54 protein-coding genes and 1 tRNA gene (2 of these 55 only partly in view) are annotated in these 56,426 nt (G+C 64.4%); 26 read left to right on the forward strand and 29 right to left on the reverse strand.

Going from position 1 to position 56,426, the window contains the following annotated elements; all coding sequences use genetic code 11:
* Positions 1-1,499, forward strand: the 3' portion of a protein-coding gene (locus A6B35_RS00240; RefSeq protein ID WP_006205695.1) for a M23 family metallopeptidase. Its footprint begins 466 nt before the window's first position; only the last 1,499 of its 1,965 coding nucleotides appear in the window; the start codon falls outside the window, past its left edge; the stop codon is at positions 1,497-1,499.
* A 30-nt stretch (positions 1,500-1,529) separates the two neighbouring features.
* Here the strand turns inward: A6B35_RS00240 and A6B35_RS00245 are convergent, their stop codons facing one another.
* The 10 genes from A6B35_RS00245 to A6B35_RS00290 all read right to left on the reverse strand — a co-directional run bounded on the left by A6B35_RS00245 (position 1,530) and on the right by A6B35_RS00290 (position 15,577).
* Positions 1,530-3,092: an MFS transporter gene (locus A6B35_RS00245; RefSeq protein ID WP_006205696.1), complete on the reverse strand. Its 1,563-nt coding sequence runs from the start codon at positions 3,090-3,092 to the stop codon at positions 1,530-1,532.
* Positions 3,093-3,191: 99 nt separating this feature from the next.
* Positions 3,192-3,509, reverse strand: a complete 318-nt coding sequence (locus A6B35_RS00250; protein ID WP_244426078.1) for a lysozyme inhibitor LprI family protein — start codon at positions 3,507-3,509, stop codon at positions 3,192-3,194.
* Between the two features lie 209 nt (positions 3,510-3,718).
* A complete protein-coding gene (locus A6B35_RS00255) occupies positions 3,719-5,221 on the reverse strand; it encodes a L,D-transpeptidase family protein (protein ID WP_006205698.1) in 1,503 nt (500 codons plus the stop codon).
* A 200-nt stretch (positions 5,222-5,421) separates the two neighbouring features.
* Positions 5,422-5,796, reverse strand: coding sequence for an MmcQ/YjbR family DNA-binding protein (locus A6B35_RS00260; protein ID WP_006205699.1), 375 nt, complete (start codon positions 5,794-5,796; stop codon positions 5,422-5,424).
* Positions 5,797-5,867: 71 nt separating this feature from the next.
* Positions 5,868-8,474 (reverse strand): ATP-dependent chaperone ClpB, encoded by a 2,607-nt coding sequence (gene clpB, locus A6B35_RS00265; protein WP_006205700.1) that lies wholly within the window; start codon positions 8,472-8,474, stop codon positions 5,868-5,870.
* Positions 8,475-8,706: 232 nt separating this feature from the next.
* Positions 8,707-9,684, reverse strand: a complete 978-nt coding sequence (locus A6B35_RS00270) for a DUF4167 domain-containing protein (RefSeq protein ID WP_006205701.1) — start codon at positions 9,682-9,684, stop codon at positions 8,707-8,709.
* Positions 9,685-10,012: 328 nt separating this feature from the next.
* Entirely contained in the window at positions 10,013-10,891 is an 879-nt protein-coding gene (gene prmC / locus A6B35_RS00275) for a peptide chain release factor N(5)-glutamine methyltransferase (protein WP_006205702.1), read from the reverse strand.
* Positions 10,884-11,963, reverse strand: coding sequence for a peptide chain release factor 1 (gene prfA / locus A6B35_RS00280; protein ID WP_006205703.1), 1,080 nt, complete (start codon positions 11,961-11,963; stop codon positions 10,884-10,886). Before prfA ends, prmC begins: the two co-directional genes overlap by 8 nt.
* A gap of 8 nt (positions 11,964-11,971) precedes the next feature.
* The gene (gene ptsP / locus A6B35_RS00285; protein ID WP_006205704.1) at positions 11,972-14,242 is read right to left on the reverse strand and encodes a phosphoenolpyruvate--protein phosphotransferase; all 2,271 of its coding nucleotides are present in this window, start codon (positions 14,240-14,242) and stop codon (positions 11,972-11,974) included.
* A gap of 81 nt (positions 14,243-14,323) precedes the next feature.
* On the reverse strand, positions 14,324-15,577 hold the full coding sequence (locus A6B35_RS00290; RefSeq protein ID WP_065518125.1) for an aspartate kinase: 1,254 nt from the start codon (positions 15,575-15,577) through the stop codon (positions 14,324-14,326).
* 279 nt (positions 15,578-15,856) lie between these two features.
* Here A6B35_RS00290 and ubiG point away from each other — a divergent pair, with 279 nt between their 5' ends.
* Positions 15,857-16,606, forward strand: coding sequence for a bifunctional 2-polyprenyl-6-hydroxyphenol methylase/3-demethylubiquinol 3-O-methyltransferase UbiG (ubiG, locus tag A6B35_RS00295; protein ID WP_006199929.1), 750 nt, complete (start codon positions 15,857-15,859; stop codon positions 16,604-16,606).
* 6 nt (positions 16,607-16,612) lie between these two features.
* Here the strand turns inward: ubiG and A6B35_RS00300 are convergent, their stop codons facing one another.
* Positions 16,613-17,527, reverse strand: a complete 915-nt coding sequence (locus A6B35_RS00300; RefSeq protein WP_006199928.1) for a DMT family transporter — start codon at positions 17,525-17,527, stop codon at positions 16,613-16,615.
* Positions 17,528-17,627: 100 nt separating this feature from the next.
* Here A6B35_RS00300 and A6B35_RS00305 point away from each other — a divergent pair, with 100 nt between their 5' ends.
* The gene (locus tag A6B35_RS00305) at positions 17,628-18,113 is read left to right on the forward strand and encodes a MarR family winged helix-turn-helix transcriptional regulator (RefSeq protein WP_006199926.1); all 486 of its coding nucleotides are present in this window, start codon (positions 17,628-17,630) and stop codon (positions 18,111-18,113) included.
* Positions 18,114-18,117: 4 nt separating this feature from the next.
* On the opposite strand, the gene A6B35_RS00310 is transcribed toward A6B35_RS00305, so the two are convergent.
* The 4 genes from A6B35_RS00310 to A6B35_RS00325 form a co-directional block, all read right to left on the reverse strand.
* Positions 18,118-18,543 (reverse strand): DUF1178 family protein, encoded by a 426-nt coding sequence (locus A6B35_RS00310; protein ID WP_006199925.1) that lies wholly within the window; start codon positions 18,541-18,543, stop codon positions 18,118-18,120.
* Positions 18,540-19,406 (reverse strand): carbon-nitrogen hydrolase family protein, encoded by an 867-nt coding sequence (locus A6B35_RS00315; RefSeq protein ID WP_081482045.1) that lies wholly within the window; start codon positions 19,404-19,406, stop codon positions 18,540-18,542. Before A6B35_RS00315 ends, A6B35_RS00310 begins: the two co-directional genes overlap by 4 nt.
* Positions 19,407-19,416: 10 nt before the next feature.
* Positions 19,417-19,686: a glutaredoxin 3 gene (gene grxC, locus A6B35_RS00320; RefSeq protein WP_006199923.1), complete on the reverse strand. Its 270-nt coding sequence runs from the start codon at positions 19,684-19,686 to the stop codon at positions 19,417-19,419.
* A gap of 85 nt (positions 19,687-19,771) precedes the next feature.
* Positions 19,772-20,572, reverse strand: a complete 801-nt coding sequence (locus A6B35_RS00325) for a ComF family protein (RefSeq protein ID WP_006199922.1) — start codon at positions 20,570-20,572, stop codon at positions 19,772-19,774.
* Between the two features lie 63 nt (positions 20,573-20,635).
* Here A6B35_RS00325 and A6B35_RS00330 point away from each other — a divergent pair, with 63 nt between their 5' ends.
* A complete protein-coding gene (locus A6B35_RS00330) occupies positions 20,636-21,529 on the forward strand; it encodes a methyltransferase domain-containing protein (protein ID WP_006199921.1) in 894 nt (297 codons plus the stop codon).
* Positions 21,530-21,545: 16 nt separating this feature from the next.
* On the opposite strand, the gene A6B35_RS00335 is transcribed toward A6B35_RS00330, so the two are convergent.
* The 5 genes from A6B35_RS00335 to argJ all read right to left on the reverse strand — a co-directional run bounded on the left by A6B35_RS00335 (position 21,546) and on the right by argJ (position 24,684).
* Positions 21,546-21,734 (reverse strand): Flp family type IVb pilin, encoded by a 189-nt coding sequence (locus A6B35_RS00335; RefSeq protein WP_006199920.1) that lies wholly within the window; start codon positions 21,732-21,734, stop codon positions 21,546-21,548.
* A 105-nt stretch (positions 21,735-21,839) separates the two neighbouring features.
* Positions 21,840-22,148, reverse strand: a complete 309-nt coding sequence (locus A6B35_RS00340) for a hypothetical protein (RefSeq protein WP_006199919.1) — start codon at positions 22,146-22,148, stop codon at positions 21,840-21,842.
* A 96-nt stretch (positions 22,149-22,244) separates the two neighbouring features.
* Positions 22,245-22,667, reverse strand: coding sequence for an 8-oxo-dGTP diphosphatase MutT (gene mutT / locus A6B35_RS00345; RefSeq protein WP_006199918.1), 423 nt, complete (start codon positions 22,665-22,667; stop codon positions 22,245-22,247).
* Positions 22,664-23,437: a GNAT family N-acetyltransferase gene (locus tag A6B35_RS00350; RefSeq protein ID WP_006199916.1), complete on the reverse strand. Its 774-nt coding sequence runs from the start codon at positions 23,435-23,437 to the stop codon at positions 22,664-22,666. The genes mutT and A6B35_RS00350 overlap by 4 nt, the downstream gene beginning before the upstream one ends.
* A 5-nt stretch (positions 23,438-23,442) precedes the next feature.
* Entirely contained in the window at positions 23,443-24,684 is a 1,242-nt protein-coding gene (gene argJ, locus A6B35_RS00355) for a bifunctional glutamate N-acetyltransferase/amino-acid acetyltransferase ArgJ (protein ID WP_006199915.1), read from the reverse strand.
* Between the two features lie 354 nt (positions 24,685-25,038).
* Here argJ and A6B35_RS00360 point away from each other — a divergent pair, with 354 nt between their 5' ends.
* Positions 25,039-25,635: a TetR/AcrR family transcriptional regulator gene (locus A6B35_RS00360; RefSeq protein ID WP_006199913.1), complete on the forward strand. Its 597-nt coding sequence runs from the start codon at positions 25,039-25,041 to the stop codon at positions 25,633-25,635.
* A gap of 81 nt (positions 25,636-25,716) precedes the next feature.
* Here A6B35_RS00360 and A6B35_RS00365 read toward each other — a convergent pair whose 3' ends face one another.
* Entirely contained in the window at positions 25,717-26,634 is a 918-nt protein-coding gene (locus A6B35_RS00365; protein ID WP_006199912.1) for a peptidylprolyl isomerase, read from the reverse strand.
* Between the two features lie 263 nt (positions 26,635-26,897).
* On the opposite strand from A6B35_RS00365, the gene secA reads away from it, so the two are divergent.
* The 4 genes from secA (at position 26,898) to A6B35_RS00390 (ending at position 33,827) form a co-directional block, all read left to right on the forward strand.
* On the forward strand, positions 26,898-29,630 hold the full coding sequence (secA, locus tag A6B35_RS00375; protein WP_006199910.1) for a preprotein translocase subunit SecA: 2,733 nt from the start codon (positions 26,898-26,900) through the stop codon (positions 29,628-29,630).
* Positions 29,631-30,313: 683 nt separating this feature from the next.
* Entirely contained in the window at positions 30,314-31,714 is a 1,401-nt protein-coding gene (locus A6B35_RS00380; RefSeq protein ID WP_040581929.1) for a lipopolysaccharide biosynthesis protein, read from the forward strand.
* Complete coding sequence (locus A6B35_RS00385) at positions 31,714-32,994, forward strand: GNAT family N-acetyltransferase (protein WP_006199908.1); 1,281 nt, start codon at positions 31,714-31,716, stop codon at positions 32,992-32,994. Before A6B35_RS00380 ends, A6B35_RS00385 begins: the two co-directional genes overlap by 1 nt.
* Positions 32,995-33,218: 224 nt before the next feature.
* Entirely contained in the window at positions 33,219-33,827 is a 609-nt protein-coding gene (locus A6B35_RS00390) for a hypothetical protein (RefSeq protein WP_006199907.1), read from the forward strand.
* A 130-nt stretch (positions 33,828-33,957) separates the two neighbouring features.
* Here A6B35_RS00390 and A6B35_RS00395 read toward each other — a convergent pair.
* A tRNA-Leu gene (locus tag A6B35_RS00395) sits at positions 33,958-34,042 on the reverse strand.
* Between the two features lie 18 nt (positions 34,043-34,060).
* Between A6B35_RS00395 and A6B35_RS34120 the strand changes: the two genes are divergently transcribed.
* From A6B35_RS34120 to A6B35_RS00415, 5 genes are all read left to right on the forward strand, one after another.
* Positions 34,061-34,342 (forward strand): hypothetical protein, encoded by a 282-nt coding sequence (locus A6B35_RS34120; RefSeq protein ID WP_006199906.1) that lies wholly within the window; start codon positions 34,061-34,063, stop codon positions 34,340-34,342.
* 329 nt (positions 34,343-34,671) lie between these two features.
* The gene (gene pstS, locus A6B35_RS00400; RefSeq protein ID WP_244425853.1) at positions 34,672-35,688 is read left to right on the forward strand and encodes a phosphate ABC transporter substrate-binding protein PstS; all 1,017 of its coding nucleotides are present in this window, start codon (positions 34,672-34,674) and stop codon (positions 35,686-35,688) included.
* 98 nt (positions 35,689-35,786) lie between these two features.
* Positions 35,787-37,517 carry a Na/Pi cotransporter family protein gene (locus A6B35_RS00405; RefSeq protein ID WP_006199904.1) on the forward strand — a complete coding sequence of 577 codons (1,731 nt, stop codon included), beginning with the start codon at positions 35,787-35,789 and terminating at the stop codon, positions 37,515-37,517.
* 281 nt (positions 37,518-37,798) lie between these two features.
* Positions 37,799-38,386, forward strand: a complete 588-nt coding sequence (locus tag A6B35_RS00410; protein WP_006199903.1) for a YqaA family protein — start codon at positions 37,799-37,801, stop codon at positions 38,384-38,386.
* 127 nt (positions 38,387-38,513) lie between these two features.
* Positions 38,514-39,032 carry a disulfide bond formation protein B gene (locus A6B35_RS00415; protein ID WP_006199901.1) on the forward strand — a complete coding sequence of 173 codons (519 nt, stop codon included), beginning with the start codon at positions 38,514-38,516 and terminating at the stop codon, positions 39,030-39,032.
* Between the two features lie 286 nt (positions 39,033-39,318).
* Here the strand turns inward: A6B35_RS00415 and A6B35_RS00420 are convergent, their stop codons facing one another.
* Complete coding sequence (locus A6B35_RS00420; protein WP_006199900.1) at positions 39,319-39,876, reverse strand: HNH endonuclease; 558 nt, start codon at positions 39,874-39,876, stop codon at positions 39,319-39,321.
* A gap of 128 nt (positions 39,877-40,004) precedes the next feature.
* On the reverse strand, positions 40,005-40,646 hold the full coding sequence (locus A6B35_RS00425) for a DNA-3-methyladenine glycosylase family protein (RefSeq protein ID WP_006199899.1): 642 nt from the start codon (positions 40,644-40,646) through the stop codon (positions 40,005-40,007).
* Between the two features lie 74 nt (positions 40,647-40,720).
* On the opposite strand from A6B35_RS00425, the gene gluQRS reads away from it, so the two are divergent.
* Positions 40,721-41,599, forward strand: coding sequence for a tRNA glutamyl-Q(34) synthetase GluQRS (gluQRS, locus tag A6B35_RS00430; RefSeq protein ID WP_006199897.1), 879 nt, complete (start codon positions 40,721-40,723; stop codon positions 41,597-41,599).
* 12 nt (positions 41,600-41,611) lie between these two features.
* Here the strand turns inward: gluQRS and A6B35_RS36525 are convergent, their stop codons facing one another.
* On the reverse strand, positions 41,612-42,124 hold the full coding sequence (locus A6B35_RS36525) for a hypothetical protein (protein ID WP_244425851.1): 513 nt from the start codon (positions 42,122-42,124) through the stop codon (positions 41,612-41,614).
* On the opposite strand from A6B35_RS36525, the gene A6B35_RS00440 reads away from it, so the two are divergent.
* Positions 42,102-43,004 (forward strand): DMT family transporter, encoded by a 903-nt coding sequence (locus A6B35_RS00440; protein ID WP_006199895.1) that lies wholly within the window; start codon positions 42,102-42,104, stop codon positions 43,002-43,004. The two genes, A6B35_RS36525 and A6B35_RS00440, sit on opposite strands and share 23 nt — an antisense overlap.
* Here the strand turns inward: A6B35_RS00440 and A6B35_RS00445 are convergent.
* Positions 42,974-43,825 (reverse strand): YihY/virulence factor BrkB family protein, encoded by an 852-nt coding sequence (locus A6B35_RS00445; RefSeq protein ID WP_006199894.1) that lies wholly within the window; start codon positions 43,823-43,825, stop codon positions 42,974-42,976. The genes A6B35_RS00440 and A6B35_RS00445 overlap by 31 nt on opposite strands.
* Before the next feature lie 57 nt (positions 43,826-43,882).
* Here A6B35_RS00445 and A6B35_RS00450 point away from each other — a divergent pair, with 57 nt between their 5' ends.
* The 7 genes from A6B35_RS00450 (at position 43,883) to A6B35_RS00480 (ending at position 49,275) form a co-directional block, all read left to right on the forward strand.
* Positions 43,883-44,749 carry an SDR family oxidoreductase gene (locus A6B35_RS00450; protein WP_081482044.1) on the forward strand — a complete coding sequence of 289 codons (867 nt, stop codon included), beginning with the start codon at positions 43,883-43,885 and terminating at the stop codon, positions 44,747-44,749.
* 22 nt (positions 44,750-44,771) lie between these two features.
* The gene (locus tag A6B35_RS00455) at positions 44,772-44,963 is read left to right on the forward strand and encodes a twin transmembrane helix small protein (RefSeq protein ID WP_006199891.1); all 192 of its coding nucleotides are present in this window, start codon (positions 44,772-44,774) and stop codon (positions 44,961-44,963) included.
* A 19-nt stretch (positions 44,964-44,982) separates the two neighbouring features.
* The gene (locus tag A6B35_RS00460; RefSeq protein ID WP_006199890.1) at positions 44,983-45,564 is read left to right on the forward strand and encodes a cob(I)yrinic acid a,c-diamide adenosyltransferase; all 582 of its coding nucleotides are present in this window, start codon (positions 44,983-44,985) and stop codon (positions 45,562-45,564) included.
* 34 nt (positions 45,565-45,598) lie between these two features.
* Positions 45,599-46,402 (forward strand): rhomboid family intramembrane serine protease, encoded by an 804-nt coding sequence (locus tag A6B35_RS00465; RefSeq protein ID WP_006199889.1) that lies wholly within the window; start codon positions 45,599-45,601, stop codon positions 46,400-46,402.
* Positions 46,403-46,573: 171 nt separating this feature from the next.
* Positions 46,574-47,323, forward strand: coding sequence for an electron transfer flavoprotein subunit beta/FixA family protein (locus tag A6B35_RS00470; protein WP_006199887.1), 750 nt, complete (start codon positions 46,574-46,576; stop codon positions 47,321-47,323).
* Between the two features lie 23 nt (positions 47,324-47,346).
* Positions 47,347-48,276 carry an electron transfer flavoprotein subunit alpha/FixB family protein gene (locus A6B35_RS00475; protein WP_006199886.1) on the forward strand — a complete coding sequence of 310 codons (930 nt, stop codon included), beginning with the start codon at positions 47,347-47,349 and terminating at the stop codon, positions 48,274-48,276.
* 120 nt (positions 48,277-48,396) lie between these two features.
* Positions 48,397-49,275: a 3-hydroxybutyryl-CoA dehydrogenase gene (locus A6B35_RS00480; protein ID WP_006199884.1), complete on the forward strand. Its 879-nt coding sequence runs from the start codon at positions 48,397-48,399 to the stop codon at positions 49,273-49,275.
* A gap of 46 nt (positions 49,276-49,321) precedes the next feature.
* Here the strand turns inward: A6B35_RS00480 and A6B35_RS00485 are convergent, their stop codons facing one another.
* From A6B35_RS00485 to A6B35_RS00495, 3 genes are all read right to left on the reverse strand, one after another.
* Complete coding sequence (locus A6B35_RS00485) at positions 49,322-51,331, reverse strand: PAS domain S-box protein (RefSeq protein ID WP_040581926.1); 2,010 nt, start codon at positions 51,329-51,331, stop codon at positions 49,322-49,324.
* 142 nt (positions 51,332-51,473) lie between these two features.
* Positions 51,474-52,112 (reverse strand): NrsF family protein, encoded by a 639-nt coding sequence (locus tag A6B35_RS00490; protein WP_006199881.1) that lies wholly within the window; start codon positions 52,110-52,112, stop codon positions 51,474-51,476.
* Between the two features lies 1 nt (position 52,113).
* A complete protein-coding gene (locus A6B35_RS00495) occupies positions 52,114-52,650 on the reverse strand; it encodes a sigma-70 family RNA polymerase sigma factor (RefSeq protein ID WP_006199880.1) in 537 nt (178 codons plus the stop codon).
* A 206-nt stretch (positions 52,651-52,856) separates the two neighbouring features.
* Between A6B35_RS00495 and A6B35_RS00500 the strand changes: the two genes are divergently transcribed.
* The 3 genes from A6B35_RS00500 to A6B35_RS00510 form a co-directional block, all read left to right on the forward strand.
* Positions 52,857-53,864 (forward strand): iron ABC transporter substrate-binding protein, encoded by a 1,008-nt coding sequence (locus A6B35_RS00500; protein ID WP_006199879.1) that lies wholly within the window; start codon positions 52,857-52,859, stop codon positions 53,862-53,864.
* Positions 53,865-54,039: 175 nt separating this feature from the next.
* Complete coding sequence (locus tag A6B35_RS00505) at positions 54,040-55,626, forward strand: ABC transporter permease (RefSeq protein ID WP_006199878.1); 1,587 nt, start codon at positions 54,040-54,042, stop codon at positions 55,624-55,626.
* A protein-coding gene (locus A6B35_RS00510) for an ABC transporter ATP-binding protein (protein ID WP_006199877.1) crosses the window boundary here: on the forward strand, positions 55,623-56,426 show its 5' portion. 279 nt of this gene lie beyond the right edge of the window; the window shows 804 of its 1,083 coding nt (coding positions 1-804); the start codon lies at positions 55,623-55,625; its stop codon lies off the right edge, out of view. The genes A6B35_RS00505 and A6B35_RS00510 overlap by 4 nt, the downstream gene beginning before the upstream one ends.

The following is a 56,426-nucleotide window of genomic DNA, read 5'->3' on the forward strand; positions in this document are numbered from 1 at the left end:
ACGACAATGCCGGCCAGCCGGCGACCGCCGCCGCCGCCGGTCAGATCTATGGCGCCAAGGTCGAAAGCGAGATGAGCCTGAAGACGATCGATTTCCCGATCGAGACGGCATCCTTCGACGAAAAGAGCGACCTCTCCGCCGACGAGGTGGAAAAGGTCGTGCGCGAGGCCGGCACGGACCTCAGCGACGGCGCCATTCAGGTGGCCTCGCTGCATTATGTCGACCCGCAGCGGTTCGGCGACGCCTTCGCCGAATCGATGGCCGGGTCCTATGACGTCAAGATCGTGCCGGAGAATGTCTCGGTGTCGCCGCGGGTCGTCGCTGACGATCAGACGCCGGCATTCGCCGAGGAAATCATCCCCTTCACCAAGGATCTCGACATCACAGAGGCCTTCGCTGATTCGGGCTATACCGGCCCGGACGCCACCGGCATGGCCGAGGCGGTCGGCAAGCTCTTGAACGCGCCGGCGCTGAAGGCCGGAACCGTGCTGCGCGTCGGGCTCGAGATCCATGGCGATGCGGCCAAGGTGGTTCGCACCAGCGTTTACGACCGGACCCAGCACATCGTCACCATCGCGCTCGACGATCGCGGCCAGTATGTGCCGGCGCAGGAGCCAGAGCCCAATCCCGAATTGCTGACGGCATTCGACGATTCGCCGCCGGTGGTGGTGCGCGGCAACCTGCCGAACGTCTATGACGGCATCTACCGTGCGGCCTATTCCTACGGCATGTCGAAAAAGCTGACCCAGCAACTGGTGCGGCTGCTGGCTTCCGGCGTCGACTTCCAGTCACGGCTGAGCCCCGCGGACCGTATCGACGTCCTGTTTTCGCAACCGGACGGCGACGACCAGGCTTCCGACGAATCCCAACTGCTCTACGTCTCGGCGACCTTCGGTGGGCAGACGCGCAATTTCTATCGCTTCCAGATGCAGGATGGCAGCAGCGACTATTTCGACGAGGACGGCTCGAGCGCCCAGCAGTTCCTGTTGCGAAATCCGCTGCCGGCCGGGAAATTCCGCTCCGGCTTCGGCGCGCGCCGCCACCCGATCCTCGGCTATGTCCGTATGCATACCGGCGTCGACTGGGCAGCCCCGATCGGCACGCCGATCATCGCCGCCGGCAACGGCGTCATCGAGAAGGCCGGCTGGGCCGGTGGCTACGGCAAGCAGATCATCATCCGCCATGCCAATGGCTACGAGACGTCCTACAATCACCAGAGCGCCTTTGCCAAAGGCATGGAGCCGGGCGCCCATGTCCGCCAGGGCCAGACCATCGGCTTTCTCGGTCAGACCGGCCTCGCCACCGGCCCGCATCTTCATTACGAGCTGATCGTCAACGGCACCAAGGTCGACCCGATGCGTGTCCGCCTGCCGGTCGGCAAGGTGCTGAAAGGCGATGACTTGGTTGCGTTCAAGCGTGAACGCGAGCGCATCGACGACCTGCTCAAGCAGGAAGACAACAATCCGCTGAAGGTCGCCAGCGCCAAGGTCGAAGGGTAGACCTGCGTTCCGAATCAGTTGCGCGCCGAATCAGTCCGGCGAATCATCCGTGCCGCGCGACCATGGCAGTGCCCGTCCCGAAACAGTCATCCAGGCAATGACCGCCGATAGCAGGCAAAGCAGCGCGGTGACCCAGGCGACGGCCGCGAAGGCCGCGTCGCTGGCGGCGAGCCTGGTTGCATCGAGTTCGGGCGGCAGCCCTGCCAATGCCGGTTCGCCGAAACCCGGAATGCCCGGCCTGACGCCGGTGTCCAACATCGTCGAGTAGACCCAGGCCGCGAGCGACCCCATCGCCGCCACCGCGATCAGGCCACCGATGCGCGAGACGGCGTTGTTGATTCCCGAGGCGGCACCGGTGTCCTTGTCCTCGACCGCCGTCATGATCGCGGTCGATAGCGGCGACACGACCAGCGCCATGCCGAGCCCCATCAGCGCCATCAGCGGAAACACGCCGGTCCAGAAATTGTGGATCCCGGCATGGGCGAGCAGCGCAAGCCCGGCAAAGGCGAAGGCAACGACCACACTGCCGCCGGCGATCGGAAAGCGCGGCCCGATTCGGTCGGACCACTGGCCGACCGGCCCCGACAGCAGCGCGATCGACGCCGACAGCGGCAGGAAGATGAAGCCGACCTCGGCCGTGCTCAGCCCCCAGCCGGCGATCAGCAGCATCGGCAGGTAGAACAGATTGGCCGACAGCGCGAAATAGAGGAAGAAGGTCGCGACATTGGCGCCGGCGAAGGCGCCGATGCGAAACAGTTTGAGATCGATCATTGGCTCGCGCTGCCGCAGTTCGAAGGCGATGAAGACGACAAGCAGAACGGCGCCGGCGGCAATGCTTGGACCAGACATGTGGCCGCTGCCTTCGGCGCTCATCGAGGTCAGCCCGTAGGCCAGCGATCCGAAGGCCAGCGTTGCCAGTGCTGCACCGCCGAGATCGAGGCTTCGCTTTTCCGTCGGCTCATCGGCCGGAACCTTGGTCAGGAGAAGATAGATCGAGAGCAGTCCGAGCGGCAGGTTGATGGCAAAGATCGCCCGCCAGATCCAGTCGCCGAAGGTCGACAGCACCAGCCCGCCCAGCACCGGGCCAAGCGCCGTCGTCAGTGCCGAGGCCGCCGCCCAGATGCCGATCGCCTGGCCGCGCTCCTTTTTCGGATAGGCCTTGGCGATGATGGCGAGACTGCCCGGCACCATGATCGCGGCGCCGATGCCTTGCAGGGCGCGAAACGCAATCAGCACGCCGGCATTGGGCGCCACCGCGCAGGCGAGAGACGCGGCAATGAACAGGGCAATGCCGACGACGAAGGCGAGCCGGAGGCCGAATCGGTCGCCCGCAGCACCTCCGGCAAGAATCAGCGCCGAAAGCGTCAGCGCATAGGCGTTGGAAATCCATTGCGCCTCGGCGAGACTGGCACCAAGATCGACGCGTATCGCCGGGGTGGCGATGGCCAGGATCGAGCCGTCGATGAAGCCGAGCGCCGACGCCAGGATCGCCGCGATCAGCACGAACCTGCGCCGCGTCTGCGGACAGAACGTGGCGTTCGCGCGCGGCGCGGTCGATACAGAATCAGCGGTCGCTTCATTCGTGCTTGGCATGGATGCCTGCTTAGCCGTCCGACGCACTGGCAACAACGAGCCACAGGATCGCTGTTCTTGAAACCAGATTGCACTGGCCGTATGGCGAGGCGGGCTTCGTCATCCATGGCCGTCGCGAACGCGTCGCTCCAGGGCGAGCGTGCGCTTGGTGATGTCGTCCAACTCGAAACCTTGCGAGACCATGAAGGCTCCGGATCCGGTGTCCGGATCGACGGTAAGGCGGTGGGTTTCCTTCAGGTGATGGCGAAGCCAGGCTTTCTGTTCCGCTTGCAGCCTTGCGCGTCTTGCACCGCTTTCGCGATGCAGCAGCGTCTGATAGGCGGCATTCAACCTGGCATCCCACTTGTCGATTTCAACCTTCCCGCAGTCCAGCATTTCTTCCGAAACACCGTTTGTGCGATCGACGCATGCCGCCATCTCGTCGTCCGACTGCGCATTTGCGGATTGGCCAAGCATCAAAAGCAGGCCGGCAAGAGCATATTTCGCGGTCATTGTGCCACCTGCTTTGCAATGTGACGCTTGATAGCGGATCGTGACAGTAAGCCCTGAACGTCGAAGTGGCGATCAGCAGCGGCACGGCGCATTCTGCTGGCGATTCGCCGTCCTACACCACCGCGCCACGCAGCTCACTGCTGCGCAACATCATCGGCTGAGGACCCGCCGACGAACTCGACGGTAACCCCCGGCGACACCAGCTTGGCCAGTTCACGCGCGTCCCAGTTGGTCAGGCGCACACAGCCATGGCTCTCGGTCTTGCCTATCTTCGACGGATCGGGCGTGCCGTGGATGCCGTAGGTCGGCTTGTCCAGCGCGATCCACACCGAGCCGACCGGGCCGTTCGGGCCTGGCGGGATGGTCAGGATCTTGTCGTTCTGCCCCTGCTTGAAATTGATGCTCGGATTGTAGGTGTAGTTGGGGTCGAGCGCGACCCGCGATACCGTGTGGATGCCGGAGGGTGACGGCGTGTCCGAAGAACCGATCGTGGCCGGATAGGCCGCCACCAGCTTGCCTCCAGCGTCATAGGCAAACACTTCTTTCTTGCCCTTGTCGGCAACGATGCGGGCAACCGGGGTCGACACCAGCCTGCCGAAATTGGCAACCTTGATAATGGTGCCGGGGCGGTTGAAGTTGGCCTCCGGATTGAGCGCCTTGAAATAATTCTCGTCCATGTGGAAGCGCTCCGCCAGCGCTTCGGTCACCGAAGTGTAGCCCATGCGGTCGAGCTGCGCCTTCTGGCTGTAGTCTTCCGGTATCGAGGCGACATAGGGACCGGCCGCGTCCTCGGCCGTGATCGTGTAGTTTGCGAAGGCATCGCCGCCGGATTGCGCGAGCGCTGCCTGGATGCCGACCGCATCGGTCGACTTGAGATTGCTGCCGGTGATCTCGTTGTAGGCGGCTACAGCCTTATCGACATTGGAGCCGAATCGCCCGTCGATGACGCCGGGCGAGGCGCCGGCACGATCGAGCAGGACCTGCAAGGCCGCCACATCCTGACGTGTGCCGAGCGAAAGCGACGGATCGACGACTGTCTTGCCGTCAACCTTCGGCGGCAGCGCTGCCTCGTCGCCCGGTGCCGCCGGCTGGAGCGGATCTATCGAAGCCTCGTCGAGCGGCTGGCGCTTGATGCCGTCCGGTTGATCAGGCTGGGGCTCGTCCGGATAAGTGTTGCCGTAGGTCCCCTCGTCCCGGGGCGCGTCCGGAAAGACCTGATCCGAATTGTCGCCATAGGGATCGTTTTCGTCGACCGGCGGCGGGATGACCGTGCCTTCCTCTTCCAGCTGCTTGCGGCGAAAGCGGGCCATGTCCTCGGGATCGTCGAGATAGTAGCGGTCCTCGTCCTCGACCGGCGCGCGCCCGAGCTGCTGCATCCGCAACTGGCGGCGCAGCGCACGGCGGTCGAGCCTGGTCTGCGGCGGCTGGATGGCGATGACCTTGCCGGTATCGGCATCGACGATGACGCGGTTGCCCCTGGCGTCGTAATAGACGTCGAGATTGCCGTCCTGGGCGAGAAGGATCCCGCCGGAATTGGCGGCGCGGGTTCGTGCTCCTTCCTCACCCGGCGCGGCGAACACGCCGGAAGACACCAGTCCGGCGGCGAGTGCCGAAAGGCAGAAGATGGTGCGCAGCATTGTAGCCAAACTCTCCGGTCCGTAATTGCCGCCGCCCGGCACAGTCCCTTTACGGCGAACCCCTTCGCCAGCAAACCATTTACCAAGCTTAAGGTTCCAATATGAACCGGGCATGAAGATGGCGGATTTCCGGCGGCTAAACCATGATCCCGAGCCGAAGGTCAGCGCAGCAAAAAGTGGAATCCGGTTTTCGGAAAAGATCATGGTCGAGGGGAAAGAGGCAGGCCAAGTTCCTTGCGTGCCTGTTTCGTCAGCTTGAGGACGACGAGGCGATGGCTCTCGCCGACATAGTCCTTCAGCGCGGCATCATCCATGCTCTGGCTTGTCTGACGCTGGATCCATTTCATGCCGCGCGAGGCGAGGTAGGGCGCCGGCCGAAGGCCCGGCTGCTCCTTCAGCACGTCATAGGCGATTTCAGAGCATTTGAAGGTGACGAAAAGCTGCCCGCCATCGTTCCAGCCGCCGATCGCAAAGACCTTGCCGCCGACCTTCCAGACATGGGCGCCGCCCCACTGGACGACATGGGTCGTCTGCGGCAGCGAGGCGCAGAAGCCGTTGTAGTCGTCCAGCGTCATCCGTGCCTCATTGTTTCAAACAGGAAAGAGCGGCCAAGCACGCTTCGCCGCTCCGGGTAAGGCAAAACGGCTCAGGCCGCCGCCTCGGTCGCGACGACCGTAGGCTTCGATCGAAAATTCAACCGATCGGAACCGGCGGTGACCTTGACCGTCGAGCCGTCGAGGATCTCGCCGAGCAAGATCCTTTCCGCCAGCGGGTCCTGCAGTTCCTTCTGCATCACCCGCTTCAGCGGCCGCGCGCCATAGGCCGGGTCGTAACCCTTGGCCGCCAGCCAGTCGATCGCCTCCTGGTCCAGCGCCAGCGTGATCTTGCGATCGACGAGCAGGTTCTCCAGCCGCTTGAGCTGGATCTCGACGATGCGGCCCATATCCTGCCGACGCAGCCGGTGGAACAGGATCACTTCGTCGACGCGGTTGAGGAATTCCGGCCGGAACGACGCCCTGACGACGCCCATCACCTCGTCGCGCACGGCATCGACATCCTGATCCTCGCCGAGGCTGACCAGATATTCGGCGCCGAGGTTCGACGTCATGATGATCAGCGTGTTGCGGAAATCGACCGTGCGGCCCTGCCCGTCGGTGAGCCGCCCGTCGTCGAGCACCTGCAACAGCACGTTGAACACGTCCGGATGCGCCTTCTCGATCTCATCGAACAGCACGACCTGATAGGGCCGGCGCCGCACCGCTTCTGTCAGCGCGCCGCCTTCCTCATAGCCGACATAGCCGGGAGGTGCGCCGATCAGCCGGGCGACCGAATGCTTTTCCATGAACTCCGACATGTCGATGCGCACCATGGCGCTCTCGTCGTCGAACAGGAAGTTCGCCAGCGCCTTGGTCAGCTCGGTCTTGCCGACGCCGGTCGGACCGAGGAACATGAACGAGCCGATCGGCCGGTTCGGGTCCTGCAGGCCCGCGCGAGCCCGGCGCACGGCTTTCGACACGGCCTGCACCGCCTCGCCCTGGCCGACGACACGCTTGCCGATCTCGTCTTCCATGCGCAGCAGCTTGTCGCGCTCGCCTTCCAGCATCTTGTCGACCGGAATGCCGGTCCAGCGCGACACGATATGGGCGACGTGATCAGGGGTGACCACCTCTTCGACCATGCCGACCTTGCCGTCCTGCGCCTCAGCCTCCTTCAGCTTCTTTTCCAGCTCGGGGATGCGGCCATAGGCAAGCTCGCCGGCGCGCTGGAACTCGCCCTTGCGCTGGGCGATGGCCAGTTCGTTGCGCGCCTCGTCGAGCTGCTTCTTGAGATCGGCGGCCAGCCCGAGTTTCTGTTTCTCGGCCTGCCACTTCGAGGTCAGCCCGGTCGATTCCTCTTCCAGCTCGGCGAGCTCTTTTTCGAGACGGGCGAGCCGGTCCTTGGACGCATCGTCCTTCTCGACCTTGAGCGCTTCGCGCTCGATCTTGAGCTGCATGATGCGGCGGTCGACCTCGTCCAGCGCCTCGGGCTTGGAATCGACCTGCATCCTCAATCGCGACGCGGCCTCGTCGACAAGATCGATCGCCTTGTCCGGCAGGAAGCGGTCGGCGATGTAGCGGTTCGACAGCGTCGCCGCGGCAACCAGCGCCGAATCGGAGATGCGCACCTTGTGGTGCTGCTCGTATTTCTCCTTCAGGCCGCGCAGGATCGAGACGGTGTCCTCGACCGTCGGCTCGTTGACGAACACCGGTTGGAAACGGCGGGCAAGGGCGGCGTCCTTCTCGACATGCTTGCGGTACTCGTCGAGCGTGGTCGCGCCGACGCAGTGCAGTTCGCCACGCGCCAGCGCCGGCTTCAGCAGGTTCGACGCATCCATCGCCCCGTCGGCCTTGCCGGCACCGACCAGCGTGTGCATCTCGTCGATGAACAGGATGATGCCGCCGGCGGCAGCGGTCACCTCGTTGAGCACAGCCTTCAGCCGCTCCTCGAACTCGCCGCGATACTTGGCGCCGGCAATCAGCGCGCCCATGTCGAGCGCCATCAATTGCTTGTCCTTCAGCGATTCCGGCACGTCGCCATTGACGATGCGCAGCGCCAGCCCTTCGGCGATCGCCGTCTTGCCGACGCCGGGCTCGCCGATCAGCACCGGATTGTTCTTGGTTCGGCGCGACAGCACCTGGATGGTGCGCCTGATCTCGTCGTCGCGGCCGATGACCGGATCGAGCTTGCCGGCGCGGGCATCGGCCGTCAGGTCGCGCGCGTACTTCTTCAGCGCATCGTAGCCCTGCTCGGCGCTCGCCGAATCGGCTGTGCGGCCTTTGCGGACCTCGTTGATGACCTGGTTCAGCGCCTGCGCGGTGACGCCCGCCTTGCTCAGAATCTCGGCGCTCTTGGCCGACTTCTCCATGGCCAGCGCCTGCAGCAGCCGCTCGACCGTGACGAAGCTGTCGCCGGCCTTCTTGGCCAGATCTTCGGCGGTCGAGAACACCTTGGCCAAAGGCTGCGCCAGATAGAGCTGGCCATTGCCGCCTTCCACCTTGGGCATTGCATCGAGCGCCGATTCGACGCCGAGCTTGACATCGCGGACATTGCCGCCGGCGCGCTCGATCAGCGACGCGGCCAAGCCCTCATCGTCATCGACGAGCACTTTCAGCATATGTTCGGGGGTGAATTGCTGGTGATTGCGCGAGAGCGCCATAGTCTGCGCGGACTGGATGAAACCACGCACGCGCTCTGAGTATTTCTCAAGGTTCATATCTGTCTCCTTCCATCACCGGCCCGCTTTGCGGCACCGGATCAGATTGCGGTGACGGAGCCGCTCCTTCGAGCCGGATCCTGTTCAGGCGAGATATGGTGCAGGGGCAATGGGCACTCAAGACGTCCAGATGACTGGGAACGCATATTATTCCACGGGCGTGTAAACAAAAACGGCGGAGATTTCTCTCCGCCGTTCAATGGCCTGAAAGCCCTGTTCGAGCTGGATTCGATCAGTTGTCGACGTCGACGATGACCGGGTCGTTGGTGTTACCTTCGGCCGGCGCGGCATTCACCTCATCGCCACCGGCATTGTCGCTGCCGCCATCGGTCTGATTGTCCGCCTGGTCGGCAGTTGTGCGCGGACGGCGCGGGCGCCGCGGACGGCGTGCGCCACTGTCGGCGGCGGCTTCGTTGCGCTCCGCCTGAGCGGCAAGACCGGCCGGCGAAAAATTGTCGAACAACGGCGCGGTCTCGGCCGAAAAAGTCGGCTCTGCCGACGCGGTGAAAGTAGGTTCAGCCTGGGGCACGAAACCAGTTTCGGCCTGGGGCACGAAGCTCGTTTCGGCCTGGGACACGCCTTCCGCCTGCACCGGCGTCTCGCTGGACCGGTTCTGGTCGAAGCGCTGGCCGCCCTGTTCGCCGCGCGAATTATGGTCGCCGCGCTGGCCATTCTGGCCATAGCCGCCATTGGGGCGGCGGTCGCGGTGGCGCCCGCCATTGTCGCGACCGTTGTTGTCGCGGTTGTTGCGATTGTCGCGGCCGCTTTCCTGGTTGAAAGCCACTTCGGCCGGCGTGCCCTCGATCACTGGCTGTGGGCCGGCGCCGTGGCTTGCCGCCTGATTGTCGCTGACATTGCTGCCGCTGTTGCCGGCATTGTCGAACTCGTCGCGATCTTCGTCGCCGTCGTCGTCGAAGTCGTCGCGGTTCTGCTGGACGTTCTGGATCGGCATCTGTGCCTGGGCGGCGGCAATGATGCGATTGTAGTGTTCGGCGTGCTGGAGATAGTTCTCCGCCATCACCCGGTCGCCGGAGCTTTGCGCGTCACGGGCGAGTGTGGCGTATTTCTCGGCGATCTGCTGAGCCGATCCGCGGATCTTCACATCCGGGCCGTTGCTCTCGTAGTTGCGCGTCAGGGGATTGGGACCCTTGCGGTTGTTGTTGTTATTATTATTGCCACCGCCGCCGCCATTGTTGTTGCGACCGCGCATGCGCCTGTTCTGCTGTTGTGGCCTCATTCGACTCTCTTCAGTGTGAAATTTTCGAAAACTCTTCACGAACGGAGGCGCTCATGCAGCCAGCCGTTTCGTTTCTTCACCGGCGTTCGCCCGCATCAATTGCGTTGGCGCCACGTGCCATCCTGTTCCGGTTACATCACTTGCCGGACGATTCCCGCACGAAGCTTGGGCGTCGTTTGCGCAAGAAGGCAGCTATTTCCAAGGAAAACCGAATCGCTAAGAGCACTGCCTGCTTCGTCTCATCCGGTTAAGGCGACCCTAGCCGCATTCCCCGGCATTGCCAAGCCCTTTTTGCACTGCATCAGGGCTTTGTCCGTTCAAACACCAGAACCCTGTCGTTTCCACCAAGGTCACGAAACGCCCCGGCCAGACTGTAGCCGGCTGTCGCGAACATCGCCGTAACCGCATTGCGTTGCGTGTGACCGATCTCGACCGCAACCCTGCCTTGAACTTCCAGAAACCTTGCCGCCTCCGCGGCGATGATCCTGTAGGGGCCAAGACCGTCCGCGCCACCATCCAGGGCCAGATGCGGATCGAAATCGCGGACCTCGTCCTGCAGATTTCCAATGTCTTGGCTTGGTATATAGGGCGGGTTTGCGGCAATTACATGGTACCGGCCCGAAACTTTTGCGAACCAGTCGGACTGCAGCGTCTCGAACCGGCCGGCAAATCCCAACTTCTGGGCATTGCGCCTGGCGGTTGCCAGGGCCTCTTCCGAGAGGTCGACGCCGGTGGCGACCGCACCGGGAACGGCGCTGAGCAATGCCAGCGCGATGGCGCCGGTACCGGTGCCGAGATCGAGAATGCGGCATTCGCCCTGCCGAACCACCGTCGCCCTGACAAAGGGCAGAACCGCCTCGACCAGCGTTTCCGTGTCCGGCCGCGGCTCCAGCGTGTCCGGCGAAAGCTCGAAGCGCAGGCCGTAGAACTCGCGGTAACCGAGGATGCGATGCACCGGTTCGCCCGCGGCACGCCGGTTCAGAGCAGTATCGATTGCGGCCATTGTATTCGCCTCGACGACTAGCTGGGATTCGGCGATGGCCTGGGTGCGGGTCGTGCCCGAAAAATGCTCGACGATCAGCCTGGCGTCCAGCGCCGGGTCGGCCATGCCGGCGGCGGCAAGACGGTCGCGCGCCGCCCGCAGCAGCGGCCCGAGCGTCCCGGGCAAACTGTCAGCCATCGACGCCCATATCGGCGAGCAGCTTCGACTGGTGATCGGCGATCAGCGCGTCGATGACCTCGTCAAGCTCGCCCATCATCACCCGCTCGAGCTTGTAGAGCGTCAGGTTGATGCGATGGTCGGTGAGACGCCCTTGCGGGAAATTGTAGGTGCGGATGCGTTCCGACCTGTCACCAGAGCCGACTTGCGACTTGCGTGATTCGGAGCGTTCCTCGTCCGCCTTGCCGCGTTCGAGATCGTAAAGCCTGGCCCGCAGGATCTGCATGGCGCGCGCCCGGTTCTGGTGCTGCGACTTTTCCGCCTGCACCACCATGATGCCGGTCGGCAGATGGGTGATGCGCACCGCCGAATCGGTGGTGTTGACGTGCTGGCCGCCGGAGCCCGAGGCGCGCATCGTGTCGATGCGGATGTCTTCGGCGCGAATCTCGATATCGACCTCTTCGGCTTCCGGCAGCACGGCAACGGTTGCCGCCGAAGTGTGGATGCGCCCGCCGGCCTCGGTCGCCGGCACGCGCTGCACGCGGTGTACGCCGGACTCGAATTTCAGATGCGCGAACACGCCCTTGCCCGACACGGTGGCGATGATTTCCTTGTAGCCGCCGACCTCGCCGTCGCTGGCCGAGGCCACTTCGAAACGCCAGCCGCGCGATGCCGCGTAGCGCTCGTACATGCGAAACAGGTCGCCGGCGAACAGCGCTGCCTCGTCGCCGCCGGTGCCGGCGCGGATTTCGAGGATGGCGTTCTTCTCGTCGGCGGCGTCCTTGGGCAAAAGCAGGATCTGGATGTCCTTCTGCAGCGCCTCGATGCGCTCCTTGACCTCGGGCAGGTCGGCCTCTGCCAATGCCCGCATCTCGGCGTCGGTGCCCTTGTCGGCGAGCATCGCCTCCAGGTCGGCCTGTTCGTGCTCGGCCGCGCGTAGCGCCCTGATCCTGGCCACCATCTCCTGGATGTCGGCATATTCGGACGCCATGCGGACATAGGCATCCGCCGCCGGCCCGGCCGACATCTGCGCTTCGAGCATGTCGAAACGCTTGACGACTTGATCCATACGGTCGCGGGGCAGGTTGATCATGGCGGATGCTATAGCGGGATAGAGCGGTCGTCGGCAAAGGCCTGCAGCAACGCCCGCATCGGCAGGCCGTGAGCGGGCGCCATGAGATTGTCGTCGAAGAAGGCCTGCAGCTCGTCCAGCGGCAGTTCGGTCAGCATCGCCTTGACCGGGCCGATCGAGGCCGGCGACATCGAGATCGAGCGGTAGCCGAGGCCGATCAGCGCCATCGCGGATATGGGTTTGCCGGCCAGTTCGCCGCAGAGCGTCACCGGCGTGTGGTTGCGCGCACCGGCGTCGGCGATCTGCTTCAGCACCCGCAGGAACGGCGTCGACAGCGTGTCGAAGCGGTCGGACAATTGCGTGTTGCCGCGATCGACCGCCATGACGAACTGGAACAGATCGTTGGAGCCGACCGAGACGAAGTCGACCGCCTTCATCAGCTCGTCGAGCTGGAACAGCAGCGACGGCACTTCCAGCATGGCGCCGAGCTTGAGGCTGGTCGGCAGGTGATGGGCGAAGCGTGACAGATGCCGCACCTCGCGGTCGATGATCTCGCGCGCCTGCGAGATCTCGCCGAGTTCCGTCACCATCGGCAGCATCAGCTTCAGTTCGCGTCCGCCGGACGCCTTCAGCAGGGCGCGGATCTGCGTCCTGAGCAGGCCGGGACGGTCGAGCGTCAGCCGGATCGCCCGCCAGCCGAGCGCCGGGTTCTCTTCCTGGATCGCGCCCTTGAAGTAGGGCAGCACCTTGTCGCCACCGATATCGATGGTGCGGAAGGTCACCGGCTTGCCGCGCGCCGCGTCGAGCACGTCGCGATAGAGCCGCTCCTGCGCCTCGGCGCGCGGGAAGGTCGAGGCGACCATGAACTGCAGTTCGGTGCGGAACAGGCCAATGCCGGCCGCGCCCGCCTCGGCGAGCTGCGGCAAGTCGACCGCCAAGCCGGCATTCATCAGCAAATCGACCTGGACGCCGTCCTTGGTCATCGACGGCTTCTTGCGCAGTTCCCGGTAGACTTCCTGCCGGCGCGCCCGGAAGCGGACCTTTTCGGCATAGGCGGCTTCGAGGTCTGGCTGTGGCCGCAGGTGGATAATGCCTTCCTCGCCGTCGACGATGATGGCGTCGCCGTTTTCCGCCATGGAAACGGCGCCCTTCATCTGGCCGGCGACCGGGATGCCCATGGCGCGCGCCACGATGACGACATGGCTGGTCGCGGCACCATCTTCCAGCACCACGCCGCGCAGCTTGTCGCGGGGATAATCGAGCAGTTCGGCAGCCCCCATCGAGCGGGCGACGATGATGGCGTCCTTCGGCAGCGAAGCCGCGACATCCTCCGGTCCGCGCCCCATCAGCTGTCGCAGCAGCCGGTTGGCGAGGTCGTCGAAATCGCTCATCCGCTCGCGCAGATAAGGGTCGGTCATGTGCAGCATGCGGGCGCGCATGTCGCTCTGCACCTTTTCGACAGCCGCTTCCGCCGTCAGGCCATTGCGGATCGCCTCTTCCAGCCGGCGCACCCAGCCGCTGTCGTTGGCGAACATGCGATAGGCTTCGAGCACCTCGCGATGCTCGCCCTCGAAGGCGACCTCGCGGCGCTCCAGCATGTCGTCGATGGAGAGCCTGAGCGAGCCGAGCGAGGCCTGCAGCCGGCGCACTTCCTCCTCGCTATCCTCGTTGAACAGATTGGTGACGACGATGCGCGGCTCGTGCAGCACGACGTGGCCGAGCCCGACGCCTTCGTTGAAGGAAAGGCCGGTGAAGCTGACCGGACGGCGCAGGTCGAGTTCGAGTCCCGGCCGGGTGAGCCGGGCGAGGTCGCCCGTGGCGATCATCTCGGCGATCACCATCGCCGTGGTTTCCAGCGCCTCGACCTCGTCGTCGCGGTAGTGACGCATGGTCTTGTTCTGCACCACGAGAACGCCGAGCGTGCGCCCTGCCCGCAGCACCGGCACGCCGAGGAAGGAATTGTAGATCTCCTCCCCGGTCTCCGGCAGGTAGGCGAAGGCCGGATGTTCCTGCGCGTTGGAGAGGTTGAGCGGCCGCGCGCTGGCCGCGATGGTGCCGACCAGGCCTTGCCCGAGCCTGAGCTGCGCCAGATGGACGGCGTTCGGGTTCAGACCCTCGGTGGCGTAGAGCTCGAGCACCGAATCGGCGCGCAGCACATAGAGCGAGCAGACTTCGGCGACCATGTTGGAGGCGATGTCGCGCACGATCCGGTCGAGCCGCTCCTGCGGCTCCAGCGGCTCTTGCATGAGCTCGCGGAGCCGTTTCAGCAGAACGCGCGGGCCACTGGCCGTATCACGCATCGCGGCTTCTTCTCCAATAGAGTCCTTGCCGGCGCAGTTTCAGCTGTGCCCGGCACTCACGCAACAACTGATTCAGTCTTGCTATTGCTTATCCAGACCGTAGACGGAATGCAAAGTGCGAACCGCAAGTTCGGTATACGGACCGTCGATCAGTATCGAAATCTTGATCTCGGAGGTGGTGATGGCCCGAATATTGATCGCCTTGTCGGCCAGCGCCTTGAAGGCAGTGGCGGCGACGCCGGCATGGCTGCGCATGCCGATGCCGATGACCGAGACCTTCGACATGCCGGCTTCCGACTGCACGACGTCGTAGCCGATCGTCGCCTTCAGGCGCTCCAGCACGGCAAGCGCCTTGTCGACGTCGCCGGACGGCACGGTGAAGGTCATATCGGTGAACTTGCCGTCCTCGGAAATGTTCTGGACGATCATGTCGACATTGATGTTGGCCTCGGCCAGCGGCCCGAAAATACCGGCGGCAACGCCGGGGCGGTCGCCGACGCGGCGCAGCGAAATCTGCGCCTCGTCCTTGGCGTAGGCAATTCCGGTGACGACCTGCTGTTCCACGATCTCTTCCTCGTCGCAAATAAGCGTTCCGGGCGGATTGAGCAAATCCCCCATTCCGGGCGCGTCGGGATCGTCGAAGGACGACCGCACGAAGGTACGCACCCTGTGCACCATGGCAAGCTCGACCGAGCGCACCTGCAGCACCTTGGCGCCGAGCGAGGCCATTTCGAGCATTTCCTCAAAGGAAATCTTGGCCAGCCGGCGCGCCTTCGGCTCGATGCGCGGATCGGTCGTGTAGACGCCATCGACATCGGTGTAGATGTCGCAGCGGTCGGCCTTCACCGCCGCCGCGATGGCGACGGCGCTTGTGTCGGAGCCGCCACGGCCGAGCGTGGCGATGCGGTTGTCGGGCCCGATGCCCTGGAAACCGGCGACCACCGCCACCTGGCCCTCGCCGAAGCGCTTGACCAGGAACGCGCCGTCGATGTCCAAAATGCGCGCCGCGCCATGCGCATTGTCGGTCTTGATCGGGATCTGCCAGCCCTGCCAGGAGCGGGCATGCACGCCCATGTTCTGCAGCGTGATCGCCAACAGGCCGGCGGTCACCTGTTCGCCGGAAGCGACGACAGCGTCATATTCGCGCGCGTCATGCATCGGCGAGGCTTCGCGCGTCCAGCCGACAAGCTCATTGGTCTTGCCGGCCATCGCCGAAACCACGACCGCGACCTCATGGCCGGCGTCGACCTCGCGTTTGACGTGACGCGCCACATTGCGGATGCGGGCGATGTCGGCGACGGAGGTTCCGCCGAATTTCATCACGATGCGCGCCATGGAAGCGAAATGCCTTTGACTGAAGCCGGCCTGTGGCCGAATGCGGAAAGAAGCGCCCGGCTTATGCCGGCCGCTGAATGCGCGGCCTCCTTAGCCAAAACAGCAAAGCTTCGCAAGCGACGGGGGAAAGAACGGCCTGGCCGCAATGGCAGTCCTCCTGACAGCTTTTTCATCGGCCTGCCCTGCGGTAAGACAAACAGGAACCTCGAACCGCGAAAATGCCGCCTTGACTTTCTCTGCCCGGCACCCGACTTCCTAGCGTCCGAGGAGACCCGCCCTATGCCAGAGCCCCGACGATCGACGATCGATGCCGGAGAAGTGGAACGCTTCTCGGCACTTGCCGCCGAATGGTGGAACCCGAACGGCAAGTTCCGTCCGCTGCATAAATTCAACCCGGTGCGGCTTTCCTACATCCGCGACCAGGTGGCGGCGCGCTTCGGCCGCGACCCGCGTGCGGCGAGGCCCTTCGAAGGCCTGCGCTTCCTCGACATAGGCTGCGGCGGCGGACTTCTGTGCGAGCCGATGGCGCGGCTCGGCGCCGAAGTGGTCGGCGCCGATGCTTCCGCCACCAACATCGAAGTTGCGAAATTGCACGCGGCCGAGGTCGGCGTCAGCGTCGACTACCGCGCCACGACCGCCGAGGACCTGGCCGACGCCGGCGAGACATTCGACGTCATCCTCAACATGGAAGTGGTGGAGCATGTCGCCGATATCGACCTGTTCGTGGCCAAATGCGGCCAGATGGTCAAGCCGGGCGGCATCATGTTCGTGGCCACCATCAACCGCACGCTGAAGGCGCTCGGCCTTGCCATCATCGGCGCCGAATACGTGCTGCGCTGGCTGCCGCGCGGCACCCACCAGTTCGGCAAGCTGGTTCGCCCGGAAGAGCTGGAAAAGGCACTTGGCACCGCCGGCATGAGCGTCATCGACCGCACCGGCGTCGTCTACCATCCACTCGCCGACCGCTGGCAGCGATCGAAGGACATGGACGTCAACTACATGGTGCTGGCGGAAAAGGGCTCGGTCTGAACCGGCTCACGCCGGCTGACTTTGCGCCTTCGGGCTGGTCTGGCTCTGCGCCTTGGTGGTGATGAAGACGCCGGCGGTGATGATGACCGCACCGGCCCAGGTCAGCAGCTGGTAGTGTTCGCCGAGGAAGATCGTTCCGGCAAACAGGCCGACCGCCGCCGCCACATAGCCGATCTGGCTGAGATAGACCGGGCCGCCGACCGCCTGCAGTCGGAAGAAGAAGACAAACATCGCCGAGGCCGACGCCATTTGGCCGGCGGCCACCAGCGACACGCCGCCAAGCGGGGCGAAGGCCTTGACGCCGAACAGGGCGAGAATCCCGGCAAGCAGCAGCGTGGCCGAGGCCAGATGGCTGCCGACAGCGAGCTCGATCGGACCGGTGCCTTCGGGCCAGTCGACGGTGCGGTAGATGTTGCCGGCGGCAAGGCTGACCGGGATGAGCAGCCCGACCGCCACCCAGAAGAACTCGGCCGGCTGGCCAGCCTCGCCGCGCGTCACGGCGACCATCACCGCGCCGACGAAGCCGACGGCAATGCCGGCGACACCAAGCATGTTGGGTCGCCTGACACCGAGCAGGATCGAGAACACCAGCGTCATAACAGGTGACAGCGTGAACATGATGCCGGTGTAGCCGGCGCCGAGATGCGGAATGGCCGAAAACATCAACAGATTGGGGAAGGCATAGGACACCGCCGCGGTGATGAAGAAATAGCGCAGCCTGTGCGCCGTCAGCTTCACCCCCTGCCCGCGCAGCAGCAAGGCGAGGAGGAGCACGCCGCCGGCGCCGAGCGAAATGACGAAGGCCCAGACCATGGCCGGCACGCCGGCCGCCGTGGCGAGCTTGCCGAACGGCAGCGTCAGACCGAGCAGGCCGCCGGTGACGACCAGCAGGCCGAGCGCCGAATCCCAGAGAAGTTTCATTGGATTGTCCCGTCATTCATCGCGATGCTTGGCCCGCATCATATCTTGAGATAAGATAATACAAAGATTCTTAACGTCAAGATATCTAATGGTGAGATAGATGGACCGCGCCGCAAGGGCGATCGAGCAATGGAAGCGGGAACGGCCGGATCTGGACGTCTCGCCGATGGCCGTGATCGGACGTTTGAACGAAGCCTCTTCGCTGATCGCGCGCGAGCGCCTCGCCCCGCTGTTTGCCCGCTTCGGATTGCAATCCGGCGAATTCGACGTGCTGGCGACGCTGCGCCGGTCCGGCCAGCCTTACGCGCTGACGCCGACCGAGCTCTACGAAGCGACCATGGTCACGTCTGGTGCAATGACCAACCGGCTCGATCGGCTGGAAAAGGCCGGTTTGATCCTGCGCGCGCCGCATCCCAGCGACCGGCGCGGGATTGTGGTGCAACTGACCGGCAAAGGCCTGGCGTTGATCGACGAGGCCCTGACCGCCCACGTCGACAACGAGCACGAAATCCTCGCCGGCCTGTCTGGACCGGAGCGGGAGACGCTCGCCCACCTGCTCGGCAAATTGATCGGCAGCTTGAGCTAGACGCTCAGTTGCGATCGTCGGGAAAACTCGGAATCGGCATGAACTCGACGCCGTCCTCGGCCAGGCTCCTGGCTTCGTCGACCGTCGCCTCGCCATAGATGCCGCGCGGATCGGTTTCGCCGAAATGGATCTTGCGCGCTTCCTCGGCGAACTTGTCGCCGACATAGTCGGCGTTCTCGCGCACCTTCTCGGCCATCGCCTTCAGCTGCGCCAGCGCCTGCTTCTGCGCCTCGCCCATGGCCAGCGCGATCTTTTCCTGCTTGCGCCCTGTCGACACCGCCGGCGCCATCAGCGCCTTCTCGACCTTGTGTGAGCCGCAGCTCGGGCAATCGACGAAGCCACGCTTCTTTTGGCGGTCGAAATCGTCGTTGCTGCGGAACCACGCCTCGAATTCGTGTTCGTGCTCGCAGATCAGGGAGAATCGGATCAAGAAGCCGCACCCCTGAGACGCGGCGCCTCGCCCGAGCCGGCATTGACGGCAAAATCCCGAGCGTTCTTCAGATTGGGGATCTTCCTGCGCGCCGCAAGCGACTGCGCCGGATCGATCTCGGCGACGATCACCGCCGGCTCGTCATGCGCGGCTTCCGCGATGATGCGGCCCCACGGGTCGACGATCAGCGAATGGCCATAGGTCTCGCGACCGTCCTCGTGCAATCCGCCCTGCGCCGCGGCGACGACATAGGCGCCGTTCTCGATGGCGCGGGCCCTGAGCAGCACATGCCAGTGCGCCTCGCCGGTCTGGCGCGTGAAGGCGGCGGGAACGCTCAACAGGTCGGCGCCGGCCAGCGCCTCGGCGCGGAACAGTTGCGGAAAGCGCAAATCATAGCAGACGGCAAAGCCAAGCTTCGCGCCGTCGATCTCGGTGACGACCGCCTCGGTACCGGGCTCGTAGGCGGCGGATTCGCGCCAGCTCTCGCCATTGTCGAGGTCGACGTCGAACATGTGGATCTTGTCGTAGGTGGCAAGCGTGGCGCCATCCGGTCCGAGCAGCAGCGCCCGGTTGGCGAGCTTGCCGTCGGCACGCAGGATGGCGGTCGAACCGATATGCAGGAAGATGCCGAGTTCGCTCGCCAGCCTGCGCGCGGTCGAGACGACGACATCCTTGTCCTCGGAGGTGAAGGAAGCAGCGCGTGCGTCCTTGTCGCGGATCAGCGCACCAGTCATTTCCGGGGTCTGGATGTAGGTCGCACCCTGGCCTGCCGCCTCGCGCACCAGCCGCACCAGATCGATCGCGTTGCGCTCCAGGCTCTCGCCTGAACGCATCTGGATTGCCGCTGCCTTGAAAACACCCATGGTCATGTCCTTATGTGGTCGAGCCGTTGGCAAGCAGCCTGTCCAGACGGCCCTCGGCCTCCAGCTCGTGGAGGTCGTCGGACCCACCGACATGCGTATCGCCGATGAAAATCTGCGGAAAGGTCGATCGGCCACGCGCCCGGGAAATCATTTCCTGGCGCAGTTCCGGCGAGAAGGAGGCGTCGTGCTCCTTGTAGGCGACGCCCTTGCGCTCGAGCAGCCGCTTGGCCGCCGTGCAATAGCCGCACATCATGCGCGTATAGATCGTCACATCGACCATCGGTCAGAAATCCTGCCTATGCATGTCACCCGGAAGCGCGCAGCGCTTCTGGGACAATGGCATTCACAAAAACAACAATTCCAATCTATATAGTCGCGGACTCGTCGGCCCGAAAGTCCCCCGGCAGCACCCGCGCAAAGGTCAGCACGTCGACCGCTCCGGCGCCGCCCCGCTTCAGCGCCTTGGCCACAGCGCGAACCGTGGCGCCGGTGGTGTAGACATCGTCGATCAGCAGCACCCGGCGACCGGCGATCTCGATTTGCACCTCGGTGGGCACGCGGAAGGCCGCTCGAACATTCTCCTCGCGCTCCTGCCGCTCCAGCCCGACCTGCTGGCGGGTCAGCTTCACGCGCCGGATCGCGGAGGGTGAGAACGGCAGGCCGCTGAGATCCGCGACGGCCCTTGCCAGTTCCGCCGACTGGTTGAATTGCCGCCGGAAGAAGCGCCGCCAGTGCAACGGCACCGGCACGACCACGTCGGCCTCGGCGATCAGCTCGGCGCCGGCGCGCAGCATCCAGCGCGCCATCCACGGCGCCAGGTCGGTGCGGTCCTGGTATTTCAGCCCCTGCACCATCTGGCGGGCGACACCCGAATAGACGACCGCCGCCCGAGCACGCTCGAAAGGCGGCGGATCGGCGATCGCCTCGGCGGAAAGGAACCCTTCGCCCATGTCATGGGTGAACGGCGTGCCCATGACGGCGCACCACGGTCGTTCCAGCAGCCTGAGCTTGGGCCAGCAGGCGCCGCACAGCACGCCGGGTTGCGAGACATGGCGGCGGCAGCCGGCGCAGACCGGTGGAAACAGGATGCGCGCCGGCAAGGCCAGGGCCTTTAGCGCAGCGCTCCTGATCGCAACGGTCTTGATCTTCGGCATCGGATCGGCCACGTGGTTGGTTCTCCGCCACCATAGAACCACTCTTTCGGAGAGCGGAAAACAGGAACCCGTCCGTTGCTGCCCCTGATCGATACGCCTTTGTGGCTGGCGCACAAGCGTCGCGCCTTGGCCCGCCCCGTCGGCGGCGCCGATTTTCTGATGCGGCGCGCGGCTGAGGACCTTGCCGACCGGCTCGGCGCCGTCGAGCGCAAATTCGCCAGGGCGGCGACGCTGTTTTGCCAGACGCCGGCGGCAGCGGACGTGCTCGCCGAAAGCGGCAAGGTGACGGAAATCGTGCGGGTAGAAGCCGACCCGGCCTTCCTGGAAGCCGACCCGGCCTTCCTGGCAGGCCGGCAGGGATTGGTGGCGCCGCTGGAAGCCGTGCCGTTCGAACCGGAGAGCCTCGACCTCGTCGTGTCTCTCCTGTCGCTGCAGGCGATGAACGACATTCCCGGCATGCTGGTGCAGATCCGCCGCGCGCTCCGGCCCGACGGTCTCTTTCTCGGCGCCTTTGCCGGTGCCGGCACGCTTTCGGAGTTGCGCGAGAGCCTGCTTGCCGCCGAGACCGAACTATATGGCGGCGCCAGCCCGCGCGTCATTCCGTTCACCGATGTCCGCGATGCCGGCGCGCTCCTGCAACGCGCCGGCCTCGCGCTGCCGGTCGCCGATGTCGAGACGGTGACGGTACGCTACGACACCCTGTTCGACCTCGTCGCCGATCTCAGGGCCATGGGCGAGACCAGCGCGCTCGTCGATCGCAGCAGGCGGCCCGGCACGCGAAAGCTCTTTGCCCGTGCCGCCGAAATCTACGCGGAACGGTTCTCCGACGCCGACGGTCGCGTCAGGGCGAGTTTTTCGATTGTCTGGATGTCGGGCTGGGCGCCCGATGCCTCACAGCAGAAGCCGTTGAAGCGCGGCTCGGCCACGGTCTCACTGAAGACGATACTGGAAAATCCCGACCGGCGTTGATCGCCGGACGACGCAATCAGTGCTGGGCGAAGGCGTTCGCAAGCTGGCTGTTGGTGTCGCTGAACAGCCACTTGAGTGCGTTGGCTGCCTGGCCGACGCCGCCGACGATGGCGAGCGACAGCACAGCGACGATCAGGCCATACTCGATGGCCGTGGCGCCTGTCTCATCTTTCAAAAATCGTTGCAGCAGCGTTGTCATGGTCATCGATCCCTCTTGCCAGGACCTTAGCGCCGACCCGTTAAGAAAGGTTAACGGCAAAGGCTTAACAGGCGGTGAAACAGGCCGGTTCCGTGGAAAGCATTAACCAAGTCAGCAGTCGCCGCTGCGCGTGCCGTCGTTGCGGATGATGCAGACCGAACTCGGCATTGGCTGCAGCACGCTGCGGCGCAGCGTATAGGTGTCGCGATGGCCGATCGAACCCGTGCTCATTGCGTCGAGGCCGCCGAAACTGTCCCGGGCCGATTGCGACCGGCTGTCGAGAAACGGTGTCGCGATCAGGGCCAGCGCCACCGCGGCCGAGCCGAACAAAAGCGTGATGCGCAATATGCCCATGCCGGCATCGGCGGCGCGGAAGCCGCGGTCGGGCCGGATCGAGTCCCAGTCTTTCTCGAGGCTCATGCTGTCGCTCCCAAGCATGTTGGCCGAAGTCCGGCCCTGCCACAATTTTTCACACCGGGATAAATCTTCTATTAACGCTGACTAAAACGATGGCGATCACAACAGGTCGATAAGGAACTGGATCAGCGGCGCATCGGCGGGTGGCATTGGATAGTCGCGCATCTGGCGCGGCCGCACCCATTTCAGCGTCTGGCCCTCCTTCGGCTGCGCGATACCGCGAAAGCGGCGGCAGATGAACAGCGGCATCAAGAGGTGAAAATCATCATAGGAATGGCTGGCGAAGGTGAGCGGCGCCAGGCACGGGATCTCGGTCTCGATGCCGATCTCTTCATGCAGTTCGCGGATCAGGCACTCCTCCGGCGTCTCGCCGGGTTCGACCTTGCCGCCTGGGAATTCCCACAGGCCGGCAAGTTGCTTGCCTTCGGGGCGCTTCGCCAGAAGCACGCGCCCGTCGGTATCGACCAGGGCGCAGGCCGCGACGAGAAGCAGACGCCTGCCAGCTGGTTTGACGTCGTTCATGCGCCGGCCGGCCGGCGATAGTGATAGCGGTAGACTTCCTCGAAGCCCAGCGAACGGTAGAGCGCCAGCGCCGGCGCATTGCCGGCCTCGACCTGCAGCCAGGCCTCCCGCGCGCCGCGCAGCCGCGCCCATTTCAGCGCCGACAGGATAAGGTTGCGGCCGTGGCCCTTGTTGCGCGCCGCCTTGTCCGTGGCGACCTCGAACAGACCGGCGAGATCGCCGTCATGGACGCAGATCAGCGTCGCCAGCGGCTCGTTTCCCTCTTCGAGCGCGAACAGACCGGCCTCGGGCTGGATGGCGCCGATGATCTCCGACAGGCCGGGCCGCAGCGACACGTCTGAACCGCTCACCTTGAGCGACGCGCCGATGAAGCGGCTGATGTCCTTCAACGGGATCTGATCCATGGCGGGCGCGAGTTGCGCGTCCGCCAGCGGCAGGCGCATCACCAGCGATTCGTCGAAACTGCTCCAGCCTTCGCTGTCGAGGTGCCTGGACAGGTCCGGACCCGACAGCGGCGATATGCGGAAGGTCAGCGGCCTGCCATAGGCGTCGAAACGCCGGCTGGCGCGGCCGATGCGATCGGCGATGTGCTGGATATCGCCGGGGTCAAGCGGATTGACCGAGTTCAGCCGCTTGGCCGGATGGCCGGCCGTCAGCCGCACCACCCAGGTGCCGTCATAATGGACGGCCGCCGCCGGCCAGGCGCGAAACCCGGCCGCCTCGTAGCGACGCACGATGGCGAGCACGCTTGCCGGATGTCTGGAAACCAAGGCCGTCAGCTCCGATAGTCGCCATTGATGGCGACATATTCCTTGGTGAGGTCGCAGGTCCACACCGTCGCCTTGCCCCGGCCGATGCCGATATCGGCACGGATGCGGATGTCGTCGCGCTTCATGTAGGCCGACGTCGCCTCCTCGGAATAGGCAGGATCGCGCTCGCCTTCATGCGCCAGCCTGTTGTCGCCGAACCAGATCGACAGACGGTCGCGGTCGGCCGGCTCGCCGGCCTTGCCGACGGCCATGACGACACGGCCCCAATTGGCGTCCTCGCCGGCAACTGCCGTCTTGACCAGCGGCGAATTGGCGATCGAAAGCGCGATGCGCTTGGCCGAGCGCGCCGATTTCGCGCCGGTGACTGTGACTTCGACCTGCTTGCGGGCGCCTTCGCCGTCGCGCACCACCTGCAGCGCCAGCGATTTCAGCACCTTGCCCAGCGCACGGCGGAAAGCGCCGAGGCGGGCATCCTTGGGATCGCTGATCGCGGGCGCGCCACGCCTGGCGGCAGCACCTGTGGCGAAGAAGAGTAGCGTGTCGCTGGTCGAGGTGTCGCTGTCGACGGTGACCGCGTTGAAGGTCTTGGCCGTGCCGCGCGACAACAGATCCTGCAAGACGGGCGCCGCGATCGGCGCGTCGGTGGCGATGAAGGAGAGCATCGTCGCCATGTCGGGCGCGATCATGCCGGCGCCCTTGGAAATGCCGTTGATGGTGACATCGGCGTCGCCGAGCTTCACGGTCGCCGTCGCCACTTTCGGATAGGTATCCGTGGTCATGATGGCCTTGGCCGCCTCGGTCCACAGGTCCGGCTTGCCGTCCTTGACCAGCCCGGCGAGCAGATGGCTGAATTTGGTCGTATCGAGCGGCTCGCCAATGACGCCGGTGGAGGCGAGGAACACTTCGCCTGGCGTGCATCCGGCCGCCTTGGCCGCCGCCTCGCCGGTCAATGCGGTAGAGGCACGGCCCTTCTGGCCGGTGAAGGCATTAGCATTGCCGGAGTTGACGACCAGTACGCGCGCCTTGCCGGCGCCAAGGTTCTGCCGGCAGAAATCGACCGGCGCCGACGGGCATTTCGACTTGGTGAACACGCCGGCGACGGTGGTGCCGGCGTCGAACACCATGGCCAGCAAGTCGGTGCGGTTCTTGTATTTTATCCCGGCCTCGGCAGTGGAGATGCGCACGCCCTCGATCGCAGGCATTTTGGGATATTTCTTCGGCGCGAGCGGCGAAATCGTTGCGGACATGGGAACCTCGGGCGGCAAAAAATCGCAAGGGAAGGCCGGTTTGCCCGATACGCGGCGCCGGTGCAAGGGCGTTTTCGTCGCTGTTGTGGCCCGCGCGGACCTACGTGCCGAAGGACAAATCGGCGCCGCGCCTGACCGGCAAGGCGCACGTTGCGCTCGGGCTTGTCATGCGCGACGGCCAATAGCGCATCGCTTCGGAAACATCGGAAGCCATGAAATAGGGGCGCCCCGAGACTTTCTGCGGTCCCGCGGGGACCGTCGCGTTATCCCTTGTCCAGTCGAGAAACGGCCCGTTTCGTTTCGCCGCCGGTCTTGTATGATCCCCCTTGCGAAATTGCCGGCAAGGAAAAGCAGATGAGTGAGCAAGCGCATCCGGGGCGCAGATCGATTGGCGCCAGGCGCAATCCCGACAGCGCCGATGCCATTCTCGATGCCGCCGAGGCGGTGCTGACGGAGGCCGGCTATTCCGGCTTCTCGATCGAGGCGGTGGCGCGGCGGGCGCGGGCCGGAAAGCCGACGATCTACCGCTGGTGGCCGAGCAAGGCCGCGTTGCTCCTCGAGGTCTACCAGCGGGGCAAGCGCGTCGCCGTTCCCGATACCGGCAATCTCGAGGAGGACCTCGTCGGCTTCCTGAACAACCTGTTCCGGCACTGGCGCGAGACGTCGTCAGGCAATGTGTTCAGATCGCTGGTCGCCGAGGCGCAGTCGGATGAAACCGCGGCCGTAGCCCTTGCCTCGTATGCCGGTGGACGCCGATCCCACACCGGCCAGATCATCGAGCGCGCGAAGGCAAGGGGCGAGGTTGCGGCCGGTATAGATTCGGCGCTGGTCGCCGACCTTGTTGCCTCCTATGCCTGGAAGCATCTGCTGACCAACCGGCTCGACGAAGACGAAGCGACAATACGCAAGGCGGTCCGTTATTTGACGCAAGGCATAGCGGGCGCCCGTTAGCCTAGAACCGCGGCCGAGCCGGCCGATTGAAAAAGGGCGCGGCAACCGGGTTGCCGCGCCCTTTTTGAAGTTCTGTCGGCCTTACTTGGCGCTTTCCATCGTGTCGACGGCCTTCTTCAGGTTCGCGTCGGGAATCTCGACCTTGGCGGCGCCGCGCAGCGACTTGACCAGCGCAAAGTACTTGTCGCGGATGACGGCCTGCTTGGCCTGGTCCTTGACCTCTTCGAAGGCCGGCGGCTGCTTGGTGCGCTTGTCCTCGAGCTTGATGACGTGCCAGCCGAACTGCGACTGCACCGGCTCCTTGGTGTATTTGCCGACTTCGAGCGCGAATGCCGCCTTGTCGAATTCCGGCACCATCTGGCCAGGTCCGAACCAGCCGAGATCGCCGCCATTGGACTTGCCGCTCGGATCGCTGGTGTGCTCGTTGGCGAGCTTCTGGAAGTCGGCGCCGCCATCGAGTTGCTTGATGATCGCCACGGCCTCTTCCTTCGTCTTCACGAGGATGTGACGGGCGTGCACCTCATTGACCGGCGGCGTGTTGGCGATTTCCTGGTCGTAGCGGGCGCGCACCTCGGCGTCCGTGACCTTGTCGACGACGCCCTTCTCGACCATTTCGCCATGCAGGGCGCGCTGCTGCAGGAACGCCATGCGGCGCTGGAAATCGGGATCCTTGTCGAGGCCGGTGGTGACCGCCTGGGCAGCCATGATGCGGATCTCTATGGCTGCCGAAAGGGCAGCCGCACGGCGCTGTTCGGGCGGAAGCTGCGCAAACTGCTGCGACAGCTCGCCTTCGGCAAGCCCAAGGTCTGCCTCGGTCAGCGTCTGGCCGTTGACGGTGGCGACCACCGCGTTGGGGTCGACGGGTGCTGCCGCCGGGGCCGGCGCTGCCGGCTGGGCGGGGGCGGCTTCCTGCGCCATCAGGGGCGGCAGCGACAGAGCCGACAGGCCGAAAGCCAGGCCAAGGCTGGCGAGCGACGCACGGCGGAACGATAGGGACATTAAGTTAACTCCGATGGGGATTGCCGATGGGGTTGCTTGAGCAAAATGGCTTGCAGATCAGCCAGATTGTGGCGGAATTTGGCGCGGCCCCGAGGGCGAGCGCGGCGTTGACATCAGTTGAGCCCCCTCTTATCTGTCCAACGACTTTGCGTCCAGAACCGTTTTCCGGGCGCTTTTTGCGTTTGTCCGCGTTTCACGCGGAATTGATGGGGCCGGCCGGCGCTCGTCGCAACGATTAAGAATGCTATCGAAAGGGCCATTGGATGGTCAGTCTCGGCGGTCTCGCCCGTAAGGTTTTCGGCTCCTCCAACGATCGCCGCGTCAAGGCGACCCGGCCGCGCGTCGAGGCGATCAGCGCCATGGAAAACGAGATGCGGGCGCTCTCCGATGCCGACCTCAGGGGCCGCACGGAAAAATTCCGCCAGGACATCGCCAACGGCGCTTCGCTCGATGATCTTTTGATACCGGCCTTCGCTACGGTACGCGAAGCGGCACGCCGCGTACTCGGCATGCGCCCGTTCGACGTGCAGCTGATCGGCGGCATGGTGCTTCACAATGGCGGCATCGCCGAGATGCGCACCGGCGAAGGCAAGACCCTGGTCGCAACGCTGCCCGTCTATCTCAACGCGCTCGCCGGCAACGGCGTCCACGTCGTCACGGTCAACGACTATCTCGCCACCCGCGACTCCGAGTGGATGGGCCGGGTCTACAAATTCCTCGGCCTGACGGTCGGCGTCATCGTCCATGGCCTCTCCGACGAAGAGCGCCGCGTCGCCTACGCCGCCGACGTCACCTACGCCACCAACAACGAGCTCGGCTTCGACTATCTGCGCGACAACATGAAGTACGAGCGCGCCCAGATGGTGCAGCGCGGCCATAGCTACGCGATCGTCGACGAGGTCGATTCGATCCTGGTCGACGAGGCGCGCACGCCGCTGATCATTTCCGGTCCGCTCGAGGACCGTTCGGAAATGTACAACACCATCGATGCCTACATGCTGCAGCTTGGCCCGGCCGACTACGAGATCGACGAGAAGCAGAAGACCTCGATCTTCACCGAGGACGGCACCGAGAAGCTGGAGAACCTGCTGCGCGCGGCCGGCCTGTTGAAGGGCGAATCGCTCTACGACGTCGAGAACGTCGCCATCGTCCACCACGTCAACAATGCGCTGAAGGCACACCGGCTGTTCCAGAGGGACAAGGACTACATCGTGCGCAACGGCGAGATCGTCATCATCGACGAGTTCACCGGCCGCATGATGCCGGGTCGCCGCTATTCGGAAGGCCTGCACCAGGCGCTCGAAGCTAAGGAACACGTGGCGATCCAGCCGGAGAACCAGACGCTGGCCTCCGTCACCTTCCAGAACTATTTCCGCCTCTACAAGAAGCTCGCCGGCATGACCGGTACGGCGCTGACCGAGGCCGAGGAATTCGGCAACATCTACAATCTCGAAGTGACCGAGATCCCGACCAATTTGCCGGTCATCCGCAGGGACGAGGACGACGAGGTCTATCGGACCGTCGAGGAAAAATACAAGGCAATCGTCAAGGAGATTCGCGAGGCGAGTGCCAAGGGCCAGCCGACGCTGGTCGGCACCACCTCGATCGAAAAATCCGAGCAACTGGCCGAACGCCTGCGCAAGGAAGGCTTCAAGGACTTCGAGGTGCTGAACGCCCGCCACCACGAGCGCGAGGCGGCCATCGTCGCCCAGGCTGGCAAGCCGGGCGTCATCACCATCGCCACCAACATGGCCGGCCGCGGCACCGACATCCAGCTCGGCGGCAATGCCGAGATGCGCATTGCCGAGGAACTCGGCGACATGCCTGAAGGTCCGGAGCGCGAGGCGAAGGAAAAGGAAATCCGCGACGACATCGCCAGGCTGAAGGAAAAGGCGCTTGCCGCCGGCGGCCTCTACGTTCTGGCCACCGAGCGCCATGAATCGCGCCGCATCGACAACCAGCTCAGAGGCCGCTCCGGCCGCCAGGGCGACCCCGGCCGCTCGAAGTTCTTCCTGTCGCTGCAGGACGATCTGATGCGCATCTTCGGTTCCGAGCGCATGGACGGCATGCTGCAGAAGCTCGGCCTCAAGGAAGACGAGGCGATCATCCATCCGTGGATCAACAAGGCGCTGGAAAAGGCGCAGAAGAAGGTCGAGGCTCGCAACTTCGACATCCGCAAGAACCTGCTGAAATATGACGACGTCTCGAACGACCAGCGCAAGGTGGTGTTCGAGCAGCGCATCGAACTGATGGACGGCGAAGGCCTGTCCGAGACCATCGCCGAGATGCGCGAAGGCGTCATCGAAGAGATCGTCGCCAAGAACATTCCCGAGAACGCCTATGCCGAGCAATGGAACGTCGCCGGCCTCAAGGCCGAGGTGGCCGAATTCCTCAACCTCGACCTGCCGGTCGAGGACTGGGTGAAGGAAGAAGGCATCGCCGAGGACGACATCCGCGAGCGCGTCACCCAAGCCGCCGACGCCGCCGCCAAGGAGCGCGCCGAGCGTTTCGGCCCCGACGTGATGGCCTATGTCGAGCGTTCGGTGGTGCTGCAGACGCTCGACCATCTGTGGCGCGAGCACATCGTCAATCTCGACCATCTGCGCTCGGTCGTCGGCTTCCGCGGCTACGCCCAGCGCGACCCGCTGCAGGAGTATAAGGGCGAGGCATTCGAGCTATTCCAGGCGATGCTGGGCAATCTGCGCCAGGCCGTTACCGCGCAGCTGATGCGCGTCGAGCTGGTGCGCCAGGCGGCGGAAGCGCCGCCGCCGGAAGCACCCGACATGTTCGGCAGCCATATCGACGGCACCACCGGCGAGGACGATTTCCAGGGCGGCGAGACCGCACTTCTGGTGCGCCAGGAGAGCCACGCCATCGTCGCTCCCGAGAACCGCGACCCGAACAACCCCGCGAGCTGGGGCAAGGTCGGCCGCAACGAAGCCTGCCCCTGCGGCTCCGGCAAGAAATACAAGCACTGCCACGGCGCGTTCGCCTGAGGGGCTCTTCCTTCTCCCCGTTCACGGGGGTGAGGCGCGGTCCGCGCGGCGGACGAAAAGCCAATTGCTTGGCTTTTCGAACAACGAACGCCCGGAGCGATAGCGAAGGGCTTGCCCGCAGGGCCGGATGAGGGGCAGCGCCGGCCCTGTGGCCTTGTGACGGCAACTATGCTATAGTTTTGAGTATGGTGCTGATTTGCGCCGACGACCCGCCGCCGAGGCGGGTTTTTTGTTTTTCATCCTGGCTGGTTCACTGCTTTTTGCTGAACGAGCCTTGGCCAGGGGTGTCAGCCTATCCGTTTCTACGCCGCCTTCAGCATTAAAAGCTGGCCCATGTCCCCTCCACGCCGCGGCATTAGAGCCGGCCATTCTCAGTTGTCAAAGGTTGATCTTAAGGCGCGGTGACGCCATGCGATACGGACCGCCTCCCGGCCGGGGCCCGTTGCCTTCGGCAACTCCCCGGCGTTCGCTCGCCTTTCGTCATGCCACCGGCATGACGAATGCGCGTACCGCGCACCGGCGGCCGGCCGGCCCTCCGCTATGGCTCCGGGCGTTCGTCGCTCGAAAAGCCAAATCGTTGGCTTTTCGTCCGCTGCGCGGACCGCTCCTCACCCAACCGTTTCTTAAGGTGTTTCGGATAGACGAAACCCAGAAAAAGAGGCGGAAAACGGAGTGTGATCGGGGTGCGCTTTTCCGCGGCCACGACAGCCGAGCGGTTTTTGCCGCAGCGTTTGGCGCTGCGCATGGTGCCGCTGCTTGACCGGATCGACGCCGTGCTGTTCACCGCCGACGAACGCGGCGAGGCCGGGCGCATGTCGGTCATCGCCTTTTCCATCCGGATCATCAGTGCCGTCATCGCCTTCGTCAGCCAGGTGCTGATGGCGCGCTGGATTGGTTCGTTCGAATACGGCATCTTCGTCCTCGTCTGGGTGACGATGGTCATCGTCGGCAACCTCGCCTGCCTCGGCTTCCACACCTCGGTCATCCGCTTCATTCCCGAATACCGGGAGCGCGGCATGCTGCCCGAATTGCGCGGCATCGTCGTGGCGAGCCGCCTGTTCGTGCTGATCGCCTCGACGCTCATCGCGGGGCTGGGCGCCCTCGGCGTCTGGCTGGGCTCGGCCTGGCTGGAGAACTACTATGTCGTGCCCTTCATCCTCGGCCTCTTCTGCCTGCCGATGATCGCGATGGGCGACTTGCTGCAAGGACTGTCGCGCGCCAACTCATGGGCACTGTTTGCGCTCTCGCCGACCTATCTGGTGCGGCCGGTGCTGATCCTGGCGTTCATGGCGCTGATGCTGGCGTTGGGCTACGCACCCGACGCCAGGACCGCCATCTTCGCCTCGATCGCCGCGACTTATGTCACCACGCTCGGCCAGCTGATCGGCGTCACCTCGCGCATGGAACGGATTATCCCGACCGGGCCGATGAAGGTGTATTTTGGGCAGTGGTTCGTCGTCTCGCTGCCGATCTTCCTGGTCGAGAGCTTCTTCTTCCTGCTCACCAATGCCGATGTGCTGATGGTCGGCGCCTATCTCGACCCCAATGACGTCGCCGTCTATTTCGCGACCGTCAAGACACTGGCGCTGGTGCATTTCGTCTATTTCGCCGTCAAGGCCGGCGTTGCCCAGCGCTACGCCCAGTTCACCCATGGCGAGCCGGAAAGGCTTGCCGCCTTCGCCCGCGAGACGGTGTCGTGGACGTTCTGGCCCTCGCTGGTGATGGCGCTCCTGGTGCTGGCGCTGGGACAGCCGATGCTGGTGCTGTTCGGCCCCGAATTCACTGCGGGCTATCCGCTGCTGTTCCTGCTGGTGTTCGGCGTCGTGGCGCGGGCCGCGGTCGGCCCCTGCGAGAGCCTTTTGACCATGAGCGGCAACCAGAACATCTGCGCCGCCGTCTATGCCATGACGTTGGCCTTCAACATCGGCCTCAATGTGCTGCTGATCCCGCATTTCGGCCTGTGGGGCGCGGCGATCGCCACCAGTTTCGCCATGATCTTCGAGGCCGGCGCGCTGTCCTTCACCGTCTGGCGCAAGCTCGGTATCGTCATGGCCATCTTCGTGCCCGCCAGGAGAGACGCCTGATGGCCGCCGTCCCGTTGCTCGAGGAAACCAGCGGTGGCCCCGCCGGCGCCATGGTGTCCGGCCTTGCCGGCCTGGCGCGCGAGGCCGATCCCGCCCATATCGAGATACTCGCCAACAACCGACCCGAGCGCAAGCTCGCCATCTACCCGGCCTCTGCCGGCTTCGACCTGGTCGAGGAACTGGACTATCTGTGCACCCGCACGATCGAACCCAACGTCTTCTTCAACCCGCGCTTCCTCGCCCCGGCGATGCCAAGGCTTGAAGACCGTGAAGTGCGCCTCGCCGTGATCCGCGACGGCGACGAATACCGCAACCGGCTGCGCCTCCTGGTGCCGTTCTCGGTCGAGCGGCCGGCGATCCCGCTTGGCGTCCCCGTGATGCGCACCTGGTCGAGCCCGTTCGGTCCGATCGGCACGCCGCTGGTCGACCGCGACGACCCGGTCGGCGTCATCGAGGATTTCTTCTCGATGCTGTCGCGGCCGCATCTCAAGCTGCCGAAGGTCTTTGTGCTGCCCGACATCCGGCTCGACGGCCCGGTGGCCAGCCTGCTTGCCTCGGTTGCCGAGACGCGCAGCCTGACCATGGTCACCACGGGCAGACTGGAACGCCCGATGCTCGAAAGCGAGGCGGAAGGCGAGGCGTATCTCAAGGCATCGCTGCGCGCGCATCACCATCGCGAATTCCGCCGCCTGAAGCGGCGCCTTGCCGACCTTGGCAAGCTCGAGCACGTCGTGGCGCGCGGACCCGACGAGATCCGCCATGCCATCGAAAGCTTCCTGACGCTGGAGGCGGCCGGCTGGAAGGGCCGCGAGCGCACGGCCATGGCGATCGACCGCTTCCGCGCCGCCTTCGCCCGCGAGGCCGTGCACCGGCTGGCCGAGCAGGATCTCTGCCGTATCCACTCGCTGACGCTCGACGGCCGCACCATCGCCTGCCTGATCGTCTTCGTCGAGGCCGGCGTCGCCTATACCTGGAAGACCGCCTATGACGAGACGCTATCGGCCTATTCGCCGGGCACGCTCTTGATGATCGAGGTCACCAGGCAACATCTCGACGACCCCAACATCGTGATGACCGATTCCTGCGCCGTGCCCGATCATCCGGTGATGAGCCGGCTGTGGAGCGAGCGCAAGCCGATGGGCACGCTGGTGATCGGGCTCTCGCCGGACGCCGACCGTCAGGTGCGCCAGGCGGCGTCGCAGCTGCATCTCTACCGCGAAACCCGCAACATGGCGCGCCTGCTGCGCAACCGCATGAAGAGCTTGTTGGGGCGGCGCTAGAGCGACCCTAGGAAAGGTGCGTAGCGGTTTTCCGACTTTGTCGATTGCCCTTTTCCGACCAACGAGCCTTTTGGCTTAGGTCATAAGGGTTGCTGTTCCCACGCAGTGGGAAGGTTTAGCATCGATACAGTCCAAAGGGGACGAGGCGGTAGAGTTGGCCGCGCGGTTAGCATCATTTGCGCCTCGGTCTTGCACGGCCAGAATCAAAAATCTGGGAGGAGTGCATGACGAAGATAGCTTGTCTTGGGCGTCGCGGGATCCTCATTTCGATAGGTCTCATCGGCGCATTCCTGGGTGCGGCCGCAGCTCAGGCCGCCGAACCCAACAAGGCCGAACTCGATGCCCTGAAGCAATCGCTGGCCAAGTATGAAGACTACAAGGCCGCCATTCGTGACCTCTATTTGTCGACGGTCGGATGCGTCTCCTACAGCGGAGAAAAGATACCCGGAACGATGGACTACCCGAAGGGCGCGATGGGCATTCATTTCGTCAACGTTCCCAGCATCGGCCCGACTGTCGATCCGATGCGTCCCAATGTCTTGATCTACGAACCGGTCGGTAACGAGTTGCGCCTGGTCGGCGTCGAGTGGCTCGTGCCCCTGACGCCCGACACCAAGGCGCCGCCGGAACTCTTCGGACAGAAATTCATGGGCCCGATGGAGGGGCACTATCCGCTCATTCCAAAGGAGTTCCACCACTACGACCTCCACGCCTGGCTGTTCAAGGACAACCCGGACGGAATGTTCAGCCCGACGAACCCGGAGGTGAAATGCGACGGCTACGCATTCCCGATGCCGGAGCAGCCGACCAAGATGGTGCCGGGGCCGATGTGATGTAATGGCTCCTGAACGGAGCTGACGGCAGAGGCGGGGCTAGGCCCCGCTTCTGTGACTTTATAGCGAAGCTGGCTTTCAGAGAATCCAAGGAAGAGCCCGACTCAATCCCAGGTTCTTGCGTGAAAAATGGTGCCCCTAGCCGGGATCGAACCAGCACTCCTTGCGGAACTCGATTTTGAGTCGAGCGCGTCTACCAATTCCGCCATAGGGGCTCAGGCCGGGCGGCCTGGATGGGCGCGGACTATACGGTTGGAGGCCTGTTCGTCAACTGGCCAATTCTCGACTGCCGCACGCTGGCGCAGATCCGGAGCCAGGTCCAGCTTTGCTGCGCCGACCTCCGGTTCGCAAAAATCCGTGAGATCTTCCAAAGGCGTGCCGCTGACGGACACCAGCATGTCGAGGCGATGCAGTCCCAAAAGCGCGTCGCGTTGAAACGGATTCAGTCGACGCGCTTTGGTCCTTTGTTTTTATGCATGTCGTTGCCGCAAAACCGCCGCGCCCTTTTTGGGTGACATGCAATAGCGGCCCGGACAATTCTCCTGGCTGGCGGTCAGTTCGCCCTGTTTGGAAAGGAGCCCGAAATATCAGGCCGCGCGGGCTGCTGTCATCCAATCGTTAAGAAAAGTTAATAAGAAACAGGAGTGATCTCGTCTTCTTTGGCCGGCGCTTTTTTATCGCCCCGGTCGCATGAATTGCTGACTCTTCCCCCGATATTCGCAGTTGTCTCTTTCGGAAATACAAGCGGGATACAAAGATGCTTTCAGGACGTTGCACAAGTATTGCGTCACTTCGCCGTGCATGGTCGATGGTCACCGCGGGCGTCGTCGCTCTTGGTGTTTCCTTGGCCATCACAGCCGGTTCCGCTGCCCAGGCTGAGCCCATTCGCGGCGCGGGATCGACGCTGGCCGCACCGATCATCGCCAAATGGGCGAAGGCCTACAAGAATGCGCGCGCCGATGGCGGCGATTTCTTCACGCTCGACTGGACCGTCGACTATGAGCCGGTCGGCTCACTTGCAGGCCTTATGCGGCTCAATCAACCTGAACTGGATTTCGCCGCCACCGATGTTCCGGTGCCGCCGGCCGATCTCGCCAGGAACGGCCAGAAACAATTCCCGATCGTCATGGGCGGCATCGCGGTGGTCACCAATCTGGAGGGCTTGCCGGAAGTTGGCTTACGCCTTTCCGGTCCGGTCCTCGCCGACATCTATCTTGGAGTGATCAAGACGTGGTCCGATCCCGCCATCCAGGCGCTCAATCCCGGCCTTGCCCTTCCTGACCTAGCCATCAGCGTCTTCCACCGGCAGGACGGTTCGGGCTCGACCCATGTCTTCACCAAGTTCCTGTCATCCGGCAGCGAGGCATGGAAGACCAGGTTCGGCGCCGACACGCTGATTGCATGGCCGCTTGGAACCGGCGCCGAAGGCACTCAGGCTCTCATTCGCGCCGTGGCCGCGACCAAGGGCGCCATCGCCTATGCCGAATACGGCCAGGCACTTCGCGCCGGCCTGCCCGTCGCGGCGGTCGCCAACGGATCCGGCAATTTCGTCAGACCAGGTCCCGAGGGCGTGCAAGCGGCGGCCGCATCCGTCGCCTGGGGTGAAACGAGCGATTTCTTCGCATCCCTGACCGATCGTGAGGGAAAGGCCGCCTATCCGATCAGTACGGCGGTGTTCGCGGTGGTCCAGGTTTCGGGGCGTTCGGAACACCGCTACCGCCGCGTCCACGACCTTTTCAGGCTGGCTTTCGCCGAGCCCGGCGCCAGCGACGCCGCAGCGCTCGGCTACGTGCCGTTGCCGAAGGCGCTCGTCGACCAGGTCGAGCGGTACTGGGCCGGGCAGCCGCCTCTCGCAAACTGAGGATGAACGAAGTGCCTGGCGGTTCGACGTCAGGTCATTCGGGCAGCAACTGAACTTCGTGCCGCGTCGCAGTGGCGACTTGTTGGGGATAGCGTGAAATGGACATAGATATCTTCAAGGACATCCTCGTGCCGGTGATCGGCGGGCTGGGCATCTTCATGCTCGGTCTGGATTTCATGGCCAACGGCATCCAGGCGCTCTCGGTCAACCGGATGCGCGACTTCCTTGCCAAGGCAGCCGGAACGCCCATCAAAGGCGTGCTGGCGGGAACGCTGATCACGGGCGTCATCCAGTCGTCGACCGCGATGAGCGTCATGGTCGTCGGCCTGGTCAATGCCGGTGTCATCGCATTGCGGCCGGCGATCAGCGTCATCATGGGCGCCAATATCGGCACCACGCTCGGCAACGGGCTGATTGCGCTGCCGCTTGGCCCGCTCGGATTGATTCTCGCGGGCATATCGGCGCTGGTCTATTGCTTCGCCAACAGCGAGAAGATCAAGAACATCGCGCTCGCCTGCATGGGCTTCGCGCTGATCTTCTACGGCCTGAACCTGATGACCGGCGGCCTGCGCCCGCTTCGCAACCTGCCCGAAGTCATGTCGCTGCTGCAGACCCTCAAGGCCGATTCCTACCTCAACCTGCTGAAATGCGTGTTCATCGCCGCGGGAGTGACCGCGATGATCCACTCGTCCTCGGCAACGATCGGCATCGTGATGGGCCTGGGTGCTGCCGGCATTCTCGACTGGACCACGGCTGTCGCCTTCTCGCTCGGCGCCGATCTCGGCACCACGGTCACATCGTGGATGGCTTCGCTCAATCTTTCGAAGAACGCCAAGCGGACCGCTTACGCGCACATATCGTTCAACATCATCGGCGTCTGCATCACCATCCCGCTGTTCTTCGTCTCCATCCATGTGCTGGGTTGGGCCATGCAGTTCTTCGGCGGCGATCCGGCCGTTCCGGTGATCGTCGACGGCAAGGAAACCTTCCCCCTGGTGCCGGTGGCGGTCGGCCTCTACTCGACCTTCTTCAACGTCTTCAACACGCTGTTGCTGTTCCCGTTCATCGGTGTGTTCGAGCGGGTGCTGTCGCGTGTCGGCCACACGGATGCCGAGGACGCGGAGGATTTCTCGACGCCGAAATTCCTCGACCGCAAGCTGGCCAGCGATTTCGCCAGGGCCATTCCCGCCGTCCAGCAGGAGACGGCCCGTCACCTCGAGGCCGGCGCGATGTTCCTCGATATCGCGCGCGGCTCCAAGAAAGCGCCGGCCGATCCGGGCGAGCACTATCTCGCAACCGATATCCTCAGCCGCGACATCCGCTCCTACACCGCTTCGCTGATGAAGGAAGACTTGCCCTATGAACAGCTCGACCTGATCGCCAGCCTGATCGAGGAAGCGGACTTCACGGCCGCCTTGACGGAATCGATGCATCAGGTGGCTCGACGCGTCAAACGCGAGACGTTCAGCAATCCGGCGCAGGCCATTGTCGAGACCGCATTGAACAAGCTCGATGCCTCGCTGCGTGAGATCCTGCCCACCTATGGCATCTCCGGGCCGCAAATGCCGGCAGGCCATGTCAGCTTCCCGGAGGTCGAGGAACTGCGTGCGCGGACCCTGGCTCTTGGGCCGAATGCGGGTGCTGCCGAACGCGGCACGATCCTGGCCCTTCTCGGTTCGATCGAGCGGGCGGAGATCCTGATCCGCCGCATCGATGCCGAGCGCAAGTCGGTCAATCGCGCCGGCGTGGTTGCCCGCGCATCGGCACGCAGGCAGGACAAGCAGCGTCCGCTGGGCGATACCGGCCTCAGCCCTGTTCCGGCTGAGTAAAGGGCTGCGTCCGGACCACACTCCACCGAAACAATGCAACGCGGCATCGCCATCCGGCGGTGCCGCTTCCTCGTTATCGGGCGGCCCGCGACCAAACCTCACCTTTCCGTTTCGTGAAGCTTCAGCCATTGTGCAGCGCGGAAAATCTTTCTAGACAGACGGCGCGTTGAAGCGCCTCGCGTCCAGGAGATGGATGCGGCGTGCTTCTGGTCTTTGTTTTCATGCATGTCGTTTCCCCAAAACCGCTGCGCACTTTTGGGCGACGTGCATTAGGAGAGCCGATGCTTCGCGGACTTTACGACTGGACCTTGTCGCTGGCGGCGCGGAAATCCGCCGAATGGTGGCTGGCCTTCATCGCCTTCGTCGAAAGCTCGGTGTTCCTGGTACCGGCCGACGTGCTCTATCTGCCGATGGCCTTGTCGCGGCCCGACCGCGCCTACCGCTATGCGCTGATTGCCACCGCCGCTTCGGTTCTGGGCGGCATCGCCGGCTGGTTCATCGGCCACTATGCCTATGAAGCGGTGGCCAAGCCCATTCTCGAATTCTACGGCAAATACGACGAGTTCGAGGCGCTGCGCACCTCGTCCGGTATCGGCTTCATCATCCTGATGCTGGTCACCTCTGGCGCCGCCCATCTGCCGCCGATCAAGGTGGTGACGATCCTCTCCGGCGTCATCGGCGTCAACCTGCTGTTGTTCATCGCGCTGGCGATCGTCGCGCGCGGCGCCCGCTTCCTGCTGCTGGCCTGGCTGTTGCGCCGCTATGGCGAAACGATCCGCGAGTTCATCGAAAAGCGTCTCGGCCTGATCGCCAGCGCCGCCGCCGCTGCCCTGATTTTGCTCTATATCGCGGTCAGATACGCCCACTAGAGCAATTCCAGGAAAGCGTGAAACGGTTTTCCGTCCGGAATTGCGTCAAAACAAACAGATAGAGCGGTTCGGCGTTGCCGTGAAACGATGAACCGCTCCAAGCGACGAAGCAGACGGACCACCATCGATGACAGCGACCATGAATGCCGATACCGGACGCCAGCGCACGCGGGCCGCACTTTTCCTTGCCGTTGTCATGGCTGCCACCGTCGGCTCGGCGCTCGCCTTCCAGTACATAGGCGGCTACATCCCCTGTCATCTCTGCCTGGAGCAGCGCACGCCCTATTACATCGGCGCACCGCTGATGCTGCTGGCGGCGCTTGCCTCGGTGCTGGGCGCGCCCGCCTGGGCAACGCGCGGGCTGCTCGCCATCGGCGGCCTGCTGATGCTCTACGGCCTCTATCTCGGCGTCTATCATTCCGGCGTCGAATGGGCATGGTGGCAAGGCCCGGCCGATTGTACCGCCGGTGCCGGCCCGGTCGACACCGGCGGCAAGGGCGTGCTCGACGCGCTCGACAAATTCGTGCCGCCGTCCTGCGACAAGGCGGCGCTGCGCATCCTCGGCCTGTCGCTGGCCGGCTGGAACGCCATCGCCAGCTTCATCCTGGCCGCTGTCGCCTTCCGCAGCGCCTTCGCGCGGGATTGATCCAGCAAGCGCCGACGCGAGACTGAACTCGCACTGCCGGTCTGTGGCTGGACTTGAAGGGTCTGCGCCGCCCCTCATTGCCCTGACGGGCATTTCTCCCCGTATAGTGACGGGGAGAAAGACACCTTCATCCATGCTTTCGCTAATTTTCAACGCTGCAGAATGGGCGGCGAGGTTGCGGCCAATTCCCTTCTCCCCGTACTATACGGGGAGAAGGTGGCGGCACCCGGATGAGGGGCAGCACCTGACGCCGGCGATGCCTTGGCAACGCCGATCGCGCCGATCCCTACGGCTCCAACTCGACATCCCAGTACAGATAATCCATCCAGCTTTCATGCAGATGGTTGGGCGGGAACAGGCGGCCGTTGTTGTGCAGGTCGTGCACCGTCGGCTGGAAGGGTTTCTGCAGCGGCCACATCTTGGCGTGCGCCGGCATCATGCCGCCCTTCCTGAGATTGCAGGGCGAGCAGGCGGCGACGACATTCTCCCACGTCGTCGCCCCGCCGCGATGGCGCGGGATGACATGATCGAAGGTCAGGTCCTCCGGCGTGCCGCAATATTGGCACTGGAAACGATCGCGCAGGAAGACGTTGAAGCGGGTGAAGGCCGGATGCCTTGATGGCTTCACATAGGCCTTCAGGCTGACGACGCTGGGCAGCTTCATCGAGAAGGTCGGCGACGACACGGCGTGCTCGTACTCGGCGACGATGTTCACCCTGTCGAGGAACACCGCCTTGATAGCGTCTTGCCATGACCAGAGCGACAGCGGGTAATAGCTGAGCGGACGGTAGTCCGCATTCAGCACCAGCGCTGGAAGCCCATCCGGAGATACGGCAATCGTCACGCGTTGACCTCCTTGTCTCGCGAACCGATCGGCCGGGATACTGTAAGCCCGACATGACAGGGATGTGAAGCGGATTGTCGCTCGCCAGAAGCGTCAAAAACGCCTGATTTTCAGGCTTTTTTGTGGATTCACGCGGGGGGTGCAGCGTCCCTGCCCTTCAATTCGCGGTAATAGGCCCAGAAAAGCCGCGACGCGACACCTCGCCACGGGCTCCATGATTCGGCGAGCCGGATAAGCGTTTTCTCCGGCGGACGCGGGTCGATGCCGAGCGCGTGGCCGACGGCGCTCTGCAGCGCAACGTCCCGCGCCGGGAAGATGTCGGGGTGGCCGGCGGCGAACAAAAGATAGACTTCCGCCGTCCACGGGCCGATGCCCGGCACCGCCGTCATCGCCGCGATCGCCTTGGGGGCGTCGAGCAAACAGAGATGGTTGAGGTCAAGCCCATCGGCCACGGCTGTTGCCACGGCAATCAGGCCGCGCTGCTTCGGCCGCGACAGCCCGGCCTCGCGAAAGACGTCTTCGCCGGCGGCAAGGATCGCCTGCGGCGTCAACGGATCGAGCAGCGTCGTCAGCCGCCCGAAGATCGCATCGGCGCTCGCGCGGGACACTTGCTGCGAGACGACGATCGAGGCAAGGCTCCTGAACCCCGGCTCCGAAAGCCTGAGCGGCACATCGCCGGCCATGCCGCGCACCTTTTCAAGCCGCGGGTCGATGCGGCAGAGCGCGTCGAGCCCTTGCGCGATGTCGTCGAGATTGGCGATGCGTTGCATGTTCCCTTCCGCCTGGGCCGGGCGCAAGGTAGCAATCGGCGAAAGCGCCTGACAACCGACAAGCCGCTTGAGAGATGACGCTGCTGACATTCCGCTTTGCGCCGAGCCCGAACGGGCAATTGCATCTCGGCCACGCCTATTCGGCGCTGCTCAACCAGAGACTGGCGGCCGCGGCCGGCGGGCGCCTGCTGCTGCGCATCGAGGACATCGACATCACGCGCTGCACGCCGGAATTCGAAGCCGGCGTCCTTCACGACCTGAAATGGCTCGGGATCGGCTGGGAGGAGCCGGTGCGCCGCCAGTCCGAGCATTTTGCGCAATACCGGACGGTGCTCGACCGGCTGATTGCCGAAGAGCTTGTCTATCCGGCCTTCATGAGCAGAAGTGAGATCCGCGCCTTCATCGCCGGGAGCGAAAAGCGCGGCCGCGACTGGCCGCGCGACCCGGATGGCGTGCCGCTTTATCCCCCGGTGGACAAGGCGGTGCCGGTGAGGGAACGCCAGCGGCGGATCGCCGAGAACGTACCCTTTGCCTGGCGGCTGGATATGGACACGGCGATGGCGCGCGCCTCGGGTGATCTGTCATGGACCGAATTCACCGACGAGACGCTTTCCGGCACCAGACAGGTGGAAGCCCGGCCGCAGGACTGGGGTGACGTGATCTTGGCGCGCCGCGACATCCCGACCAGCTATCACCTGGCCGTCGTCGTCGACGACGCCCTGCAAGGCATCAGCCATGTCGTGCGCGGCCAGGATCTGTTTTCGGCGACCGGCGTGCAACGCCTGCTTCAGGACATGCTTGGCCTGCCGCAGCCGGGATACTTCCATCATCGCCTGATCCCAGGCCCGGACGGGCGCAAGCTGTCGAAGAGTTTTGGCGATACCGGCCTTGCCGCGCTCAGGCAGGCGGGCGTCTCGCCGGACGACGTCAGGCGGCTCGTCGGCATCACCTGAACAGCAGAAACGCTACCAGCGGGCCAGCCCGGCTTTGATGAACGCCATCGTGCTGATGAAGGCGAAGGCGCCGCCCAGGCCCCAGGCGATCGCGAGTTTGAGATCCCGCAGGCTGATGCCATGCTCGTTGGCGACCATCACCGCGACGAAAAAGCCGAGCGTGAACAGCAGCGTGTTGCCGGTCGAACCGAAGCCGTCGTCGCGCATGATCGCGTCGAGCGCTGTGCCGAAGAAGAAGCCGAAAACGGCCACTGTCGCGACCGTCATCAGCAGCCAGCTGGTGTCGAGATTCAAAAGCATGAATACCCATGGCGACCGAGCCGCCATGCCCCTGGGATCAATCGATTGAAACGATTGTCCTGACGCCGTTTGTTGAATTCGAATGAGCTTATGGATCAATCGTTTCATTTTGCTTGCCGGATTAAACGGCATTAGAGCAATCGCCGTAGTCAGTTCTTCATCGAATACGTCTCCACCCGGTTCACGGACGGCTCCCGGAAAAATGCACAGCATCAAGCGGTTCATCCCCGCCTCCTTCGTCGTCCTGTGGGCAACCGGCTTCATCGGTGCGCGTTATGCCATGCCCTGGGCCGAGCCGTTCACCTTCCTGGCCGTGCGCTTCGTTCTGGCCGCCATCCTGCTGGGCGGCTTGACAGTGATGCTCGGCTCCAAAGGAGCCACCCGGGCGGAAGCGCTGCATGCGATGGGCGCCGGCGTGCTGATGCACGGCGTCTATCTCGGCGCCGTGTTCTGGGCGATCCACAGAGGCATGCCGGCCGGCTTCTCTGCCCTGATCGTCGGTCTGCAGCCGCTGGTCACGGCAGTGCTTGCCGGCCGGTTTCTCGGCGAGGCGATCCTGCCGCGCCATTGGACGGGTCTCGCCGTCGGCCTTGCCGGCGTGGTCATCGTGCTGTGGCCGAAGCTCGGAGCGGTCGGCGGCGGCGTAACGGCAGCGACGCTGACCGCCTCGCTCATCTCGGTGCTTGGCATGAGCGCCGGCACGATCTGGCAGAAGCGCTTCGCCTCTGGTGGCGACCTGGTGGCGGCGACGATGTGGCAATATGTCGGCGGCGCCGCGCTGATGGCGCTCGCCTCGTTCGCCTTCGAGACGCGCACCGTCACCATCAATGGCGAGCTGATCTTCGCCATGGCTTGGCTGGTGCTGGTGCTGTCGATCGGCGCCATCTTCCTTCTGATGGTGATGATCCGCGACGGCGAGATGTCGAAGGTCGCTTCGCTGTTCTACCTCGTTCCCGCCGTCACCGCGGTCATCGCCTGGGCGCTGTTCGGCGAACAGCTCAACCTGGTCCAGATAATCGGCATGGCCATTGCGACACTGGGCGTCGGCCTTGCCACCGCCCAGCCAACCAGGAATCAGCCAACGCGGGCGCGCGCCTCGAGGTAGCGGCTGATCGCGGCATTGAGCTCGCCGCCGAGGATGAAGATCGCCGAGAGCATGTAGAGGAAGACGACTGCGATCATGATCGAGGCGAGGCCGGCATAGGTCGTCACATAGGACGAGAAATGATCGAGATAGGTGGCAAAGATAGTCGAGCCGGCAAGCCATGCCGCCAGCGTGAAGATGATGCCGGGCACGATCGAAAGGAAACGGCGCTTGCCCGCCGGCAGCCAGAAATGCACCGCGAACAGCCCGCCAACAATTACGGTCGAGGCGATGACGTAGCGCCATAGGGTGATCGTGCCCATATAGGGCTTGATCCCTTCGATATGCGCTTCGGCCAGCCGCGCCAGCAGCGGCGCGAACACCAGGAGCACGCTGATCACCAGGAAGCACGCCGTGGCGATCAGCACGAAAATGACGCTCTGCACCCGGCGGTAGATGATGCCGCGCGTCTCCGACACACGATAGGCGCGGTTGAGCGAGGTGCGCAGCGCCTCTATGCCGTTCGAGGCAAAATAGGCGGCAAGCAGCACACCGTAGGTCAAAAGGTCTGTGCGGCGGACGGTGAGCACGTTCTGCACCTCGCGCGCGATCGGCTTGGCGATCTGCTCGGGCCAGGTATCGAAGACGAGGTGCACGGCGGTGTCGGAGAAAGCCTGCGCGCCGAGGAAGCTCGCCAGCGTCGTGGCAAAGATCAGGAACGGGAACAGCGCCATCAGCGAGGTGATCGCCAGATGGCTGGCCATCGCCCAGCCGTCGTCGGTGTTGAAATGACCGATCGCGTCATAGAGCACGCGGCGCAGGACGACGATTTTCCGCAACAAGTCCCGCGTTCCCTTCGATTGTCTCGACGCCGCGAATATGGGAAGGGAATGCGGCAAATGGCAACCCTTGCTCAAACCACGATGCCCGCCGCGAACGAATTGCGCACCATCATCGTCACCGGTACCTCTTCCGGAATAGGCGCCTATTGCGCCCGGGCGCTCAAGGCGGAAGGCTGGCGGGTGTTCGCCACGGCGCGCAAGCCCGCCGACATCGCCGCGCTCGAGGCCGACGGCATCGAGACCTTCTATCTCGACTATCGCGAACCCGGCTCCATCGAGGCGCTGGTCGCCTCGGTGCTGGACCGCACCGGCGGGCGGCTCGACGCGCTGTTCAACAACGGCGCCTATGCCCAGCCGGGCGCCGTCGAGGATCTGCCGGTGGCGGCGTTGAGAGAACAGTTCGAGGCCAATCTCTTCGGCTGGCACGATTTGACGCGCCGCATCGTGCCGGTGATGCGCGGCCAGGGCCATGGCCGCATCGTGCACTGCTCCTCGATCCTCGGGCTGACGCCGGTGCGCTTTCGCGGCGCCTATGCCGCCTCCAAACATGCGCTGGAAGGCCTGATGCTGTGCCTGCACCAGGAACTCGCGGGCAGCGGCATCCATGTCTCGCTGATCGAGCCTGGACCGGTGACGTCGAAGATCGCCAGCAACGGGCTGTATTGGTTCCTGAAGAACATCGATCACGAGAACTCGGTTCACCGCGCCGACTATCAGGCGCAGTTGGCGCGGCTGCAGGCCGGCGGCAGCGTCTCCAGGCTGAAGCCCGGGCCGGAAGTGGTCCATAAGGCCTTGCGCCATGCGCTTCTGTCGCGGCGCCCGCGCCCGCACTATGTGGTAACAGTGCCGGCCAGGATCGGCGCGACGCTCAAACGTATCCTGCCCGCATCGATGCTCTACCGCCTGCTTGCCAGGCGCGCCTGAACGAAAACGAACTGGAACAGACATGGCAACTGTCTTCAACGTCCTCGCCGTCCTCGTCATGGTCGCCGTCGTGATCGTGCTGGTCCGCGGCCTCATCAACATGATGCGCGGCGGCGACGGCATGACCTCGAACAAGCTGATGCAGGCGCGCGTGCTGTTGCAGTTCGTGGCCTTGGTGCTGATCCTGCTGGCGGTGTATTTCACCCGCAAGTGAGCTTTCCGGGAGGCAGAGCGTGGTCAAGCTCAACAAGATCTACACCCGCACCGGCGACGACGGCACCACCGGCCTTGGCACGGGCGAGCGGCGGCTGAAGTCCGACCTGCGCGTCGACGCCTACGGCACGGTCGACGAAGCCAATGCCTGCATCGGCATGGCCCGCATCCACACCGCTGCCGGCCATCCGGCGATCGACGCGATGCTGTCCCGCATCCAGAATGACCTTTTCGATCTCGGCGCTGACCTCTGCGTGCCGGACAATGGCAAGCCGCTTGGCTACGAGCCGCTGCGTATCACCGCCTCGCAGACCGACCGCGTCGAAAAGGATATCGACCTGCTCAACAAGGATCTGCAGCCGCTCAAATCCTTCGTGCTGAACGGCGGCACCCCGGCAGCGGCGGCCCTTCATCTCGCCCGTACCGTGGCGCGGCGGGCCGAGCGTATCATGGTGGCACTGGCACAGGATCCGCGCGAACACGTCAACCGCGAGGCGATCAAATACATCAATCGCGTTTCGGACTTTCTGTTCGTCGCCGCACGCGCGGTCAATGACAATGGAAACGCCGACGTGTTATGGGTGCCCGGCAAGAACCGCTGAAATCGGCCGAAGCGGAAGGGGCAAGTCAAACCTCATGTTCATCCCGCTCTACGACACCAACAGGCTGCGCCACATCCGGCTGCAATATGTGACGATCGGCCTGATCGCGGTCAACGCGCTGGTCTTTCTCATCACCTCGATCGGCGGCGAAAACTTCAAGAACGCTGCGGTGCTCAGCCTCGGCTTTATCCCCTCCGTCGTCCACGACAGGGTCGAGCTGTCGCCCGAATTCGTCGTCATTCCGGAGAGCCTGAGCTACCTCACCTATGCCTTCCTGCATGCCGACATCTTCCATCTCGGCGGCAACATGCTGTTCCTGTGGGTGTTCGGCGACAATGTCGAGGACGCGCTCGGCCATATCCGCTACCTTATCTTCTACCTGCTTTGCGCCGCTGCCGGCGCCTTCTTCCAGGGCCTGGTAGCCTGGGATTCGCAAGTGCCGCTGATCGGTGCGTCCGGCGCCATCGCCGGCGTGGTCGCCGCCTATCTGATCCTCTATCCCCGGGTGAAAGTGTGGGTTCTCGCCTTCGCCCGCATCCCGCTGCGCATCCCGGCCTTTATCCCGCTCATCCTGTGGATCGTCTTCCAGATCGTCATGTTCGCCGCTGGTGGCGAAGACCAGGTTTCCTGGGCCTGCCATATTGGCGGCATCATCGCCGGCGCCGTGCTGGTGCTAGTCCTGCGCAGGCGCGGTGTGCCGCTGCTTGCCGGCGCGGATGGCGAGCCAACGGTTGAAGCCAATCAGGCGCCTGTCTCTGCCGAGCCGGTCGTCAGCGCTCCGCCTGCGGCCCAGCCGGCGCCGCAATGGGGCCGTGGTGGCGCTTCCAGCCCGGACTGAACCGATTTGACTGCGCAACGGATATTGACGCGCCGGGTTGTCGCAACTACGGAAGCGCCACCATTAGGCGTTTGAAGAGCAGAATTCCGTCCGGAATGTCGGCTTTCGACAACTCAGAAAGGGCGCGCGCTGCTATAGCGCGCCCAATTATCTCAGGAGAGGTGGCAGGAAATGAAGATCCTTGTGCCCGTGAAGCGGGTTGTGGATGCGAACGTCAAGGTGCGCGTCAAGGCCGACGGTTCGGCGGTTGAGCTTGCCAACGTCAAGATGGCAATGAACCCGTTCGACGAGATCGCGGTCGAAGAGGCGATCCGGCTGAAGGAAGCCGGCAAGGTCGAAGAGATCATCGTCGTCTCGATCGGACCGCAGCAGGCACAGGAAACCTTGCGCACCGCGCTCGCCATGGGCGCCGACCGCGCCATCCTGGTCAAGACCGACGAACAGACCGAGCCGCTCGGCGTCGCCAAGGTGCTGAAGGGCGTGGTCGAAGCCGAACAGCCCGGCCTGGTGATCCTCGGCAAGCAGGCAATCGACGACGATTCCAACCAGACCGGCCAGATGCTGGCCGCATTGCTCGGCTGGGCGCAGGGCACTTTTGCTTCCAAGGTTGTTGTCGAGGGCGACAAGGCCAAGGTGACGCGCGAAGTCGACGGCGGCCTGCAGACGGTGGAACTGAAGATGCCGGCGATCGTGACGGCCGACCTTCGCCTCAACCAGCCGCGCTACGCTTCGCTGCCCAACATCATGAAGGCCAAGAAGAAGCCGCTCGACGAGAAGAGCCCGGCCGACTACGGCGCCGACGTCAAGCCGCGGCTCAAGGTGCTCAAGACCGAGGAGCCGGGTGGCCGCAAGGCCGGCGTCAAGGTCAAGAGCGTCGCCGAGCTGGTCGACAAGCTCAAGAACGAAGCCGGCGTGCTGTAAGCGATCGGGAAAGGAACAAGAACATGGCAATTCTCCTCATCGCCGAACACGACAACGCAACCCTTTCCGACCAGACCGCCAAGGCGCTGTCGGCAGCCCTGCAGATCGGTTCGGACGTGCATGTGCTGGTGGCCGGCAAGGGCGCCAAGGGTGCGGCCGACGCCGCTGCCAAGCTCAAGGGCGTGACCAAGGTGCTGCTGGCCGAAGCCGACGAACTGGCCGAGCGCCTCGCCGAACCGATGGCGGCGCTCGTCGTGTCGCTGGCGGGCGCCTACGACACCATAATCGCGCCGGCGACCTCGTCGGGCAAGAATGTCGCGCCGCGCGTGGCAGCCCTGCTCGATGTCGCGCAGGTGTCCGAGATCATCGAAGTGGTCTCGCCCGACACCTTCAAGCGGCCGATCTATGCCGGCAACGCCATCCAGACCGTGCAGTCGACCGACGCCAAGAAGGTGATCACGGTGCGCACCGCCTCCTTCCAGGCAGCGCCCGAAGGCGGCTCGGCCGCTGTCGAGACCGCGAAGGCGGCCGCCAATCCCGGCCTGTCCTCCTTTGTCGAAAACAAGCTGTCGGAGACCGACCGTCCGGAGCTGACCTCGGCCAAGATCATCATCTCGGGCGGCCGTGCGCTGGGTTCTTCGGAAAAGTTCCAGGAAGTCATCCTGCCGGTCGCCGACAAGCTCGGCGCGGCGGTCGGCGCTTCGCGCGCGGCAGTCGACGCCGGCTATGCACCAAACGACTGGCAGGTCGGCCAGACCGGCAAGGTGGTGGCCCCTGACCTCTACATTGCGGTGGGCATCTCCGGCGCCATCCAGCACCTCGCCGGCATGAAGGATTCCAAGGTCATCGTCGCCATCAACAAGGACGAAGAGGCGCCGATATTCCAGGTTGCCGACTACGGCCTCGTCGGCGATCTGTTCGTCATTCTGCCGGAACTGCAAAAGGCGCTTTGACGCTATCTGCCTAAGCGTATTAAATTGTGAAGGGTGGGGTAGACGAAGCTGCCCCGCCCTTTTAGTTTGCACCGCACAAAAAGCAGGCCGCAAAGGCCTTTCTTCGACGGGATCGGTGTAATGAGCAAGATCGAGACGATCGGCATCATCGGCGCGGGCCAGATGGGCGGCGGTATCGCCCATGTCTCCGCGCTTTCCGGCTACAAGGTGCTGATCTACGACATCTCGCTCGACCGTATCGAGAAGGGCATCGCCACCGTCAGCGGCAACATGGCCCGCCAGGTCGGTTCGGGCAAGCTCGAGGAAAAGCTGCGCAACGAAGCGATGGCGCGCATTTCCGCCGCGCCCGTCATGGCCGATCTTGCCGGCGCCGATCTGGTGATCGAAGCAGCGACCGAGGACGAGACGGTCAAGCGCAAGATCTACGCCCAGCTCTGCCCGCAGCTCAATCCCGAGGCGATCCTGGCGACCAACACCTCGTCGATCTCGATCACCCGGCTTGCCGCGCAGACCGATCGTCCCGAGCGCTTCATCGGCATACATTTCATGAACCCGGTGCCAGTGATGAAGCTGGTCGAGCTGGTGCGCGGCATCGCCACCGAAGACCAGACCTTCGAGGCGGCCAAGGCCTATGTGAAGCAGCTCGACAAGACGATCACCGTCTCGGAGGATTTTCCGGCCTTCATCGTCAACCGCATCCTGCTGCCGATGATCAACGAGGCGATCTACACGCTCTACGAGGGCGTTGGCTCGGTCGACGCCATCGACACCGCCATGAAGCTCGGCGCCAACCACCCGATGGGGCCGCTGCAGCTTGCCGATTTCATCGGCCTGGACACCTGCCTGTCGATCATGCAGGTGCTGCATGATGGCCTGTCGGATTCGAAGTACCGCCCCTGCCCGCTGCTGGTGAAATATGTCGAAGCCGGCTGGCTAGGCCGCAAGACCGGGCGTGGCTTCTACGACTATCGCGGCGAGCATCCGGTTCCGACGCGCTAATCCGAAGACTTCGGCTCTGCGAACTCGCAAAGTCGGCAAGGCCTCTTCAGGATGCCGCGGCTAGCCGCTTGGACGGCGCCGTGTCGGCGCCTTTGAGGTCCTCATCCGGCGCCGCTGAAACGCAGCCCCGTCCGGCGGCCTTGGCCGCGTAACAGGCGGCATCGGCCCGTGCGATGATCTCATCCACTTCGCCACAGCCGGCGCGGATCGGAGCCAGGCCGATGCTGGCGCCGATCGAATGCGCCCGCCCGTCCCAGGTGAAATTCAGGCCGCGGATCGCATCGATGATGGATCGTGCCGCAATCATGCCGCTGGCGGCCGAGCCGGACATCAGGATGACGGCGAACTCGTCGCCTCCGAGGCGGGCGACGATGTCTTCAGGTCCAAGCACGCCACGGATCGCCTCGGCGACCCGCTTCAACAGGGCATCGCCGGCGGCATGGCCGCCGGTGTCGTTGACCAGCTTGAAGTGGTCGAGGTCGACAAACATGAACTGATGCTCCCCGATCGACCCTGTCGTATCGCCGACCGATCCCGTCGTGTCGGCCGCGTCGGCCTTGCCGCTCCGATCGACCAGTTCCTCCATCGTGCGGATGAAGCTCGAACGGTTGGCGAGACCGGTGAGCGCGTCATGGGCGGCGGCATAGGCGAGTTGGCGCTGCAGGGCGCGCGCATCGGTAAAATCCTGGAAGACGATGACCAGTCCGCAGAATTCAGCTCGCTCGTTCATGATAGGCGACACGACCTGACGGATGCTGCAGCGCGTGTCGTCGCGGCGGATCAGCACGGCGCGACTGTTCTGCTCGGCGGGACCTGTGCCGCCGGTCGAAGCCCGTGCCACGCCGATCCTCTGCCCGGTCTCTTCGTCTACCGCCCAGTAGACATGACCGAGCGTCTTGCCGAGCGCCTCGCCGCTGGTGACGCCGGTCAGCTTTTCGGCCACCGGATTCATGAAGGTGACGCGGTTTGCGGCATCCGTGCAGATCACGGCATCGCCGATCGACTGCAGGGTGACGCGCAGCCGTTCCTTCTCGTCGGCCAGCATCGCCGCCGAGACGATGAGGCGCGCTTCGGCCTCCTTGCGCTGAGTGATGTCGGTCAGGCTGCCGATGGCCCTGATCAGCCGCCCGACGGCGTCGCGCTCGATGGCCTTGCCGCGGTCGAGAATCCAGACCCAGTGCCCGTCCTTGTGGCGCATTCTGAACTCGGCTTCGAAAAACGGCGTCTCGCCGGCGAGGTGGGCGCGGTCGGCCTCGGCGACGAGCTCGCGGTCGTCGGGATGGATCATCGTCAGCCAGCGGTCGGGGTCGCCGTCCAGTTCGCCATCGGCATAGCCGAGCATCTTCACCCAGGTACCGGAGTAGGTCGTGCCGCCCTTGCGCATGTCGAGATCCCAGACGCCCTGACCAGCGCTGGCCAGCGCAAAGTTCCAGCGCGTTTCAGCTTCCGCGATGCGGGCCTCGGACTGCTTGCGGGCGTCGATGTCCTCGATCTGTGAAACCAGGTAGAGCGGACGGCCGTTGTCTTCGTCGCGGATGACCGAGCCGGCAAGCTGCGCCCAGACCGGCGTCCCGTCCTTCCGCAGGTAACGCTTCTCGAAGTGGAAAGCGTCGATCTTGCCTGCCTTCAGGTCGATCATCGTGTCCCTGCCGATCTGCAGGTCGTCGGGATGCGTGATCTGGAAGAAGGTCAGCGCCTCGATCTCCTCCCGGCTATAGCCAAGCATGGTGGCGAAAGCCGGATTGGTCTGCAGGATGCGGCCGTCGAGGCCGACGATGGCGACGCCGATCGCCGAATCCTCCATGGCGCGGCGGAAACGCTGTTCGCTCTCGCCGATCTGGCGGCGGTCCTCGACGATCTGGCGAACGAACAGGGCGGTGAGGAAAAGCGACGCCGCGATCATGGCGACCGCTATCTGCAGGCAGAGTTTCAGGGCCTCGGCGCCGAGCTCCAGGCGCGACAGCAGGATCGACGCAAGGACGGCGACAAGGCCGACCACCATCAAAACCAGCGCAGCATGTCTGTCGGCCCGCAGGCCTTTCCAAGTCCACGTCACAATGCGGATCCACCCCGTTGCGCAATTGCACGTTGCTGCAACCCTGGCGGATCGATTTTAAGGAAAGGTTGCGCTGGCGGTCCGGGCGACGATGCTAACCGGCAAACAATTGCCGGCATGATTAAGGATCGGTGTGCGTTCCCTACCAGCGCACGAAAAGCCGCCCGCCCAAGGCTCCCAACGCTGTAAGGATGATGATCGCGACCGTGTACCAGGTGGCGACGAAGAGCGGTGAATCGTCGACGCAGTGCGCGGCATAGAAGGTCGCCGCCAGCCCGCCGGCGAGCAGGCCCGCAACCGCGCCGGCAAGCACCGGCCGCGTCGGCGCGCCGTAGCGCAGCATCCACAGGAAAATCGCCAGCGGGCCAATGCCGATCAGCGGGATGAAGCCCATGCAGATCATCATGTTGGAGCCGACCAGCCGCGTGCCCCATTGCGCCTCAGGCACCGCGAAGAGCTCCAGAACCACAGCCACGAGGACGAGCAGCGGCGCCGCGGCCATCCAGGTCGCCGCCTTTCCCGTCGATGCGCCGGGCGTCGACAAAGCGTGGATCAGCGCGAAGGCGGTGCCGGCAAGCACGATGGTGAAGACGAACTTCGACAGGAAGCGCATCGTGTGCATGGCGATCATGATGTCGGAACGTGGACCGATCGTGAACCAGAAAACCACCGCGGCGATCACCGCCGCAACCGCGGTGGCCATCCACCAGGCCGAACGCAGCGGCATCGCCTTGTTGCGGGCGTCGGCGTCCAATGCCTTGATGAGATCCTCGGTCCTCATGTCATTCCCGCCCGAAACGCCTGGCAATGGCGGCAAGGCCGCGATGCAGCGACACCCGCACCGCCGTCTCGGTAATGCCGAATTTCGCCGCCGTCTCGCCGATCGAACGGCCCTCGACCGACACCGCCGAGACCACCGAGCGCTGCGCCGGCGGCAGGCTGTCCAGCACCCGGTTGATGTCGCGCTCGCTGACGGTCTCGGTCTCAGGCTCGGCGAAGGTTTCGGCGATTTCGTCGATCTCGATCTCGACACGCCGCCCGCGCCGCCGGAAGGCATCGATCAGCTTGAAGCGCGCTATGGCAAAGACCCATGGCAGCACCGGCGCATCGTCGCGCCAGGTATGCCGTTTGACATGAATGGCCAGCAAGGTTTCCTGCACGACATCCTCGGGGTCGACCCCGCCCTGTACGATCTTGCGCCGGGCAAAGCCGCGAACGAGAACAGCCGTCCGGTGCAGAAAGTCGGCGTAGGCCCTTTCATCTCCGGCGATTGCGGCCTTGAGCAGCCGGGAAAGCTCGGCCTCATCCTTGCCGGTCACAAGAGTTCACTCCCCCGATGTTCGCGTCTCGGCGCTGTTTTGTTACGTGGCGGGCGAAATAATGTCCAAGCCAAACTGCCGCAGAATCACGAAAGTTTGCGCCCCGGCTGCCGATAGAACCAGTTCACCAATGTTGACTCGGACAATCAGGTATTGGTAGGTGCAGCCGTGCCAAGACCAACCAACAAGATCGAGGACGACGCCCCATGAGATACGCCCTTTCCGCCCTCGCCGGCGCCACCGCGCTGGCGATCAGCCTGATCGCCGCCCCGGCCATGGCCGAGGATGCCGGCATCGTCGTCTACAACGCCCAGCATGAGAGCCTGACCAAGGAATGGGCCGAGGGCTTCACCAAGGAGACCGGCATCAAGGTGACGCTGCGCAATGGCGGCGACAGCGATTTCTCCAACCAGATCGTCGCCGAAGGCGCTGCCTCGCCGGCCGACGTGTTCCTGACCGAAAACTCGCCGGCCATGGCCCTGGTCGAGGCCGCCGGCCTGTTCGCGCCGGTCGATGCCGACACGCTGGCGCAGGTTCCGCAGGAATACCAGCCGACCACCGGCAAATGGGTCGGCGTTGCCGCGCGCAGCACCGTCTTTGCCTACGACAAGACCAAGCTGAAGGAAGACCGGTTGCCCAAGTCGCTGCTTGAGCTCGCCGATCCGAGCTGGAAGGGCCGCTGGGCCGCCTCCCCCTCCGGCGCAGATTTCCAGGCCATTGTCAGCGCTTTGCTGCAGCTGAAGGGCGAGGCCGCGACGGCCGACTGGCTGAAGGCGATGAAGGCGAACTTCACCGCCTACAAGGGCAACAACACCGTGATGAAGGCGGTCAATGCCGGCGAGATCGAAGGCGGCGTCATCTACCATTATTATTATTTCGGCGATCAGGCCAAGACCGGCGAGAACAGCAAGAACGTCGCCATGCACTATTTCAAGAACCAGGATCCGGGCGCTTTCGTCTCGATCTCTGGCGGCGGCGTGCTGGCCTCGAGCAAGCACCAGAAGGAAGCTCAGGCCTTCCTGAAGTGGGTGACCGGCAAGGGTGGCCAGGAGGTGCTGAAGAACGGCACGTCCTTCGAATATGCGGTCGGCAAAGGCGCCGATTCCAATGCGAAGCTGGTGCCGCTCGCCGATCTGCAGGCACCGAAGGTCGATCCGGCGACGCTGAACTCGAAGAAGGTCACTGACCTGATGACGGGAGCCGGCTTGCTTTAGTTCGCGTTCGTCCTAAAAGGGCAACCGACTGCGCTCCCGCGGGATACGCTCTCCGCGGGAGCGCTCTGTTTTCAAGGTGGCATTCGTCGATGACGACAAGCTGCGTTTCCGGCCGCGTTCCGCGTGCCTTCGATGACCGCCGCCAGCAGGCGGAAGCAGCGCGGCGTCCGGCCTGATGCAGTCTGCGGTTGATCTTTCGCGTCCGGGCCTGCCGGCCGGCTTCAAGACCGGACACGGAACGCGCCGTCGGCCCCTCTCCTGGATCCTGATCGCGGCTGCCCTTGTCTCGCTGCTTGCATTGCTGCCGCTTGCCTTCATCGTCTGGGTGGCGGTGCAGACCGGCTGGGAAACCGCATCGGCGCTGGTCTTCCGTCCACGCGTCGGCCAACTCCTGGTCAACACCGTCCTTCTGGTGGCGGTGGCGGTTCCGATTTCGATCGTGCTGTCGGTGACGCTGGCCTGGCTGACCGAACGCAGCGACCTGCCCGGGGCTCGCCTATGGGCCTGGCTGTCGGTTGCCCCGCTCGCCATCCCTGCCTTCGTCCACTCCTATGCCTGGATCAGCCTGGTGCCGGGACTGCACGGCCTGTGGGCCGGGGTGCTGGTTTCGGTCCTCGCCTATTTCCCGTTCCTCTATCTGCCGATCGCGGCAGCGCTGCGTCGTCTCGACCCCGCGCTTGAGGATGCCGCGGCCGCCCTCGGCCTCGGTCCGTGGCGGGTCTTTGCCCGCGTCGTGCTGCCGCAGCTGAGGCTCGCCATTTGCGGCGGTTCGCTGCTGGTCGGCCTGCATCTGCTTGCCGAATACGGCCTCTATGTCTTCATCCGCTTCGACACCTTCACCACGGCGATTGTCGACCAGTTCCAGTCGACCTTCAACGGACCGGCCGCCAACATGCTGGCCGCGGTGCTGGTCACGTGCTGCTTCGTGCTGCTCGCGCTGGAAGTGCTGGTGCGCGGCGAGGAGCGCTATGCCCGCGTCGGCTCCGGTGCGGCGCGCCAGCAGCAGCGCACGCGGCTCGGCCGCGCCACGCTTGCCTGCCTGGCGCTGCCCGCAATCACCGCGCTGCTTTCGCTCGGCGTGCCTTTCATCACCATCGGCCGCTGGCTGATCGCCGGCGGCACCGATGTCTGGCGCCTCGACGAGATCGGCCTTGCACTCGGCCAGACCCTGTTCCTGGCGGTCGGCGGCGCGCTGCTCGCTACGATCGCCGCCATGCCGATGGCATGGATTTCGATCCGCGCGCCGGGTCCGCTGCAGCGGCTTCTCGAAGGCTGCAACTACATCGTCGGCTCCCTGCCCGGCGTCGTCATCGCGCTGGCGCTGGTCACCATCACCGTGCGCATCGCCATGCCGCTCTACCAGACCCTGTTCACCATTCTTTTCGCCTATGCGCTGATGTTCCTGCCGCGCGCTTTGATCAGCCTCAGGGCATCGATCGCGCAGGCGCCGGTCGAACTCGAACGCGCGGCATCGAGCCTCGGACGGCCGCCGCTCAAGGCGCTGTGGGCAACGACGATCCGCCTGTCGGCACCGGGGGCTGCGGCGGGCATGGCACTGGTGGCGCTCGGCATCACCAACGAGCTGACCGCCACCCAGATGCTGGCACCCAACGGCACCCGCACGCTGGCGATGGCGTTCTGGTCCTATAGCGGCGAGATCGACTATGCCTCGGCCGCACCTTACGCCTTCATCATGGTGGCGATGTCGCTGCCTTTGACCTGGCTGCTTTACGTCCAGTCGAAAAGGATGGCTGGACGATGAGCTTTCTCGAACTCAGCGGCGTGCAAAAACATTACGGCCCGGTGGCCGCACTTGCCGGCGTCGACCTCAGTGTCATGAGCGGCAGCCGCACGGCGATCGTCGGACCGTCCGGCTGCGGCAAGACGACCTTGCTCAGGCTCATCGCTGGTTTCGAGGCGCCCGACCAGGGCCGCATCGTGCTCGATGGCGAGGTGCTGGCCAATGGCGGCGCCGCCGTTCCGGCGTATCGCCGCGGCATCGGCGTGGTGGCGCAGGACGGCGCCCTGTTCCCGCATCTGACCATCGCCGACAATATCGGCTTCGGCATGGCGCGCGGCGCCGACAAGCGCACCGAGCACATCGTCGAACTCGCCTATATCGTCGGGCTGGACAAGGCGATCCTCAAACGCCGCCCGCACGAGCTCTCCGGTGGCCAGCAGCAGCGCGTCGCGCTGGCCCGAGCCATGGCGATGAAGCCCCGGCTGATGCTGCTCGACGAGCCGTTCTCGGCCCTCGACACCGGCCTGCGCGCCTCGATGCGCAAGGCAGTGGCCGAGCTTCTGGAAGCCGCGGGGATCACCACGATCCTGGTCACCCACGATCAGGCCGAGGCGCTGTCCTTCGCCAGCCAGGTCGCGGTCATGCGCGACGGCCTGTTCTCGCAGGTCGGCACGCCGCGCGAGCTCTATTTCCAACCAAAGGACAGGATGATCGCCGAGTTCCTTGGCGACGCCATCATCCTGCCGGCGAGGATAGCGGATGGCTTCGCCACGTCGCCGCTCGGCCGCATCGCCGTCGACACCACCGAGCGGCGCGATGTC

The organism is Mesorhizobium amorphae CCNWGS0123, from assembly GCF_001686985.1.
Classification (GTDB): Bacteria; Pseudomonadota; Alphaproteobacteria; order Rhizobiales; family Rhizobiaceae; genus Mesorhizobium; species Mesorhizobium amorphae.

Excerpts from the sequence above, each read along its gene's own strand:
- A6B35_RS00415 (WP_006199901.1), top strand. The coding sequence starts at position 38,514 with ATGACAGCGACCATGAATGCCGATACCGGACGCCAGCGCACGCGGGCC.
- A6B35_RS00500 (WP_006199879.1), top strand. The coding sequence starts at position 52,857 with ATGAGATACGCCCTTTCCGCCCTCGCCGGCGCCACCGCGCTGGCGATC.
- grxC (WP_006199923.1), bottom strand. The coding sequence starts at position 19,686 with ATGGTCGATGTGACGATCTATACGCGCATGATGTGCGGCTATTGCACG.
- A6B35_RS00450 (WP_081482044.1), top strand. The coding sequence starts at position 43,883 with ATGGCAACCCTTGCTCAAACCACGATGCCCGCCGCGAACGAATTGCGC.
- A6B35_RS00365 (WP_006199912.1), bottom strand. The coding sequence starts at position 26,634 with ATGTCCCTATCGTTCCGCCGTGCGTCGCTCGCCAGCCTTGGCCTGGCT.
- secA (WP_006199910.1), top strand. The coding sequence starts at position 26,898 with ATGGTCAGTCTCGGCGGTCTCGCCCGTAAGGTTTTCGGCTCCTCCAAC.
- mutT (WP_006199918.1), bottom strand. The coding sequence starts at position 22,667 with ATGAACGACGTCAAACCAGCTGGCAGGCGTCTGCTTCTCGTCGCGGCC.
- A6B35_RS00385 (WP_006199908.1), top strand. The coding sequence starts at position 31,714 with ATGGCCGCCGTCCCGTTGCTCGAGGAAACCAGCGGTGGCCCCGCCGGC.
- A6B35_RS00255 (WP_006205698.1), bottom strand. The coding sequence starts at position 5,221 with ATGCTGCGCACCATCTTCTGCCTTTCGGCACTCGCCGCCGGACTGGTG.
- A6B35_RS00260 (WP_006205699.1), bottom strand. The coding sequence starts at position 5,796 with ATGACGCTGGACGACTACAACGGCTTCTGCGCCTCGCTGCCGCAGACG.
- A6B35_RS34120 (WP_006199906.1), top strand. The coding sequence starts at position 34,061 with ATGGGCGCGGACTATACGGTTGGAGGCCTGTTCGTCAACTGGCCAATT.
- A6B35_RS00250 (WP_244426078.1), bottom strand. The coding sequence starts at position 3,509 with ATGGCGGCATGCGTCGATCGCACAAACGGTGTTTCGGAAGAAATGCTG.
- A6B35_RS00390 (WP_006199907.1), top strand. The coding sequence starts at position 33,219 with ATGACGAAGATAGCTTGTCTTGGGCGTCGCGGGATCCTCATTTCGATA.
- A6B35_RS00475 (WP_006199886.1), top strand. The coding sequence starts at position 47,347 with ATGGCAATTCTCCTCATCGCCGAACACGACAACGCAACCCTTTCCGAC.
- A6B35_RS00360 (WP_006199913.1), top strand. The coding sequence starts at position 25,039 with ATGAGTGAGCAAGCGCATCCGGGGCGCAGATCGATTGGCGCCAGGCGC.
- clpB (WP_006205700.1), bottom strand. The coding sequence starts at position 8,474 with ATGAACCTTGAGAAATACTCAGAGCGCGTGCGTGGTTTCATCCAGTCC.
- A6B35_RS00455 (WP_006199891.1), top strand. The coding sequence starts at position 44,772 with ATGGCAACTGTCTTCAACGTCCTCGCCGTCCTCGTCATGGTCGCCGTC.
- A6B35_RS00405 (WP_006199904.1), top strand. The coding sequence starts at position 35,787 with ATGGACATAGATATCTTCAAGGACATCCTCGTGCCGGTGATCGGCGGG.
- A6B35_RS00425 (WP_006199899.1), bottom strand. The coding sequence starts at position 40,646 with ATGCAACGCATCGCCAATCTCGACGACATCGCGCAAGGGCTCGACGCG.
- A6B35_RS00290 (WP_065518125.1), bottom strand. The coding sequence starts at position 15,577 with ATGGCGCGCATCGTGATGAAATTCGGCGGAACCTCCGTCGCCGACATC.
- A6B35_RS00335 (WP_006199920.1), bottom strand. The coding sequence starts at position 21,734 with ATGACCATGACAACGCTGCTGCAACGATTTTTGAAAGATGAGACAGGC.
- ptsP (WP_006205704.1), bottom strand. The coding sequence starts at position 14,242 with ATGCGTGATACGGCCAGTGGCCCGCGCGTTCTGCTGAAACGGCTCCGC.
- A6B35_RS00300 (WP_006199928.1), bottom strand. The coding sequence starts at position 17,527 with ATGAAACTTCTCTGGGATTCGGCGCTCGGCCTGCTGGTCGTCACCGGC.
- A6B35_RS00340 (WP_006199919.1), bottom strand. The coding sequence starts at position 22,148 with ATGAGCCTCGAGAAAGACTGGGACTCGATCCGGCCCGACCGCGGCTTC.
- A6B35_RS00490 (WP_006199881.1), bottom strand. The coding sequence starts at position 52,112 with ATGAGGACCGAGGATCTCATCAAGGCATTGGACGCCGACGCCCGCAAC.
- argJ (WP_006199915.1), bottom strand. The coding sequence starts at position 24,684 with ATGTCCGCAACGATTTCGCCGCTCGCGCCGAAGAAATATCCCAAAATG.
- A6B35_RS00440 (WP_006199895.1), top strand. The coding sequence starts at position 42,102 with ATGCACAGCATCAAGCGGTTCATCCCCGCCTCCTTCGTCGTCCTGTGG.
- prfA (WP_006205703.1), bottom strand. The coding sequence starts at position 11,963 with ATGATCAACCTGCCCCGCGACCGTATGGATCAAGTCGTCAAGCGTTTC.
- prmC (WP_006205702.1), bottom strand. The coding sequence starts at position 10,891 with ATGGCTGACAGTTTGCCCGGGACGCTCGGGCCGCTGCTGCGGGCGGCG.
- ubiG (WP_006199929.1), top strand. The coding sequence starts at position 15,857 with ATGCCAGAGCCCCGACGATCGACGATCGATGCCGGAGAAGTGGAACGC.
- A6B35_RS00305 (WP_006199926.1), top strand. The coding sequence starts at position 17,628 with ATGGACCGCGCCGCAAGGGCGATCGAGCAATGGAAGCGGGAACGGCCG.
- A6B35_RS00470 (WP_006199887.1), top strand. The coding sequence starts at position 46,574 with ATGAAGATCCTTGTGCCCGTGAAGCGGGTTGTGGATGCGAACGTCAAG.
- A6B35_RS36525 (WP_244425851.1), bottom strand. The coding sequence starts at position 42,124 with ATGAACCGCTTGATGCTGTGCATTTTTCCGGGAGCCGTCCGTGAACCG.
- A6B35_RS00465 (WP_006199889.1), top strand. The coding sequence starts at position 45,599 with ATGTTCATCCCGCTCTACGACACCAACAGGCTGCGCCACATCCGGCTG.
- gluQRS (WP_006199897.1), top strand. The coding sequence starts at position 40,721 with ATGACGCTGCTGACATTCCGCTTTGCGCCGAGCCCGAACGGGCAATTG.
- A6B35_RS00505 (WP_006199878.1), top strand. The coding sequence starts at position 54,040 with ATGCAGTCTGCGGTTGATCTTTCGCGTCCGGGCCTGCCGGCCGGCTTC.
- A6B35_RS00410 (WP_006199903.1), top strand. The coding sequence starts at position 37,799 with ATGCTTCGCGGACTTTACGACTGGACCTTGTCGCTGGCGGCGCGGAAA.
- A6B35_RS00480 (WP_006199884.1), top strand. The coding sequence starts at position 48,397 with ATGAGCAAGATCGAGACGATCGGCATCATCGGCGCGGGCCAGATGGGC.
- A6B35_RS00270 (WP_006205701.1), bottom strand. The coding sequence starts at position 9,684 with ATGCGCGGTCGCAACAACAATGGCGGCGGCGGTGGCAATAATAATAAC.
- A6B35_RS00245 (WP_006205696.1), bottom strand. The coding sequence starts at position 3,092 with ATGCCAAGCACGAATGAAGCGACCGCTGATTCTGTATCGACCGCGCCG.
- A6B35_RS00315 (WP_081482045.1), bottom strand. The coding sequence starts at position 19,406 with ATGGGTGTTTTCAAGGCAGCGGCAATCCAGATGCGTTCAGGCGAGAGC.